Origin of the sequence: Sediminimonas qiaohouensis DSM 21189, assembly GCF_000423645.1 — a bacterium.
In the GTDB taxonomy this organism is placed as follows: Bacteria; Pseudomonadota; Alphaproteobacteria; order Rhodobacterales; family Rhodobacteraceae; genus Sediminimonas; species Sediminimonas qiaohouensis.
Genome location: NZ_AUIJ01000024.1, coordinates 1 through 41,039, shown reverse-complemented (window position 1 = coordinate 41,039; position 41,039 = coordinate 1). Strand labels below are relative to the sequence as shown.

Sequence of the window (41,039 nt, the reverse complement as noted above, 5' to 3'; positions counted from 1 at the left end):
AGCCTCCCAGATCATCTCCGGGTCAAACCAGACTGTCAGCGAGCCACGGCGCTTGAGCGCTTCGTTATAGGCCGGCCAGTTCCTGGTCTTGTAGGTTGGGGGTGTGGGTCTGCTCATGTCGCCCAGCTACCACACTGGATTCGCGACATGAATCCCTCACGCGCTTTGTGCAACAGAGCCACGCGGCGGGATAAAGCGCCCCGCACCACCATCGGATCGCCCCCGCGCGCGTCGGCAATCGTGCGGCTCAGGGACAAGGCGCAGGGGCCCCGCTACCATGGCTTCAAGGGTTCCCATCATTTAAGACAGGCACCCCGGCAGGGTCGGGCGCGAACCGGATCGTGGGGTGATCCGGCGAAGATATCGCAGGTGTCGCGCTCAGCTCTCCGGCGTCTCCTTCTCCTCCCCCTCCGCCTCATCCTCTCCCCCCGACATCCGCTTCTCCAGGTACGCATCAAGCTGCACCTCGCCCGCGATCTTCATCTGCGCCCATGTCCTCAGCAGCCGGTTGATCCGCGCGTGGTATCCGCGCCCCATGCCGCGATAGAACCGCACCACCGACCGGTCGAGGTACAGCGTCACCTTCTCGCGCGGCTCCTCCACGTCCAGGTCGGCCTCCAGCGTGTGCCAGGCGTCCGGCACCTCCTCGGCCAGTGTCGTGTCGATCCATCCATCGCGGCTCAGGTGGATGAGGTCCTTCATCAGCCTGTCGCGGGCGATGCGTTCGGTCTTGGTCATGCGGGCCATGCGGCGGGTCTCCGGTTGCGGGTGGGCACCCTCGCCCGGAAACGGTTAACGCCGCCTTGGCGCAGCGCGCGGCCGCACCGGCGCAATACCGACGCGATACCGACGCAATACACCCCCCCTTTCCGCAGCCCCCGGCAGGGCCAAACCTCATCCCCACCCGGACGTGAAAAGGGGCACCGAAATGGCGCCCCCTTTCCCTGTTCACCCGTCAAGAAACGCGGTCACTCGATGGTCTGAACCAGCTTCCAAGAGCCATCCTCGACAACCGAGACATAGATTTCGGACGCCGCAACATGGTCGTCCTCGCTCATGCTCACATGGTTGCCGGCGATCTCGTCGTCATAGTCAAGCCCTTCCATCGCCTCGATAAATTTCTCGCGCGTAGGCTCTGGTCCAGCCGCCTCAAGCGCCCGCACCAGGATCTCCGCAGCCGACCGCCCCAACAGCGCGCCGGTTCCGGGGAAATTCTCGCCCGTCTCCTCGGTATAGGCCTTGACCCATTGCGCCACCTCGGGCGTATCCATCCGCGCCTCCAGGTCCTGCCAGCCAGCCCCGGCATAAAGGCCACCCATCACGCCCTGCTGCGCCAGACCCTTGGCCACAACGGTATGAAATCCCGCACTGGACGTCAGGAAGTTGATGTCCTCCATCCCCATCTTGTGCGCGGTGGCGACCACATTGATCGTCTGCCCGACCCCAAGCGCCAGGCCAACAGTGTCGCAGCCACCCTCGCGGATCTTGCCCAGGGCGCCGGTGAAATCGCTCTCATCGGGCTTGTGCTTGGTCTCAACCCCGAATTCGGCGCCCACTTCCGATGCGGCATCCTTCACGCCTTCCTCGATCTCCGCACCGAAATCGGTCGGCAGATACATCAGGCAAAAGGTCTGCGCGCCCTTCTCGTTGGCCAGGTAGGTCGCCGTCGCCTTCACGCCGTCATAGTAGGAGGCCGTGCCGGCAAACTTCCACGGTGCGGGCGGGTCAACCATCTGCCGCGCCGCCGTCAGGGGGCTGACGTTCGGAATATTCTTCGGCTCCATCAGCTTGAACATGGCAAGGTTATGCGGCGTGCCCAGGTTGAGCAGCATCGCGAACACCTCATCCCGGTTGATCAGCTTGTTCGCCGCCTGAACGGCGCGCGGCACCTGGTAACCGTGATCCTCGACGATATAGGTGATCTCGCGCCCGTGGACACCGCCATCAGCATTGACCTTCTCGAAATAGAGCTTGGCCGCCGTCACCGCAGGCACCGAGAAGGGCGCGAAAATGCCCGACAGGTCGTGTGAGCCGCCAATCCTGATTTCCGTATCGGTCACGCCGTTTTCGGCGTTGACCGCTGCGCCCGCGCCCAATGACAGGGCCGCAGCAGTAGCTAGTGCCTTGACTGTCTTCATTTTCTTTCCTCCCGTTTGAATTTGGTTTGCCTTTGGTATTTCCGTCTGCCCGTCGCCTCCTCCTGCGCCATGGCTAATACATACTGTCTATCAGGTTTGCGTGGCGCTGGTTCACGTAATTGCGCTTGAGCTTCATCGTCGGCGTCAGTTCCTCGTCCTCGGCGGTCAGCAAAATGTCGATCAGGCGGAAATCCTTGATCTGCTCGACCTGCGCAAAGGCCTTGTTCGTCTCGGCCACCACCTGCCCGATCAGCTCGCGCACCTCGGGCGCGCGGGTCAGCGACGCAAAATCGGCGTAGGGAATCTGCCGGTCTTGGGCAAAGCGTTCCACGTTTTCCTGATCGATCATGATCAGGCAGGTCAGGTACTTTCGCCCGTCCCCGATCACCACCGCGTCCGACACGTAGGGCGAGAACTTCAGCCGGCTCTCGATCTCGGCCGGCGTGATGTTCTTGCCGCCCGCCGTGATGATGATGTCCTTCAGCCGTCCGGTGATCGTCAGGCAGCCGTGGTTGTCGATCCGCCCCACATCGCCGGTGCGCAGCCAGCCGTCATCGGTGAACGTCTCGGCTGTCTTGTCGGGCTTGTTCCAATATCCCTTGAACACGGCCGGCCCCTTGACCTGCAATTCGCCGTCATCGGCGATGCGCAATCCCAGCCCCGGCAAAGGCGGGCCGACGGTGCCGATATGGTTGTCGTCAACCGGGTTGACGGTGGCCACGCCCGAGGTTTCGGTCATGCCATACCCCTCTATCAGGTCCACGCCGATCGCCGCGAACCAGCGGATCAACTCGGGCGAGATCGGCGCCGCCCCCGAGGTGCAGCGCCGCGTGCGCGCCAACCCCACCAGGTTGCGCAGGTTGCGCAGAACCAGAAGGTCCGCCAGCATCAGGTTAAGCCGCGCAAGCCCCCCCATGCCGCGCCCCTCTTCGCGCGCGGCCACCCGGCGCATCCCTGCGCGCACGGCCCAATCAAACGCTTTGCGCCCGATCCATCCGGCCTCGGATCGCATGATCGTTATGCGGCTATATACCTTTTCCCAGATGCGCGGCACGCCGGTGAAACTGTTCGGGCTGACCTCGCGCAGGTTATCAAAAACCGTCTCGGGGCTTTCGGCGAAATTCACGCGGCAACCTGCGAATATGGGAAATTCGACCGATATCAGCCGCTCAAGCACGTGGCACAGCGGCAAGAAACACAGCAATTCGTCGTCGCGATCATAATCCAGAAGCTGCTGACCCGCCGAAAGCTGGTAAATCATATTACGGTGCGTGATGATCGCGCCCTTGGGCGGGCCGGTGGTCCCCGAGGTGTAGATCAGCATGCGCGGATCGGTTGGCTGCACGGCCGCCAACGCGGCCTCGAACCGATCGGTGTGTACCGTCAGTTCCTCCTCGCCGATATCCAGCAGCTCATCAAGGAACATCACCTGCGGATCGTGGAAATCGGCCAGCCCCTCGCTGTCGAACACGATGACCTTTTTCAGATCTGGCATCTGGCTCCGCACCTCAAGGAACTTGTCCAGTTGCTCGTCATTTTCGACGAACAGGAACGCGGCGCCTGAATCGTTGACCAGATAGGCAAGCTGCTCGGCGCTGTCGGTCGTATAAACTCCCGAGGGGATGCCCCCGACAGCGGCCACGCCCAGATCGCAATAAAGCCACTCGCGCCGGTCCTCCGACAGGATCTGCACCGCCTGTCCCTTCTCCAGACCCAGCGACAGCAGCGCCAGTCCGATACAGCGAGCCCCATGGTAATAGTCGCTCCAGGTGTAGGCCTGCCAGATGCCCAGCTTTTTCTCGCGGTGCGCCACCCGCTCGCCCATTTCGCCGCAGCGCTTGGCCCAGAGCCCGACAATCGTGTCGCAGCCGTCCAGAATGATCGGCTCATTGTCCGGAATGATCCCTTGATCGCCCTGCGCCACGCTCACCTCCATGTCTTGCGCCGCTTCCAGCGCTTCTGGCCGCGCTGCCCCTCGTCCTTGCGGCCAAGGTAAAACTCCTGGATGTCCTCGGAGTTGCGCAATTCCTCGCTGCTGCCGGCCATCACGATGCGCCCCATCTCCAGAACATAGCCCTTGTGCGCGGTCTGTAGCGCCACGTTGGCGTTTTGCTCGACCAAGAGCATGGTCACGCCCCGCTCTTCGTTCAGGCGCTTGATGATCGCGAATATCTCCTGCGTCAAAAGCGGCGACAGGCCAAGCGATGGCTCGTCCAGCAGCATCAAGCGCGGCCGCGCCATCAGGCCGCGCCCGATCGCCAGCATCTGTTGTTGCCCGCCCGACAAGAACCCCGCCGCTTGCGCGCGGCGTTCCTTGAGCACGGGAAAATAGGAATAGACGATCTCGATATCCTCGGCGATGCCGCCGCCCCGGCGGCTATAGGCCCCCATGCGCAGGTTTTCCTCGACCGTGAGATAGGGGAAAACCTCGCGCCCTTCGGGCACATGAGCCAGGCCCATTTTCACGATCTTGTCCGGCTCCATCCCCTCGATCCGGGTGCCATCAAACTCGATATGCCCCTTTTCCGGATCCATCAGGCCCGACACGGTTTTCATCAGCGTGGTCTTGCCCGCGCCATTGGCCCCGAGGATGGTGACGATTTCGCCTTTCTGGACATCCAGCGTCACCCCCCTGAGCGCCATGATCGCCCCGTAGAACGTCTCGACGTTGCGCACCTGCAGGACCGTCTCGGTCATTGTGCCACCTCCGTGCCCAGGTAGGCCGCCTGCACGCCTGCGTCGGCCTGCACCTGCGATGGCGTCCCCTGCGCCAAGGGCTTGCCGTTGGCCACCGCCAGCACCCGGTCGGACACTTGCGCCACAAGGCGCATGTCATGCTCGACCATCAGCACCGTCAGCCCCATGTCGCGGCGCATGTCCTCGATCCAGAACGCGACGTCCTGGCTTTCTTCGACCGACAGGCCCGAGGCCGGCTCGTCCAGCAGGATAAGCTTGGGCCCCACGGCCAGCGCGCGACCGATTTCGACCACCTTGCGCACGCCGTAGGGCAGCCCGGCGATCATCTTTTCGCGGTAGGCCTCCAGCTCCAGAAACTCCATCACCTCCTCGACACGGCGGCGATGCGCGCGCTCGGCGCGCCGCACAGCCGGCAGGAACAGCATGTCCTGCACGAAGTTCGTGTCGCGATGCGTGTGCCGCCCCATCAGCAGGTTATCCAACACGGTGGAATGATCGAACAGTTCGATATTCTGGAACGTGCGCGCAATGCCAAGCGGCGCCACCTGGTGTGCCTGCAACCCGGTGATGTCGGCGCCATCGAACCGGATCGTGCCGCGGGTGGGCTTGTAGATGCGCGATATGAGGTTGAAGATCGTCGATTTGCCCGCGCCATTCGGCCCGATGATCGAAAACACCTCGCCCGGCGCGACCTTGAAAGACACTCCATCGACGGCCTTCACTCCGCCAAAATGAATCGCCAGATCCTCGACCTCCAATAGGCTCATTTCTGACGCTCCGTCTTGAGGTAGGATTTCTGCCGCCGGAACATGTCGCGCCGGGCCAGCGGGAACAGCTCGAACCAGACCTTGGTTTTCAGCCACCGGCCATAGAGACCCGTCGGCTCGTATATGATGAAGCCCACCAGGATCATCGCGAACAGCATCGTATCCAGCCCCGGCATACCCCCGATATCCAGGCCAAAGCTATCGCGTGCGACGCCGCGCAGGATCGCGATAAGCTGCGGCACCGCCGTGATCAGGATCGCACCAAAGAACGCCCCCTGGATGAACCCCAGCCCCCCGATGGTGACCACCAGCAGCAGGTTGATCGAGATGAAGACCGAGAACAGCTCGTAATTGAAGAACGCGATGTAATGGCCCATCAGCGCCCCCGCGAGGCCCGTCATCGCGCACGAGAGGCCAAAGGCCAGCGCCCGCGTCCGGGTCACGTTGATCCCCAGGGCGCGCGCCGAGACCTCGCTGTCGCGCACGGCAAGAAAGCTGCGGCCGGTGGGGCTGCGCAGCAGGTTGGCATACCCCCAGGTGACCAGCACGACCACCGTCAGGCACAGCCAGTAGAAGTGATCGAGGTTCGCGTAGCGGTCGAAATTGATGCCGGCGATCTCGATCGCGGGGGCCATGATGCCGCCCACCCCGCCGGTGATCGGCTCAAGGATGATAACCATTTCCTCGACGATCACGAACAGGGCCAGCGTCGCGATGGCCAGGTAGATGCCCGACATCCGCACCGCCGGAATCGCCACCAGCGCGCCGAAAAGGCCCGCCGCAAGCGCCGCAGCGGGGAAGGTCACGAGAAACGGTAGCCCGGCGTTCATCAGCGCCGCGTCGGTGTAGGCGCCAATCGCCAGGAACGCGGCGTGACCCAGGCTAACCTGTCCGCTGTGCCCGACCAGTAGCATCAGGCCCATCCCCGCCAGTGCCCAGATCAGGGTGTTGGTGGCCTCCGCCAGGTAATACTCGCCCACCAGGAAGGGCAGCGCGGCCAACACGGCCACGAGCGCCGCGATCCGGGCGCGGGACCAGCCATCCTTGTGCAGGTCGATGTCGCGGTCATAGCTGGTCTTGAAGATCACTTTCATGCGCTCAGACCTTCTTGGCGTGCATCTGGGCGAACAGGCCGTTGGGCCGCGTCACCAGCACCGCCAGCATGATGATATAGGGGGACATCTGGCTGATCCCGCCGGGCAGGTATCGCGCTGCCAGCGGCTCGACCACGCCGATGAGGATACCGCCCAGAAGGGCGCCTGGCAGGCTTCCGAAGCCGCCGATCACCGCCGCCGCGAAGGCCTTGATTCCCAGCAGGCCGACATTGGGGTCGATCGCGCCCTTGGAGGCAAAGAGAACCCCGGCGATGGTGGCGACCACGCCCGACAAGCCCCAGATGATCGAATTGATCCGCTTCACCGGCACGCCGACGATATAGGCGGCCATCTGGTTCTGCGAGGCGGCCTGCGCCGCGAGGCCAATGCGAGTGTAGGCGAAAAATCCCCACAAGGCGAGCGTGAGCAGGGCGGTGACGAGGATGGTCACGATATCGGCAACCCCGATATTGATGCGTCCCAGCGGCACCGTCTGTCCGGCAAAGGGCGTCTCCAGCACCAGCGGAGAGTAGCCCCAGATCGACCCGGCGATGAAGCGCAGGACGAAGCCGAGGGCGATGGTGAGGATCACGAGGGCGAACTGCGGCTGGCCGAAAATCTGGCGCACGATGAAGCGGTCGATCCCGTAGCCGACCCCACCCATCAGGGCGGCGGCAAGCAGGACACCGGGGATGAAGGCCAGGCCGAAATGATCGGAATTGACGAAGCCGAGGGCGATGAAGGCGCCCAGCATCATCATGTCGCCCTGCGCGAAATTAACCCCTTCGGTGGCCTTGTAAATCAGAACGAAGCCGAGGGCGACCAGCCCGTAGATGCAGCCCGAGGCGACGCCGCCGATCAGAAGCTGGATCAGGTCCATGGGGTACCCCGGCACACGAGGCGCGGCGCGGCGCGGGGGCGGCCTGCGGTGGCGATCATGATGTTCCTCCCTGCCCTGATCTTTCCGGGCTTGTTAGGGGAAACTAAACAGGGGGCGTTAAATTCTGTCAATGTTGGGGATGCGGCATCGGGAGCGATTGGGAACACGACGCAGCGTCAACCTGCGTGGCCTCCACTGTGAAACGGGAATACTAACCTGTTGTTTTTGCTTGTCTACATGGCGTGAGGTGCAGGTTTCCCGGTGAGCTACATAAGACCTGTCGGGGAGACGGGCGGAAATCGGGTTGCGACCCGCGCAGGGCGGGATGGATGGTCACCGCGCCTGACTAGAGGCAGCCAATTTGGGCGGCAAATGTCATATCCGGAACAAAGGGCCGCGACCAACCTGGAGGGCGCGTTCGCAACGGTGGTACGGAGGGGGTACCTCCAAGCCCCGATGACGGTCAAGTTATGAACGACATCGCCTACGCGCCCTTCTGGGGGAGGTCGGTCGTGGCCCGGCGATGCCCGGCGAGGCGGGTGGCCGGTGTGCCGCGCCCAACATAGCCTCCCTACCCCACGAAGCGCACCGGGCGGCCCGGTGTTAGGCGGGCGGCGGCGGTGATGGCATCCGCGTCGATGCCGTAATGGCGGTGCAGATCGGCGATGGTGCCGGTCTGGCCGAAATGCTCGACCCCCAGCGGCACGGTGCGGTGCCCCGCGACGGAGCCAAGCCATGCCAGCGTCGCCGGGTGCCCGTCGATCACGGTAATCAGGGTGCAATGGCGTGGCAGATCGTCCAATAGTCGCTCGGCCAGGCTGCGCGCGCCGGTCTGGCCGCGCGCCCGTGCCCGGCGCGCCGCCGTCCACCCCGCATTGAGCCGGTCGGCCGAAGTCACCGACAGCACGCCGATATCGCGCCTGTCGCCGGCGAGGCGGCCCGCCGCCTCGATCGCGGCGGGGGCGACGCAGCCCTGGTAGGCGATCACCACGTCAGCATTCGGCCCCGGCGGGCGCAACCAATAGGCGCCGTCGATGACGCCCTGGGCGAACCCGGGATCATCGCGGCGCAGGGGCTGTTCCACCGGCCGCGTGGACAGGCGCAGGTAGACCGAGCCGCCGGTTTCATCGCGCAGCCATGTCCGCTCGTCCGGGGCGGCATCGCCGTCGCGTTGCAGGTAGTCGAACGACCAGCCCATGATCAGGGCCAATTCGTCAAGGAACGCGGGCTCGAACGCGGCGAGGCCGTCCTGGCTCATCCCGATCAGCGGCGTGCCGACGGACTGATGCGCGCCACCCTCGGGCGCCAGCGTCACGCCCGAGGGCGTGCCCACCACGACAAAGCGCGCATCCTGATAACAGGCGTAATTGAGCGCATCGAGGCCGCGGGCGACGAACGGATCATAGAGCGTTCCAACCGGGATCAGGCGCTGCCCAAACAGGCTATGGGACAGGCCCGCCGCGCCCAGCATCAGCATCAGGTTGTTTTCCGCGATACCCAGCTCGATATGCTGTCCGGTGGGGGAAAAGGCCCATTTTTGCGTGCTGGGCACCTTTTGATCGCGGAAGGTGTCGGGCTGTGCGTCGCGGGCGAAAAGGCCCCGTCGGTTGACCCACGGGCCAAGGTTGGTGGACACGGTCACGTCGGGCGACATGGTCAGGACACGGTCCGACAAAGGGCCGCCATCCTTGGCCAGCGCATCGAGGATCTTGCCAAAGCCCGCTTGCGTGGATTGCACGCGGTCCTGCGGTGCGGGCAGCGTGGGCACCGGCAGTGGGTCAGTGCGGGTGCGGCGCGACCCGGCGGCGAAGAACGGCACATCATCCAGGAACGCACGAAAGGCGCCCGGGTCGGGCACGCCCGCCAGCGGCTCCCATTCCTGCCCCTCGGGCACGCCGAGGCGGGTTTGCAGATCGGCCATCTGCGCGGGGGTCATCAGGCCGGCGTGGTTGTCCTTGTGCCCGGCCAACGGGGTGCCGTGGCCCTTGACGGTATAGGCCAGGAACACGGTCGGGCGGTCATCGGCGACGGCATCGAAGCCCTCGCACAGGGTCTCAAGGCAGTGGCCGCCTAGGTTCTCCATCAGCGCGGCGAGATCGGCATCGCTGCGCCGGTCAAAAAGGGCGGCGGTCTTGCCCTGATCGCCGATGTCGTCCATCAGCCGCGCGCGCCAGGCCGCGCCGCCCTGGTAGGTCAGCGCCGAGTAGAGCGCGTTGGGGCACGCATCGATCCAGTCGCGCAAGGCCTCGCCGCCCGGCTCGGCAAAGGCGGCGCGTTGCAGGGCGCCGTACTTGAGGCGCACAACGCGCCAGTCGAAGGCGGTAAAGATCGCCTCGATCCGGCGCCAGAGGCCTTCGCGCATGACGCCGTCAAGGCTCTGGCGGTTGTAGTCGATTACCCACCACGTGTTGCGCAGATCGTGCTTCCAGCCCTCTTGCAGGGCCTCGTATATATTGCCCTCGTCCAGCTCCGCATCGCCGATCAGCGCCACCATGCGGCCCGCGGGGCGCCCGTCGATCCAGCCGTGGGCGTGCAGGTAATCCTGCGTCAGCGCGGCAAAAAGCGGCATCGCCGCCCCCAGGCCGACCGAGCCGGTGGAGAAATCCACATCAATGCTATCCTTGGTACGCGAGGGGTAGCTTTGGGCGCCACCGAAGGCGCGGAAGTTCTCCAGGTTTTCCCGGCTCTGACGACCCATCAGGTAATGCGCGGCGTGCAGCACCGGCGAGGCGTGGGGTTTCACGGCGACGCGGTCCTCGGGGCGCAAGGCGTGGAAATAGAGCGCGGTCATCAGCGACACCATCGAGGCCGAGCTCGCCTGGTGGCCGCCGACCTTGATATCGCCGTCGTCCTTGGGACGCAAAGCGTTGGCGTTGTGCACGGTCCAGCAGGCCAACCACAGAAGCCGCTGCTGCACGATGCGAAGGTGGGGGATCGGTGGAGTGCTCATGCGGCTTGCTCCTTCGCGGTGGGGGCGAGGGCCTGCGTCAGATCATCAATGATGTCACCCACGCCTTCAAGCCCCACCGACAGCCGTATCAGCCCCTCGGATATGCCGTGAGCGGCGCGTTCCTCGGGGGTGTAGGTGGAGTGGGTCATCGAGGCGGGGTGCTGTATAAGGGTCTCGGCATCGCCCAGCGACACCGCCCGCGCGATCAGGCGCAGCCGGTTCATCATCGCGGCCCCCGCGGCGTATCCGCCGCGCAACTCGAACGCGATCATGCCGCCGAAATCGGACATCTGGCGGCAGGCCAGCGCATGGCCGGGCGCGTCCGGCAGGCCGGGATAGTGGACCGCTTCCACCGCCGGGTGGGCGGCCAGAATGCCGGCCACGATGCGGGCGCTGGCGCAGTGGCGCTGCATCCGCAGGTGCAGCGTTTTCAACCCGCGCAGCAGCAGCATCGCCGTCAGCGGCGCCATCACCGCGCCGGTCATGTCCTTGAGGCCAACCATGCGGACCTCGGCCATGTCCTCGGCCCCGCCGACGGCGACGCCCGCCACCAGATCGCCGTGCCCGCCCAGGTACTTGGTGGCCGAATGCACCACGATATCCGCGCCCAGCTCGATCGGGCGGGTCAAGACGGGGGTGGCGTAGGTGTTATCAACGACGGTGCGCGCGCCGTGGTGCCGGGCGATGGCGGAAACGGCGGCAATATCGACCAGCCGCATGTTGGGGTTTGCGGGGGTCTCGAAATAAACCAGCCGCGTCTTGGGGCCGATCGCCGCCTCGACATTGGCCGGGTCGGTCATGTCCACATGGGTGATGCGCACGCCGAACCGCGACAGCCCGTGGCGCATGAAGGCGAAAGTGCAGCCATAGAGCGTTTCATCGACGATCACCTCGTCGCCGGGCGACAGGAAGGTCCACAACACGGCGGCGATCGCGCCCATGCCCGAGGCGGTGGCAAGGCCGGCCTCGGCGCCTTCGAGGCTGGCGATGCGAGCCTCCAGCAGGTCGGTCGTGGGGTTGGAGATGCGCGAATAGACGTGACCTGTGGCCTCGCCCGCGAAAATCTCGCCGCCCGCCTCGGCGCTGTCGAAGGCAAAGGTCGAGGTCATGTGCACCGGCGGCGTGAGTGCGCCGCCCGCGTCTTGCGGATCATACCCGTGGTGAATGGCGCGGGTGGCGAAATCGGGGTTTTGGCGGGTCATGGCGGCATCCTTGTTTGAGCTTGCCTTACCTTGCCATTGCCGCGCTGGCAGGTGCAGCCAAATACTGCTACTATATCAACGCTTTTTAGCACTTTCTGCCAATGAGGGGCACATGGACAACAAGGACTACCAAATCATCCGCGCGCTCCAGGAAAACGGGCGCCTCAGCAACCAGGAACTGGCCGAGCGGGTGAACCTGTCGCCGTCGCCCTGCCTGCGGCGGGTTCGCCTGCTGGAAGAGCGGGGCGTGATCCGGGGCTATGCGGCACTGGTCGATCAAAAGGCCTATGGCCTGCCGATCACGGTGTTCGTGCGCATCCGGCTGGATCAGCACAACGAGACGCTCGTGCGCGGCTTTGAGGCCCAGGTCGAGGCGGCGGACGAGATTCTTGATTGCTACCTGATGACGGGGGGCGCGGATTACCTGCTACGGGTGGTGACGACAGACCTGGACGACTACGAGCGGTTCGTGCGCCAGACGCTGCACGCGATCCCCGGCATCGCGTCGATCGATACCAGCTTTGCCTACGGGGTGGTCAAGCGGCGGCAGATATTCCCCGAGCATGAAAGTGGCATGCAGGGTTGAGCGCAGGCAGGGCGCGCGCGTCGCAAATGTCGCTTTTCACGTCACATGAGTCGCTTTTTGCAACTTCCGGGAAGGGGTGCTATCGCTCAGCCAGGCAAAACGACAAGGAGACTGACGTGACCAGCACTAGCACCTTCCTCGATAATATCTACTCGGTCGATGGCGGCGAGGGCATGCGCCAGTATTACGACGACTGGGCCGACAGCTATGACAGCGACCTGCGCGAAAACGATTACCGCACGCCCGCGCGCTGCGCCGCGGCGCTGGCTGCGCATATCGGCGATCTGTCGGCGCCGATCCTTGATTTTGCCTGTGGCACGGGCATCTCCGGCGAGGCGTTGCACGTGGCGGGGCTCACGACCATCGACGGCACCGATATTTCGCAAGGAATGCTCGACAGGGCGCGGGCCAAGGGCGTTTACCGCGAACTGTGGCGCGGCAGCCCCGATGCGCCGCTGAACGCGGCAGGCAAGGGATACGCAGGCATCGCGGCGGTCGGCGCAATCGGCGCGGGCGCGGCCCCGGCCGAGAATATCGACGGCGCAATCGATAGCCTGTCGCCCGGCGGCGTGTTCGTCGTGTCACTGAACGATCACACGCTGGAAGATCCGCAATTCGAAGAGCGCCTGACGCGCGCGATCGCCGATGGCCGGGTGGACAAGCTGCTGGCCGAGGACGGCCCGCACCTGCCCGCGATCGGGCTGGGCGCGCGCGTCTGGGCGGTGCGGCGGCGCTGATCGGGCGCGCCCGCATGACCGCGCATTGGGCAGCCGCACCGATTGCGGCTGTTCAATGGGCGTATGCGCGTTAAGATCGGCGTGCGCTGCTGGGGTGCGGTGCAGGTGGATCACGGCCAAGGGGCATAGATGACGACGCATACCATTCACCCTGTTTTGCTGTGCGGCGGGGCGGGCACACGTTTGTGGCCGCTGTCGCGCAAGAGCTATCCCAAGCAGTTCGCGCGCCTGACCGGCGACGAGAGCCTGTTTCAGGCGTCGGCGCGGCGGCTGGCGGGGCCGGGCTTCGCGCCGCCAAGCGTGGTCACCGGGTCGGAGTTCCGGTTCATCGTGACCGAGCAACTGGCCGCCGCCGAGATCGGCCCCGCCTCGATCCTGATCGAGCCTGAGCCGCGCAACACCGCTCCGGCGGTCTGCGCGGCGGCGGTGTCGCTGCATGCGCGCGCGCCCGGGGCGCTGATGCTGGTGGCGCCGTCGGATCACGTGATCCCCGATTGCGGCGCGTTTCGCGCGCATGTGCAGGCCGCCGCAGACGCCGCCAGCGCCGGGCAAATCGTGACCTTCGGCATTCGCCCGGACCGGGCCGAGACCGGCTATGGCTGGCTGGAACTGGAAGACGGGGCAGATATGGCCGACGGCGGCGCGCCGGGGCCGCACCCCCTGAAGCGCTTTGTCGAGAAGCCGGGCGCCGAGGCCGCGCAGGCGATGCTGCAAAGCGGCACGCATCTGTGGAACGCGGGGATATTCCTGTTCTCGACCGAGACGATCCTTGCGGCGTTCGAGGCGCACGCACCAGGGATTCTGACCGCCGTGCGTGCGGCGGTCGATGGGGGCAATTGCGACCTGGGCTTCACGCGGCTGGACCCCGCGCATTGGGAGGGTGCCGACGACATTTCGCTCGACTTCGCGGTGATGGAAAAGGCGCGAGACATGGCGGTGATGCCATACGGCGGCGACTGGTCCGATCTGGGCGGCTGGGAGGCGGTGTGGCGCCACGGGGCCCCCGACAGCGACGGCATGGTGACGCATGGTCCGGCGCTGGCCATCAGGTGCGAGAACACACTGCTGCGCGCGGAATCCGACGATCAGCGCCTTGTCGGTATCGGGCTAAGCAATATCGTGGCGATCGCGATGCCCGACGCGGTTCTGGTGGCGCACAAGGACCGGGTGCGGGACGTCAAACTGGCGGTTCAGACCCTCAAGGCGCAGGACGCGGCACAGGCCGAAACCCTGCCGCGCGATTTCCGGCCGTGGGGGTGGTTCGAAAGCCTGGCGCAAGGAGGGCGGTTCCAGGTCAAGCGCATCGTCGTGAACCCGGGCGCCGCGCTCAGCTTGCAAAGCCATCACCACAGGGCCGAGCATTGGATCGTGGTGGCGGGCACCGCGCGGGTAACCATCGGGGATCAGGTGCAACTGGTGACCGAGAACGAATCGGTGTTCATCCCGCTGGGCACACGCCACCGGCTTGAGAACCCCGGCAAGCTACCGATGGTCCTGATCGAGGTGCAGACCGGCAGCTACCTGGGCGAAGATGATGTCATCCGCCACGAGGACGCCTATGCCCGCGGCGTGCGCGCCAAGGGCTGAGGGCGGCAGGCGTTTCGGCCCGCGCGGGTGCAAGACACCCCTTGCAATGTCCCGCCGCGGCAGAGAGGCTCGGCCATGAGCGAGAGCGGGGGTGCCGGGTGGGTCCAACGATCCAGCACGGCCTGCCGCGTTTCCGCACGAGGGACAGCGAAAGGAAACCAAGGCATAATGACAGTTACTTTCACCGAAAAATCACAGATCGAGACCGGGTTTTCCGAGGTTTTCCAAGACCGCATCGCGCCGCGCCTGGGCGATCTGGAGGCCGAGCGCAAGACGTACCTGGCCAAGGCCCGGCGCCATGCGGGGATCGCGCTGGCGGTCGGGGCGGCGTTTGGCGTGTTGTTCACGCTGTTCGGATCCGGATCGGATGGGGTTGGCGCGCTGGTTGCCGGGTTCGGCGTGCCGCTGGCCTTTGGCGGTGTGGCGGCGTTCGTGCTATGGAACCGGCAGACGGGCAAATGGACCGGCTCGGCGGCCCAGACCGTGATGCCCGTGGTGTGCGATTTCGTCGGCGATATGAGCCACGACCACGAGGCGCACAAGGGTTTTGCCCTGGAGCGGATGCAGAAGCTGGGCGTGGTCGGAAGCTATACCCGCGCCGAGATCAGCGACCGCCTTGAGGGGCGCTATCGCGAGACCGATTTCGCGTTGGTCGAGGCCCGCCTGATCAGCCAAAAGAGCAGCAGCACCAGTTCAGACGACGATAGCGGTGATCGCTCGTCGCGGACCGTGTTCAAGGGGTTGCTGATGCGCGTTGCCGTGCCCGAGCCGATCCCGACGCGTATCCTGATCGCGCGCGATTTCGGCATCGGCAACAAGCTGGGCGAGTTGTTGGGCGGCTCATCGGGGCGGGGGATGCCCAAGGTTGACACCGGGCACCCGGAGTTCGAGCAACATTTCGAGGTATACGCCGCCGACCCGGACGTGGCGCGCGATGTTCTGGCACCCGGTTTCCTGGATAATCTGCTGGCCATCGCAGAAGCCGAGGGCGGTCGCCACGGGGCGCAGGGCATGCAGGCGGGGTTTCACGACGATTCGTTCTTTATGGCGCTGCGCCGCGAGGGCGATTTCCTCAAGATGGGATCTCTCAGCACGCCGATGGACGAGATCGAGGATGACCTGCACCGCATCTTTGACGACATCGCCACGATCCATCGCATCATCGACCGGCTTCACGGCGATTGATCAGGTGCCGGGGGCCAAGAGCACTTTTCGCCCTTTCGGAAAGACACCATGCCGGGATAAAGGCGCGAAGCGCCGCCGGGCAGCGCCCGATCGCCCCATGGGCGGGCGCTGCTCAGCTCTTCAAGCGGCTCTCCCTGCGTGCAGGGGGCGCGATCCGGAGGGCAAATTGTGAACGGTGCGCGTTGTGGCTCCCGGGGGACTACGAAGCGCATAGCAAAGCCGACAGGCGCTCAGCAGCGTCCGTGACGGCGTGCGGCGCGACGTCCAAATTCAGATCATCTAGTGCAACGACACCGATCGAGAATTCGAACCCGTTGCCCGGGGGCTGCGCCACGGGGCTGGACACGCCAACCGCGCCTTTTTGCAGCTCGCCGCGCGTGAGGCTATAGCCGTCGCGCCGCGCGGTTTGGACGGGGCCGGGATCATCCGGCTGCGCAGGGCGGCCCGACAGGATGGCAAGCCCCGCGGCGCCCTTGTCGATGGGGTGCCGGGTGCCGACGCGGTAATGGATGTTGAGGAACGCGTTTCGCGGCTCGGCCGTCAGGATCGCGACGCAATCCGCCCCCTGCGCCATCGACAGGAACGCGGTCGCGCCGGTGCGCTCGGCAAGGTCCTCGACCACCGGGCGGGCCAGCGTCCGTATCGCCCCTTCGGCATGGGCCGCCAACACGATCGCGCCGCTGCCAAGTATAATCCGGCCGTCCGGCAGGCGCTGCACCATGGCGTTGTCGGTCAGGGTCGCAATGATGCGGTAGGCGATCGCACGGTGAACGCCGAGCTTCTCGGCGATCTCTGCGATCCTCAGCCCGTCACGGGCCCGCGCAACGAGGTCCAGCGCGGCGAGGCCGCGATCAAGTGTCCTGAGCTTGTTGGTGGTCATGTTGCGCGTTCCCCTAACGAATATCCCCAAGGCACGGCGCCGCGGCGCCGGATTGACAGGCTGGCCGACCCTCGGTAGCCTCGTTATAAGTGACACGTTGTACGATAAACGTAAATCATAAAGACAGGACGCGCGGGAAATGACAGCATCGACAAACACCCAAAGCCCCGCCGCCAGCGCCGCAACAGAGGGCTGCCCCATGTCGCAGATGGCGGCGGGGTTCGATCCGTTCGATGCCCCCTACCAGGGCAATCCGGCCGAGGCGCTGCGCTGGTCTCGCGAACAACTGCCGGTGTTCTACAGCGAAAAGCTGGGCTACTGGATCGTCAGCCGGTACGACGACATCAAGGCGGTGTTCAGCGACAACATCCTGTTTTCCCCGCGCAATGCCTTGGAAAAGATCACCCCCGCCACCCCCGAGGCGATGGAGGTTCTGCGCAGCTATGGCTACGCGATGAACCGCACCATGGTGAACGAGGACGAGCCCGCCCACATGGAGCGCCGTCGCGCCCTGATGGAGCATTTCATGCCCGAGAACCTTGAGGCGCGGCAGGAGATGATCCGCGAGCTGACCCGCGAAAAGGTGGACGCGTTCATAGATACCGGGCGGGCCGACCTGGTGGATGAGATGCTCTACGAGGTGCCGCTGATGGTGGCGCTGCATTTCCTGGGCGTGCCCGAGGACGAGATCGCTACGCTGCGCACGTTCTCATTGGCGCATTCGGTGAATACCTGGGGCAAGCCCAGCCCCGAAAAGCAACTCCAGGTCGCCCATGATGTCGGGCGATTCTGGCAATACGCCGGCCAGGTGATCGAAAAGATGCGCGCCGATCCCGATGGCCAGGGGTGGATGCATTACACCATCCGCAAGAACGAAGAGATCCCCGAGGTGGTGACCGACAGCTATGTGCATTCGATGATGATGGCGATCATCGTGGCCGCGCATGAGACGACATCGCTGGCCTCGGCGAACATGTTCAAGACGCTGCTGTCGCATCGCGACGCGTGGCACGATATCTGCGCCGATCCATCGCTGATCCCGAACGCGGTCGAGGAATGCCTGCGCTATTCCGGCTCGATCGTGGCGTGGAGGCGCGAGACGACCGGCCCGGCGCGCGTGGGCGGCGTGGATCTGCCCGAAGGGGCCAAGCTGTTGATCGTGCAGGCCTCGGGCAACCAGGACGAGCGGCATTTCGAAGGGGGCGATACGTTCGACATATACCGCGACAACGCGGTCGATCACCTGACGTTTGGGTATGGCGGGCATCAGTGCATGGGCAAGAATATCGGCCGGATGGAGATGCGGATATTCCTTGAAGAGATTAGCCGCCGCTTGCCGCATCTGCGACTGGCCGAGCAGAAGTTCACCTATGTGCCCAGCATCTCGTTCCGGGGGCCCGATCACCTGTGGGTGGAATGGGACCCGGCGCAAAACCCCGAGCGCGCCGATCCCGCGCTGGCGCGTGCACGGCAACGATTCGCGGTGGGGGCGCCGGCGCGCCGGGACATCGCCCGCATCATCCGCGTGACGCAGGCGCGCCGCGAGGCGGATGGCATCCTTGGCCTGACGCTGGAGGATGCGCGCGGGCGCCCCCTGCCCCGCTGGAGCGCGGGCGCGCATGTGGAGCTGTGCGTGGACGGGTATGACCGCAAGTACTCATTGTGCGGGCGCCCGGATGCGGCGGGGTACGATGTGGCGATCCTGCGCGAGGAAGACGGGCGCGGCGGCTCGGCGCATATCCATGACGCGGTGCGCGAGGGGATGGAGCTAAAGCTGCGCGGGCCGCACAACCTGTTTCGGCTGGACGAGGACGCAGCGCGGCATGTGCTGGTGGCCGGCGGGATCGGGATCACGCCGATCATCGCCATGGCGGACCGGCTCAAGGCGTTGGGGCGCGACTACGAGGTGCATTATTGCGGGCGTGAGCGCAGCGCGATGGCGTTTGCGGACCGGCTGGAGGCGGACCACGCAGGGCGCGCGGGCGTCTATCCGGCGGACGAGGGCGCGCGCGCCGATCTGGCCGGGCTGGTCGCCGGTCTGCAAGCGGGCAGCCACGTCTATGCCTGCGGCCCTGCGCGAATGATCGACGCGCTGGAGGCCCTGATGGCGGGGCGGCCCGATTGCACGTTGCATTTCGAATATTTCGCGGCGCGCGGCGCGGGCCTGGACCCGGAGAAGGAAACCGCGTTCGATGTGGAGTTGACGGATTCCAACCTGACGCTGAGGGTCGCGGCGGATCGCACACTTCTGGAGACGGTCGAGGCAGCCGGCATCGACCTGGCAAGCGATTGCTGCGAGGGGCTTTGCGGAAGCTGCGAGGTCAGGGTGCTGGAGGGCGAGATCGATCACCGCGACATGGTGCTGACCCGCACCGAGCGGGCGGGGAACCGGCGCATGATGGCGTGCTGTTCGCGCTCCGCGAACGGCAAGCCGATCAAGCTGGCGCTGTGACGGACGACGTGCCTTTGGAGGCGGCTTCGGGACGTGGGTGAGATGGCCTTCGATATGGCACCTCGCGCGGAGTCGAGGCGCGTAACGCCGCCGCGTGTCGTCGGGCCGCTAGAACGCGGTCAGGGTGAGCTTTTCATGCTAATGCGCGTGCTGAATACCTGAACGTAGCTGCCCCAATAAACCAGGGCGATGCGCTATTTGTGAATGGCCCATACCACTTTCGGGTGCATCCCCTTGCTGCCAGGATGGAGAACCCGCGAACTGAAGTGCCACACAGATCAACCAGAAGCAGAAACAATCGAATGCTAAATTGGAAACGAATCAATGTAATGCATGGATATTGAACATCTTTCCTCAGCCTTCACATAAGGTGATTTCCGATGATTCTTTCCGGGAATAGCGGTCGAAACACAACCCAAGTGTGAAAAACTCAACCTATAAATGCAAATTATTAGATACTAATTGACAGCGCCCCCCCATGCGGCAATCCTTAAATGTGGCTGAATTGCGGCCTGAATTGGGCCAAAAATTGGCCCGCGTCGCTAGCAGCTTGTTCAAGATTGGGGCACCCAACAAGCAGCGTGATTCTCTAGAACAGAAGCTAATGAATCACATCTTTCGAGTGGGAGCTTTTTACGCCGATCCAAGGTGGAGGGTCAAGCCGTGCGACATGAGTACCCAGAGCAATCGATTCCAACGACACAGCAAAGCCCCCTGAAGGCTGTTCCATCGACAAGCGAGACGGTTCTCATCACCGGCGGCGCTGGCTTTCTCGGCTCTGCGCTATGCGACCACTACATCAACCGTGGCATGCGCGTTATCTGCGTGGACAACCTGTCGACCGGGCGCATGCAGAATATCGAACATCTCATGGAAAACGACGCGTTCAGCTTTATCAAGCACGACGTCAGCGTGCCGTTCGACATCTCTGAAGATATCGGATTCATCTTTAACATGGCCAGCCCGGCGTCGCCGCCGAAGTATCAGATCGACCCGATCGCCACCTTCAGGACGATCGTCATCGGCGCCGAGAACATGCTGACACTGGCGCACCGCAAAGGCGCCCGTATCCTTGAGGCATCGACTTCGGAGATATACGGCGACCCCGAGGTATCACCGCAACCCGAAACCTACCGGGGCAGCGTCAACACAATGGGGCCGCGGTCGTGTTATGATGAGGGCAAGCGTGCCGCCGAAACCCTGTTTTACGACTATAACAAGAACCTGGGCACCGATATCCGCGTGGCCCGGATTTTCAACACCTACGGGCCGAGAATGGACCCCGAGGATGGCCGCGTCGTCTCGAATTTCATCGTGCAGGCGCTGAGCGGCAATGACCTGACCATTTACGGCGACGGCTCGCAGACGCGGTCTTTTTGCTATGTTGACGACCTGATAGCGGGACTTGTCGCGCTGATGCACACGCAAGGGAACCATTACTCGGCCGTCAACCTGGGGAACCCCGGTGAGTACACGGTGCGCGCGCTGGCGACGATGATACTGGAAGAGACGCAAAGCGCGTCGCATATCACCCTCAAGCCGCTGCCGGTGGACGATCCCAGGCAGCGCCGGCCTGATATTGGCCTGGCTTGGAGATTGCTGCACTGGGAGCCGAAGGTGCCGCTGCGCGAAGGTCTGAGGTTGACAATCCCCTATTTTGCGTTGGAACTGGAACAGAACCCTGCGGTGGCAAAGGTCGCAGTCTGATGTCAGACACTCCGGTAATCGTGACGGGTGGCGCCGGCTTCATCGGCAGTCATGCCTGCAAATGCCTGGCCGAGGCCGGGTATCTGCCGGTCACGATCGACAACCTGAGCACCGGGCACGCGGATGCCGTGAAATGGGGACCGCTTGAACGGATCGACCTGCGTGACCGCGCGGCAGTGGAGGGTGTTTTGCGCAAATACCGGGCGCAGGACGTAATGCATTTCGCCGCGAGCGCCTATGTCGGGGACTCCGTCATCGATCCGGATTTCTATTACGACAACAATGTCGGCGGGATGATCGCCCTTCTTTCGGCGATGAGGGCGGCGGACGCGGGGCGCATCGTGTTTTCGTCCAGTTGCGCCACCTACGGCAGCCCAAGCACCGTTCCGATCCACGAGACGGCAGCGCAATCGCCGATCAACCCCTACGGGCGCACCAAGCTGATCGGCGAAATGATGGTCAAGGACCACGCGGCGGCGTTCGGCCTGCGCTATGTGCTGCTGCGCTATTTCAACGCGGCCGGGGCCGATCCCGGCGGTGCCTTGGCTGAGCGTCACGACCCCGAGACGCACCTGATCCCGCTCGCGCTCAGTGCGGCGGCGGGCGACGGGCCGCCGCTCAGGGTTTTTGGCACCGATTACGATACTCCCGATGGCACCTGCATCCGCGACTACATCCACGTCACGGACCTGGCCGAGGCGCATCGCCTTGCGTTGCGGCACCTGGATGCGGGCGGGGATAACCTGGCTGTGAACCTCGGCACGGGGCAAGGCCTGTCGATCCGCGACATCACGCAGGCGATCAAACGCGTCACGGGCCGCGATGTACCAACCGAAGATGCCCCGCGCCGCCCCGGCGATCCTCCGGCGCTGATTGCCGCAACCGAAGAGGCGCAGCGCAGGTTGACCTTCACGCCGCGCCATTCGGATATCGACAGCATACTGCGAGATGCGGCACCGCATTTCGGGCTGGAGACCGAGAATGTCGTCAATGCCTGACACCGCGCCGCAAGGCCTTATGCCGCCCCTCCCCAATAGTACCTCGCCCTATATCCGCCGGCTATTGTCTGGGCGAAAGCGGGTCAAGTACCTGCTTCTGGAGGCGGCATGGCTCGCGGCGAGCCTGTGGTTCTGGATCTGGTGGTTTGACCCGGCTCATATCCTACCGGGGCCGCAATACTGGATAATCACGGTGGCTTTTGCCTGGCTTTTCTTCTTGCAGGCGTTTTTCATTTTCATCTTTCACCAGGCCATCGCCCCGGCCGGCAACCCGCCTGATCCGGCCAGTGTGCGCGTGGCCATGATCGTCACCAAAAGCCCGTCCGAGCCTTTTTCCGTGGTCAAGCGCACGCTTGAGGCGATGCTGGGGCAGACCTATCCGCATGACACGTGGCTGGCCGACGAAGACCCACAGCCCGAAACCATCGCCTGGTGCAAGGCGCATGGCGTTTTCATTTCGACGCGCAAAGATGCCCCGGACTATCACCGCGATGAATGGCCGCGGCGCAAACGCTGCAAAGAGGGCAACCTTGCGTATTTCTATGACATGTTCGGCTACGAGCAGTACGATTTCGTCTCGCAACTGGACGCCGATCACGTCCCCAGCCCGACCTACCTGCAGGAAATCATGCGCGGGTTCGCCGACACCAGGATCGGCTATGTCAGCGCCCCCTCGATCTGCGGGCAGAACGCCGCGACCAGTTGGGCCGCGCGCACGCGCCTGCATACCGAAGCGGCCTTTCACGGGATATTCCAGGCGGGTTATGCCGCGGTCTTGTCGCCCATTTGCATCGGCTCGCATTACGCGGTGCGCACGGCGGCCCTGCGCAAGGTGGGCGGGCTTGGCCCGGAACTGGCCGAGGATCACTCGACCACAATGCTGATGAATTCGGGCGGCTGGCGGGGGATTCACGCGATCGACGCGATCGCAGTGGGAGATGGCCCCGCCAGTATAGCGGACCTGTGCACGCAGGAATTCCAATGGTCGCGCAGCCTTTTGTCAATTCTGTTGCGGTATACGACTCACTACCTTGGTCCGCTGCCGGCGCGATTGAGGTTCCTGTTCCTGTTTTGCCAGATATGGTACCCGCTTTTCGCGGTTTTCATGGTGATACTCTACGTGGTCCCGATCGCGGCGGTCGTGCTTGATATGCGCTATGCGGATGTGACCTATCCCGCCTTCGTCATCCACGCGATCTGGCCGCCGGTCGCGGTGACGGCGATCGCCTATGCGATACGTGCCGATGGCTTCTTCCGGCCGCGTGACGCCAAGGTTCTTGGCTGGGAAAAGGCGCTGTTTCTTGCGTTGCAATGGCCTTGGGTTCTTTGGGGGTGCCTGATGGCGGTGCGGGACCGGGTATCGCATCGCTTTGTTGATTTCAGGATCACGCCCAAGGGCGAGGCGGCGCAGGCCACGCTTCCGCTCAGGGTGCTGATGCCTTATGTCGCACTGACCCTTGGATGCCTGATGCCGGTGCTGCTGATCGATGGGGTGCAAGAGGCGAAAGGCTTTTATTTCCTGACGCTTCTCAACGGGACGATCTATGCGTTGATCACGATCCTGATCGTGGTCCGCCATGTGCGCGACAACCACATCGCCCTGGGACAGGCGATACGAATAATTCCCGTGCAATTGGCTTCTGCACCTGTTCTTGTCGGGTTGCTCGTATCGGCACTTGTCCTGCGCGGCCCCGAAAGCGTTCTGGCGCTTTCGGTAGGTCTCGGGAAGAGCGAACTCGTCAAGTTCGAGTATGTCGTTGCGGGCGCCGGAATGGGTGGGCCAGGCAATGTACGCTTTCGTTGGAATTCCGACTACCTGAAACACCGTTTTGCATTTGGAGAGGATTGAGTAATGACCCATCAGCAAGCTTTGAAAGGTGTCCTGTGGCCCCTGGCAGGGTCGCTTTTGTACGCGAGCGCGGCGTTCGCGGCCCCCCCCGGCGACTTGCCGTTCGGGGTTTATGACCCGAATGGCGCCTTCAGCGATGACGACGATGTCGCGATCGAGCATCTGTTCCTGCCATGGGAGGATGTCGCGCTACCATCGCTCTACGATGCCGACTCCTACGCCGTGGAACGCGGCCGGTCGATCCTGGTGACGATCGAGCCGTGGACCTGGACGCGGGACGAGCGCAACACCCCCGAGATCCTGATGGCCGGGATCCAGGACGGCACCTACGACACGAACATGGCAACGATCTGTGCCGTTCTCGATGATTTCGAAAGCCCGGTCACCGTCCGCTGGGGCCACGAAATGGAGGATGAATCAGGTCAGTTCATCTGGGCCAACTGGGAGCCGCAGACGTATATCGACGCCTATCGCAAGATGGTCGATGTCTGCCGGGCCGAGGCGGGCAACGCCGAATTCATGTGGTCGCCAATGGGCGAGGAGGGTCTTGAGGACTACTACCCGGGCGATGACTATGTCGATGTGGTCGGCCTGTCTGTCTTTGGCCTGCAACCGTGGGAGCAGCAGATTCTCGGCGAAGAGCGGACCTTCCGCGAGGTTCTCGAGCCCCGCTATGAGCGCGCCGTGCAGTTCGGCAAGCCCGTCGTCGTGGCCGAGTTGGGCTACTCGGGCGATGCCGAGTATGTCGAGCAATGGACGCAGGATGTGCGGCAGGATATTGAAGGTATGCCCGAGCTCGTCGCGGTCGTCTATTTCAACCAGCAGGAGGTCTACCCCTGGCCTGACGGTTTCGGCCTGCCCGATTGGCAGTTCGGCAACAACATCCTGGAATAATCCACCTGTCGCCCGCGGCATCGGCAGCATCCCGCCGATGCCGCGTAGCACAATACGAGCCGGGCCTGCGCGCAAAAAAGCTCCAAAATCCTCATGACTTATAATCTCGGGCAAACCCCGCCCCGGCAGATGGCGGGCGGCTCGTTTGGTGCGAATATCCCGAAATTAACTTGTTTTAAAGCATCCCGGCACTTGGCCACTACAAATTTCACGAGGTTCCATGTAGGCTTCTCGCTACACGTAAAGCTCCGACATCAAGTTCGGGCCGTCCTTTTTGGACGCGTGAGGTGTGAAACAGGCAAGGAACGAACATGAAACAGTACGGTTTTTTCTCGCTTTCGCGAGCAGTAGGTCTTGTGACTATCGTTGCCCTGACGCCGCTTGGCGCCACCATGGCAACAGCACATGATACTTCTCAAAACGATCACGGCTACCAAACCACCGCGGCCAACCGGGCGTCGGACACGGCGCTGAACCTGTTCCGCGACCGGCAAGAAGGCGAGCGGACAGTGCGCGTTCGGTCGATGGGCAATGGCAGCTACATCTGCTCGCCCGCGGGCTTTGGCCGATCTTCGCGCTGCTACCGCAACTGACGCATCGCATCGCGGCTTGGGTCTTTCTCTTGCGGCAACACCCTGATTGACCATCTCGCGGTGGCCATCCCTGCGGTGTACTGCCTGGCAGCCCCCTCCCCCTTCCCATCCGCATCCGGCGCTGACGGCCGCGGCCAAGTGGCGTTTACCCGAAATTCACGCCTAATTGCGTAGACCGTTCCATCAGCCCTCAAGGCGCGGCCCCTTTTCGCTGCCCCCGTTTTGCCACCTTACCGCCCGACCAACGGCCATTTCATTTGCCAGATTTCAGGAAAACAAGCGTTGGATGTGATGTTTAAACGGTTTTTGATCCTCGTCGGGTTTCTCATGATGACCCAACATGCCCTGGCACAGCAGGCCGGCGTAGGGGCTTGGGAAAACCCAAGCTACACCACACTGCGGTGGATCGAGGATCAGCGCGGCCTCGACTGGTACTACAACTGGCGCACGGACCAGATCCATCAAAAGGGGGGACAACGCCGCAGCGTTGAATTCGTCCCCATGATCCACAGCGCCAAGAACGTGAACGACCCGATACGCTCACGCCTTCCGGTTCGCACGCTGCTTGGCTTCAACGAGCCAGACGGGCGCGGCGGCGATCACCAGGCAGGGATGAGGGTGGCCGACGCCGTCGCCCTTTGGCCGAAGCTCGAGGCGCATGGCTTGCGGCTGGGCAGTCCGGCCACCACCCAGCGCGGCACGCTCGGCCGGAATTCATGGCAGCGCCGGTTCATGACCGAGGTTGAGCGACGCGGCATGCGCGTGGATTTCATGGCCGTGCACTACTACTCGAACAATGGTGATGTAGACGCATTCCGCAACTGGCTGATCGCCGTTCACAACGAATACAAGCGCCCGATCTGGGTGACCGAGTTCGCCTATATCGATTGGAACCGCCCGCGCCGCGCCACTTATGATGCAAACGCGAAATTCGCATACGAGGCAATCCGCATGATGGAAAGCCTGCCCTTCGTCGAACGCCATGCGTGGTTCGCGGCGAACCCCTATCCGTGGAACGGAAACGCGCCCCAGATAAACCTGGTCGACAATTCCATGCGCCCGACGCCCTTGGGAAAGGCCTTCGCCCAAGTGCTGTCGGGGCGTGCGCCCGAGCAGGTGGCACAAGCCAACTGAACGGCGCGTGCCGATTGCGGTGCACGTCGCACCGGCCTGACCGGCAATCCCCCCGCCCTATGCCCGCTTGACGCGGGGAGACCTGCGAAAACAATCAGCTTTCAAACAGATAGCGCCGAGACGCGCTTGAAAGAATGGTATTGATAGAGGGCGTTTTTTCCATGACAGTGCTCAATAAGGGACCCGCGTATTGAAACCGGCAGACATGCCGACAAAGGGGGAACGACAATGCCCATCCTCAACCGATCTTCAGCCTTGGTTTGCGCCGTGTTTGCAATGATCAGCGTCCTGCCGAACGCGTCCACGGGGGGCACCTTGTTCGGCCCCTCGGTGCCCGAAAGTGCGGTGCCGCCCACGCCCGAAAGCCTGGCCCGCATGTATGCCGGAAAAACCGAGAACTGGGGCGGCGGGGCGGCCGCCTATTGGGCCGCGAACGGCACCTTCCGCGCGGTCAACCCAACCGAGCAGAGCATTGGTATCGGCAAGTGGTACGTCACGACCGCCAGCAGGATGTGCTATGAAGGGCGGTGGTATTGGCGGCAGGACTTCGGTGTCGAGGACAGCACCTTCCGCACGTGTACCCGCTTCCTTATCGACGAGGACGGGCAGATGTGGACAACCACCAAGGCCCGCTCGGGCCCCTGGTTCCCCTTCGACCTCAGTAAATTGCAGCGTGGCAACCAGGTTTCCGAGCGCTTCGAGACCCTGCAGGACTTGCTCGGCGTCGACGCGCAAGACCAATGAGGTGAGCCCCCCGGGGGGGGGAATGGTCACACCCGTAGCCTTCCTTGGAAGCGCCCCGGCGTAGCCCGCAGAACACTGCCTCGGGGCCCTGCCCGCGGGCCCCGCGCGCGGGACCCGCGGGGGCGATCAATGCGCGATCATCACGTGCCGGGCGACCGTGTAATCCTCAAGCGCATACATCGACATGTCCTTGCCGTAGCCCGACTGCTTGAGCCCGCCATGCGGCATCTCGTTGACCAGCATGAAATGCGTGTTCACCCAGGTGCAGCCGTATTGAAGCCGCGCCGATACATCGAGCGCCCTGCCGATGTTGCTGGTCCAGATCGAAGAGGCGAGGCCGTATTGGCTATCGTTCGCCCAGGCGACGGCCTTGTCGGCATCATCAAACCGCGTGATCGAGACGACGGGCCCAAATACCTCGCGCTGCACGATCTCGTCCTCTTGACGCGCGCCGGCCACGACCGTCGGGCGATAGTAGAACCCGGGGCCGTCATGCAGGCTCCCGCCCGTGGTGATCTCGAGGTGCTTTTGCTCGGAGGCGCGCTGCACGAAGCTCGCCACCCGGTCGCGCTGCCGCCGGGAGATCAGCGGCGGGATCTCGTTCAGCGTGTCGTCGGCGTTGTCGTAGACGATCGAGGAGACCGCGCTGCTCAGGTCGGCCACGAGGTTGTCATAGATCTTCGGCCCCGCGTAGATGCGGCACGCCGCCGTGCAATCCTGCCCGGCATTGTAGTATCCAAAGGCCTTCAGCCCTTCTACCGTGCTGTTCAGGTCGGCGTCGTCGAAGACGATCACCGGGGCCTTGCCGCCCAGCTCAAGATGGGTGCGTTTCACCGATTTTGACGCCGCCTGCAGCACCTTGCGCCCGGTGGCCACGTCGCCTGTGATCGAGACCATGTCGACATCCGGGTGGTTGATCAGCGTGTTGCCCACGCTGCTGCCCTGCCCCACGATCACGTTGACGACGCCTTCGGGCAGGATGCCCGCCATCACCTCGGCCATCAGCAGCGCGGTCAGCGGCGTCTGCTCCGACGGCTTCATCACCACCGTGTTGCCCCCCGCAAGCGCCGGGGCCAGTTTCCAACCCATCATCATCAGCGGGTAATTCCACGGCGCGATGGACGCGACAACGCCAATCGCGTCGCGGCGTATCATCGAGGTATGCCCCTCCATGTACTCCCCCGCCAGCGGGCCCGACATGTTGCGCACCGCGCCCGCGAAGAATCGGAAGCAGTCGGCGACGGCCGGGATTTCCTCGGTCCGGACCTCGTTGATGGGCTTGCCGCAATTCAGCGCCTCGAGTTGCGCGAAATCCTCCAGCCGCGCCTCGACCGCGTCGGCGATGGCCAGCAGCTTGGCCGAGCGTTCGGCGGGCGTGGTGCGCGACCATCCCGGGAAGGCCGCGCGCGCCGCAGCCACGGCGCGATTGACTTGGTCGGTGTCGGCCTCGGGCATCTTCACGATCACCTCGCCGGTGCGCGGGTTCAGAACCTGCTCCTCGGTTTCGGTTCCCGCTTCCTGCGCGGCGCCGATCAGCATCTTGGTCTGCATGGGATCCTCCGTTATTTGCCTTGTCCGGCGACCTGATCGGTGCCGCGAGTGAGATAGTAAGCGCCCAGGATGGGCAGCAAGGTGACAAGCACCACGACCATGGCGACGACATTCGTTACAGGCCGTTCGCGCGGGCGCACCAGTTCCTCAAGCATCCAGATCGGCAGCGTCTGCTGCTGACCGGCGGTGAAGGTGGTGACGATCACCTCGTCGAAACTCAGCGCAAAGGCGAGCATGCCGCCCACCAGAAGCGCCGTGGCGATGTTGGGCATTATGACGTGTCGCAGCGTCTGGAAGCTGTTCGCGCCAAGGTCCATCGACGCCTCGATCAACGAGCCGCTGGTGCGGCGGAACCGGGCGACGGCGTTGTTGTAGACCACGACGACGCAGAAGGTCGCGTGCCCCAAAACGATGGTCCAGGTGCTGAACGGCACATCTGCGATCGAGAAGGCCGAGCGCAGCGCGATCCCCGTCACCACCCCGGGCAGCGCGATCGGCAAGATCACCATCAGCGAAATCGTCTCGCGCCCGAAAAAACGCGACCGGCTGACGGCGGCGGCGCAAAAGGCGCCCAGCACCAGCGCCATGCCCGTCGAGATCGCGGCGACCTTCAGGCTTAATTGCAGCGCCGCCCAGACGTCGGGGCGGTTCCACGTGACCGCGAACCACTTGAGCGTCAGCCCCGGCGGCGGCCAGGCAAACGACTTTTCCTCGGTCGTGAAGGCATAGGCAAAGATCAGCAGGATCGGGAGGTGCATGAAAAGCAGCCCCGCGGCGGCGGCGATCTTCAACGACAGGGGCGCGCGATCAGAGTGCATCGAAAGCCCCCATACGTTTGGCGATCCACAGGTAGACCCCCATGATCAGGATCGGCACCACCGCAAAGGCCGCGGCCAACGGGATGTTCCCCGCGATGCCCTGGTGCTGGTAGACGGCCTGCCCGATGAACAGGCGCGACGTGCCGATGATCTGCGGAATGATGTAATCCCCCAGCGTCAGCGAGAAGGTAAAGATCGACCCGGCAATCACCCCCGGCAACGCGAGCGGCAGCAGCACGTGGCGGAATGTCTGCCCCGGACGCGCGCCCAGATCGCCGCTCGCCTCTAGCATCGAGGTCGGGACCCGTTCCAGCGCCGCCTGAATGGGCAGAACCATGAAGGGCAACCAGACGTAGACGAAAACGATAAAGGTGCCCGTCGTGCTGACCGAAAGCGAATTGCCCCCGATCACCGGCAGCGCAAGAAACGCATCGAGAAGCCATTCCAGGTGCAACCCCTGAAGCGCCCATGTCAGGATACCCTCCTTCGCGAGGATCAGCTTCCACGCGTAGATCTTGACGAGGTAACTGGACCAAAGCGGCATCATGATCCCGAGGTAGAAAAGCGCCCGCCACGCGCCGCGGGCATAGCGCGCCGCGAAATAGGCGATCGGGAACGAGATCGCGGCCGAGGCCAGCGACACGCAGATCGCCATCGTGACGGTGCGCAGAATGATGTCGAAGTTCGAGGGCCGAAACAGCTCTGCATAAGTGTCGAGCGTGAACTCGTAGCGGATCAGCCCGGTGAAATGGTCGATCGAAAAGAAGCTCTGAACCAGCAGCGCGAAAAGCGAGCCGAGATAGATGATCCCCAGCCAAAGCGCTGGCGGCAGCAGCAGAAGCACAATCAGGACCGCCGGATGCCGCCACAGCACGTCGGAGATCCGCGTGCCGATGCCCGCGCCGCGCTCTTGGGGGGGAATGGCTTCGGTCCGCACCATGCTCATGCCCCGGCCTTCATCATGTGCAGATCGCCCGGCTCCCAGTCGAGCGCGACGTCCTCACCCTCGGCGGGCCGCGCGGCGTCCTGCGGCAGCAGGCAGGTCAGCCGGGTATCGCCTGCCTCAAGGCTCACGCGGGTGGCAAGACCGAGGAAGCTCAGCCCGGTAACACGCGCGCGCAGCGGCCCTTCGGCCGCCAGCTTCAGACGCTCCGGACGGATCGAGGCCGGGCGGCTTTCGCCGGTCAGCCGCGCGACAAGCGCCTCGGGCAGGACGTTGGAGGAGCCGACGAAATCGGCCACGAAAGGCACCTCCGGGCGGAAATAGATATCCTCGGGTGTGCCGGTCTGGATGATCTGCCCGTGATCGAAGACCGCGACGCGATCGGCCATCGAAAGCGCCTCGCCCTGATCATGGGTCACGAAAACGAACGTGATACGAAGCTGTCGCTGAAGGCTTTTCAACTCTTCCTGCATTTGCTCGCGCAGCCGCAGGTCCAGCGCCCCCAGCGGCTCGTCCAAAAGCAGCACGCGCGGCTTGTTGACCAGCGCCCGGGCAAGCGCCACGCGCTGCCGCTGGCCGCCGGACAGCTCCGAGGGTTTGCGCGCACCATAGCCCGACAGGCGTACCAGCTCGAGCGCCTCCTCGGCGGCCGCGTGACGCTGCCGCCTGCCCTGCCCCGCGATCATCAGCCCGTAGGCGACATTGTCGATCACGTTGAGATGCGGGAACAGCGCGTAGTCCTGAAAGACCGTGTTCACGTTGCGCTTGTAGGGGGGCAGGTTCTGTACCGGGTCGCCAAAGATGCGGATGTTTCCGGCGGTCGGTCGTTCGAACCCGGCGATCAGGCGCAGGCAGGTGGTCTTGCCCGACCCCGAGGGGCCCAGCATTGCAAAGAACTCGCCTTCGGCGATGTCGAGGCTCACCCCATCCACCGCCTTCACTGCACCGAAGTGGCGCGAAACGTGGTCGAAAGTCACGGCTGACATTGGATTAGTCCGGTCTTGGCCCGTGCCGCTTTCATGGCGCGGCACGGGCGGGTTTCAGTAGATCAGCGGCCGCCGATCACGCCGATGTAGTCAGAGACCCAGCGGTAGTAAGGCACGCATTCGTCCTGGCTTTCGCAGTTCGCCACCGGGGTACGCCAGAACTTGATCTTGTCGAACTTGGACAGGCCGTTGGCATCACAGCCCTCCTGCGTCTGCATGCCCGACCCGTCGGAACAGGCCGCCGGGACCGAAGGCACCGCGCCGAACCAGACCGAGAGGTCGGATTGCAGGTTCGAACTTAGCTGATGCTCGAACCACTTGTAGGCGCAGTTGGGATGCTCCGCCTCGGCGTGCAACATCGTGGTGTCGGCCCAGCCGGTAGCGCCCTCCTGCGGGATCACCGACGCGACCGGCACGTCGTCGGCCTGCAGCAGGCCCACCTGGAACGGCCACGACCCCGAGGCGACCATGCCCTCGTTCTTGAAATCGTCGATCTGGATGAAAGCATCATGCCAATAGCGGCTGACCAGCGTGCGTTGCTGGCGCAGCAGGTCGAGGGCGGCGTTGTACTGCTCTTCGTTCAGCTCGTAGGGGTCCTCGATGCCCAGATCCTTGTTGTGATACATCAGGTAGTTGGCGGCATCCGCGATGTGGATCGGGCCGTCATAGGCCTGCACGCGGCCCGCGTTGCTTTCGCCGTCGGCCAGCGTCATCTCCTCAAAGACCACCTTCCACGACTCCGGCGCGGTCTCGAACGCCTCGGTGTTGTACATCAGCACGTTCGGTCCCCACATGTAGGGCACGCCGTAATGGGTGCCGTCCACGTAATGCCAGGGCGCCTGCTTGAGACGGTCGTCAATGGTGTCCCAGCTGGGCACAAGGTCGGTATTGATCGGCTGAACCCGGTTCCCCGCTATCATCCGCAGCGACGCATCGCCGGACGCGGTGACAAGGTCGAAGCCACCCTCGTTCATGAGCGCCACCATCTCGTCCGAGGTGTTGGCCGTCTTGACCGAAACCATGCAGCCGGTGTCTTTCTCAAAGCTGCTGACCCAGTCGAAATTCTCGTCGGTCTCGCCGCGCTCGATGTAGCCGGCCCAGGCGACGATCGAGAGTTTCCCCTCGCCCTCGCCGATCTTGGTCATCTGTGCCATGCCGGTGGTCGCGACCGATGCGGCCGTGACCGCGGTGACGAGTCCGGTCAGGAAATGTTGTTTCATTTCGCTCTCCCTGCGGGGGGCCGGACGGCAAGGCGGTGCAGTTGGCCAGTGCGGTTCTCGCACGGCCCGCCACCGGGCGGCAGCCCCTGATTGTTTCGTTATGGGCCCGGTCGGTCAGTCGACAGCCAGGCGCGAGGCCGGGGCGCGGGCCTTGAATGGCTGTCGCCCCGGTCGCAGGAAAACTATGCGAAGCGCATCCCGCATTCGCAAACGCATTATACAGAAACCAGCATTCGGAAATTCCGATAGCTCTGGCCGATCAAACGCGCAGATGGCGACCGGTCTGCCCCAGTTGCGCAAGCGAGATGAAGTCGCGCGCCGCCGGTGTCAGGGGCAGCCCACGGCGCCAGACCACGCCGACCTGCACGATCGGCAAGCTACCCGAGACGTCGCGGCTTTCTATCCGGTCCCCATCCAACGACCACGGCCGGTAAACGAGGTCCGGCAACAGCGCGACGCCCGCGCCGGTGGCAACAAGGCTGCGCACGGCCTCGACCGACCGGGTGCGGAACGCCACCTGCGGCTTGCGCCCGAAAGCCGACAGCAGCTTGACCGCCTCTTCCTCCATCTCGTCGATGTTAAGCATAATCAGCGGCTCGCGCGCCACGTCATCCAGCCCGATACTTTCGCGCGCCGCCAGCTTGTGCTCCAGCGGCAGCCACAGCCGGAAAGCCGACACGTCGAGGATCTCGCTTTGCAGCGCCATCCGGTCGCGAAGGTTCGAGATCACCATCACCGCCACGTCCAGCTCGCCTCCGATCAACAGGTGCTCAAGATATTCACCGGAGTCCTCGATGGCCGATATCTCGACACCGGGGTTCATCCGCCGGTAGCGCGCCAACATGTCGGACATCACGTAGCCCGCCATCAAAGACGTGACCCCGACGTTAAGCCGCCCCCCGGTTTCGCCGGGCGCCTGGTTGAAAGCGCGCCGCGCGCCGGATACGTCCGACAGGATCTTGGTGGCATGCCGCAGGAACTGGTGCCCGCTGTGGGTAATGTTAAGCCCGCGCGCGTGCCGCTCGAACAGCGCCACGCCAAGATCCGCCTCGAGGTTCTTCACCGCCTCCGTCACTGCGGACTGCGAAATCGCCATCGTCTGCGCCGCGCCGATGACCGAGCCCTTTTCGGCCACAGCCACGAAATACTGAAGCTGTCTGAGCGTAAAGGACATGCGCAGTTCTCCCTGATCCCCCGGCCGGACCCCGCGCGAAGTATGACCCAAGACCCCGCGAGATCCAAGCGCGGCAGCGCGGGGAGCGCAAAAGCAGATGCCGATATCCGCCTCCCTTGCGAGACGGAGTGACCGGCCAATTCGCGCCTTGAGGTCGTTCCTCGTTAAAGTATCTACGCCAAGCTCCAACTTTTCGGCCGCATCTGCAAGCATCAAGAACCAGTGCGCATTCAGACATTCGTGTTACTCGCGGGACATGCATTTCAGGTCATTGGCGTGCTTCTGATCTGATCACTGCCGGTTCTTGCAACATGGCTGCCACGGACACTGTTCTGAAGGTCACGACCACGCATCCGGGTTCGCTTAATCGAAAAAGACGAAAAGCTTCTCCCGTTGGGCCATACCGGGCGCCCGCAGGGTCGTGACACAGACCACGGGCAAGGCGCATTTCGCGCCCTTTGCCGCCGATACGGGCGAGAAGTTTGTCACGCCACAACGTTCCATTTCGCACGAAATCGTATCCTTCATGAACACGGCATCAAGTTCACAGAAGGAGACAAACGATGCTAACTCGCAGAGCCGCCCTCATGGGGGTTGCCGGCGCCGCCGCCGCCCCGTTTCTGGCCAAGGCCGTCCGCGCCGAAGAGACGCTGACCCCGATGGCGATCCCGTCCGAGCTGTCCAGCCTGACGCGTGTCAAACGCGACTTGGTGGCCCCGCCCTTCGTGCACGAGCACGAGCAGGTTGCGCCGGATCAGCCGCGTATCGTGGAATTCACCATGACCATCATGGAAAAAGAGATGAAGGTCGATAGCGGCGCCTACGTTCAGGCGATGACCTTCGAGGGGTCCATGCCCGGGCCGCTGATGGTGGTGAACGAGGGCGATTACGTCGAGCTGACGTTGATCAACCCGGCGGACAACCTCATGCCGCACAATATAGACTTCCACTCTGCCACGGGCGCATTGGGCGGCGGGGCCCTGACCCATGTAAGCCCCGGCGAGATGACCGTGCTGCGCTGGAAGGCGACGCGCCCGGGCACCTTCGTCTATCACTGCGCGCCGGGCGGCCCCATGATCCCGTGGCACGTGGTTTCGGGCATGAACGGTGCGATCATGGTCCTGCCGCGCGACGGCCTGCGCGACCACAACGGTGCCTCGGTCGAATACGACCGCGTCTACTACATCGGTGAACAGGATCTTTACCTTCCCAAGGACGCGGAGGGCAATTTCAAGCGCTTCGCCGATGTCGCCGAGAGCTATCCCGAGACCGAGCAAGTCATGAACGGGCTGATCCCGACGCATGTGGTCTTCAACGGCGCCGTGGGCGCGCTTACTGGTGACAACGCCTTGACCGCCAAAGTGGGTGAAAAGGTGCTTTTCGTGCACAGCCAGGCCAATCGTGATTCCCGTCCGCACCTGATCGGCGGGCACGGCGATCTTGTCTGGGAGGAGGGCAAGTTCAACAACCCGCCGCTGCGTGATCTGGAGACCTGGTTCATTCGCGGCGGCTCGGCGGGGGCGGCGCTCTATGAGTTCCTCCAGCCCGGCACCTACGCCTATGTGAACCACAACCTGATCGAGGCGGTGAACCTTGGTGCGACGGCCCATGTGGCGGTCGAGGGCCAGTGGAACAACGACCTGATGGAACAGCTTGTCGCGCCGACGGCGATCGCCACCTGACCGGTCGTGCCAAAGCTCATGATGGGGGTGTCCGCGATGCGGGCACCCCCTCTTGCACGGCGGATGGCGTTCACAGGTGCTCGGGACGGTCAACACGCACATGGGCCCCGCAACCCCGAGCCGCCATTGCGTTGCTGAACATTGTGCTGGCGCAAACTTCGCGTTCCGCAATCGCGCTAGTCCTGCCGCATCAGAACAACAAGGAGGCCGGAGATGGCTGAATTCCTGACCAAGTCGCGGGCGCGCAACGTGTTCTACGGAGGCTCGATATTCTTCGTGGTCATTTTTATCGCGATGACGGTGCAAAGTCACCGCTACGTGGTCGAGACATCGACCGCCGGCATGGCACTTTCCGAAGAGGTCATCCTCGGCAAGCATGTGTGGGAACGCCATTCCTGCATCAATTGCCATTCGCTGCACGGGGAAGGCGCCTATTTCGCCCCCGAGCTTGGCAATGTCATGACCCGCTGGGGCGTGCAGGACGAGTCCGAGCTGGCATACGAAGTGCTCGACGGCTGGATGAACGCACAGCCCTCAGGCATCGAAGGTCGCCGCCAGATGCCGTTTTTCGAGCTGACGGAAGAAGAAATGCGCGGGCTCGCGGAATTTCTACGTTGGGCAGATCAGACAGACACGCAGGGCTGGCCGCCCAATGATGCCGGTTAATCGCCAGGCCCAAGGAGAGAACTCATGAAGTATCAATCGCAAAAGGTCGCTTTGGCCTATATCGTCTGCGCGGTCGCCCTGTTCGGCATACAGGTTCTGGGCGGGCTGCTGGCAGGGTGGATCTACGTCTCGCCCAATTTCCTGTCCGAGATCCTGCCTTTCAACATCGTCCGCATGATCCACACCAACGCGCTGATCGTCTGGCTTCTGCTGGGCTTTTTCGGCGCTGCGTATTTCCTGATCCCCGAGGAGGCCGAGCGCGAGATCTATTCGGTCAAGCTGGCTTATCTACAGCTTATCATCCTAGTGGTCGGCACATTGGGCGCGGTGGGATCCTACCTCGTCGGCATCCATGGCGGGCGCGAATTCCTGGAGCAGCCGTTGTGGGTCAAGTTCGGCATCCTCGTGGCGGCGCTGATCTTCCTGTTCAACGTCTCGATGACGGTTCTGGCCGGCAAGAAGACAGCGATCACCAACGTGCTGTTGTTGGGCCTGTGGCTTCTGTCGCTGCTGTGGGTGTTTGCATTCATCAATCCCGACAACCTGTCGCTGGACAAGATGTACTGGTGGTTCGTCGTCCACCTCTGGGTCGAAGCGACCTGGGAGCTGGTGATGGCCGCGATCCTCGCCTTCTTGCTTCTGAAGCTCACCGGTGTTGACCGCGAGGTGGTCGAGAAGTGGCTCTATGTGATTGTCGCCACGGCACTCTTCTCGGGCATCCTGGGCACCGGCCACCACTTCTACTGGATTGGTCTGCCCGGTTACTGGCAGTGGGTTGGCTCGATTTTTTCAACGTTCGAGGTGATCCCCTTCTTCCTGATGATGAGCTTTGCCTTCGTCATGGTGTGGAAAGGACGCAAGAACCATCCGAACAAGGCCGCACTCCTGTGGTCGCTCGGGTCTTCGACGGTGGCCTTCTTTGGTGCCGGCGTCTGGGGCTTCCTGCACACGCTGCACGGGGTGAACTTCTATAGCCACGGCACCCAGATCACCGCGGCGCACGGGCACCTTGCCTTCTATGGCGCCTATGTCGCGCTGAACCTTGCGGTCTTTACCTATGCGATGCCGATGCTGCGCGGCCGCGAGCCGTATAACCAGGTGCTCAACATGGCGTCATTCTGGCTGATGACGGGTGGCATGGCCTTCATGACCTTCGTGCTGACCTTCGCGGGCACCATTCAGACGCATATGCAGCGTGTACTGGGCGAATACTACATGGATGTGCAGGATGGTTTGGCGCTGTTCTACATGATGCGGTTCGGTGCCGGCGCGGCGGTTGTCATCGGCGCACTCTTGTTCATCTACTCGATCCTGGTTGTCCGAAAGCGTGAGGTGATCACACCGGGCGCCGCCAACCCTGTTCCCGGAGAGTGACCCATGAACATGGCAACGACACCCAGCCTGCCATTCTACCAGCCTACAGCGCGTGAATGCGATCTGTTTGAGACGGCTCATGAAAACGGTTTGCCCCTTCTTCTGAAGGGGCCGACCGGCTGCGGCAAGACCCGCTTCGTCGAACACATAGCGGCGCGCCTGGGCAAGCCGCTCTATACCGTGGCCTGCCATGACGATCTGTCGGCGGCGGACCTGATCGGGCGCTACCTTCTCAAGGGGGGCGAAACCGTCTGGGTCGATGGCCCGCTTACCCGCGCGGTGCGCGAGGGCGGCATTTGCTACCTCGATGAAGTGGTCGAAGCCCGCAAGGACGTAACCGTGGTGTTACACCCGCTGACCGACACGCGACGCACCCTGATGATCGATCGCACGGGCGAGGAACTGGTGGCGCCCGAAGGCTTCATGCTTGTCGCCTCCTACAACCCCGGCTACCAGAACGTTCTAAAGCGGCTCAAGCCGTCAACGCGGCAGCGTTTCCTGTCGATCTCGTTCGACTTTCCCGACGAACAGACCGAGATCGCCGTCATTGCCCGCGAAAGCGGGCTGGAGCCGGATCGCGTGGCACCGCTGGTGCGTCTTGCCGGCCGAATACGTGCACTGTCGGGTATGGATCTGGAAGAAGGGGTTTCAACCCGCCTGCTGATCTATGCGGCGCTGCTGATGGCGGGCGGCATGAACGTCGATCAGGCGCTCGAAGCGGCCATTATCCAACCGCTCAGCGACGAGCCCGACGTGGGCGTGGCGCTGCGCGACCTGATCGCGACGATCTACGGGTGAACGCGATGCGCCTTGTCGATCTCATGGAACCGGAAGAAACGGTCGGCAACCTCTGGCATGACATGGCCAGCGGGATCGGAGCAGGCGTGCTTTACCCCGAGGCGGCGGTTACGCTTGCTTCGGTCCGCCCCAGCCTTGCCGTTCTGTTCCGCGCACTGGGCGGCGCGGCCGGGGTCGAACTGGGCGAAGCGCCGGCCACGCTGGTTCGGCATCGCCGGGCGCTGCGGCGCAAGATCAGCGCGGACCGCGACCGCGACTGGGTGGCGGCGTTCGACGGCGAGAAACTGTCTTTGCCGCCGGTCATCGCCGCCTTTGCAGACGCGGGTTTGAACCGCGCCGCTTATTTCTGGCTAACCGCACTGGCGGCGGTCACCGACGCGCGGGCGCTTGACTTGCCACATGGCGGCCCGGCCGCCGATTGTGCGCAAATCCGTGCCAACGCGGCTGCAGCTGATCGAGCCTTCGCTCTGTGTCCCGGCTTGCGCGATGCCTACGGCCGGATGACGCGGCTTTGCGCCGAAGCGCGCCCGGAGGTCGCTCGGCCAACACAAGAAGCGGCCATGGAATGCGCCGTGCGACATCAGCTATGTGGAGAAATCCCCGCCGTTCCGACACAAGTCGCCGCGCGCGATTACAAGCCCTTCGCCCCGGTCCCGATCTGGTTGCGTTTCGCCAGCCCCGGCTCGGGTCAAGCGGCGAGCGAGGAACAGGCCGACGCCGCCGCGCCGCCGCCCGCCGCCGCCCATACCAGCCGCAAACCGGGCGCGCGCAAGGACCAGGATCAAAACCGCCGCAAGGACAGCTTTATCATCCACCGGTTTGAATCGATCCTGTCATGGGTGGAATCGATGAACATCAACCGCAGCGTTGACGATGATGACGACGACAACGCGCAAAAGGCCGCCGACGATCAGGACGAAATTGTCCTGTCAAAACATGATCGCAAGGCGGCAACGCGCCTGCGACTGCATCTTGATCTGTCGCCCGCCGATGCCGATCACGAGGCGCTGGCCGGTCGCCATGTCTACCGCGAATGGAACCACCGCAGCCGCAGCTATATGCCGGATCATTGCCGCGTTCTGGATGCGCCCGCCCGTCCCGATCCGGCGCGGGCCTATCATGCGAACGCGCGCCGCATCCGCGAGGTTCGCCGCCAGTTCGAGGCGCTGCGCCCGCGCCGCATCCTGCAACCGCGCCAGGTGGATGGCTCCGAGCTGGACCTCGATGCGCTGCTGACCGCGCGGGCGGATCTGCTGGCCACCGGGCGCGGATCGGACAGGATCTGGCAAAGCGCCCGGCAGGTCGAGCGCGATCTCTCGGTTGCCTTCCTCATTGACACGTCGCGCTCGACCGAGGCGGCAATCGGCGACACGTCGGTGATCGAGGTCGCGCGCGAAGCGATGGCCGCGCTGGCCGCGGGGATCGACGCGGCGGGCGATCGCCTGGGTATTTGGGGGTTTTCGTCGTTGCGGCGTGATCGAGTGTTCCTGACCCGTTGCAAGGATTTCGAAACCAAGATGGGTCCCGAGGTCATCGCCAATATCGGCGCGCTGACGCCCGGGCACTACACGCGGCTTGGTGCTGCTATCCGTCACGTCTCGGCGCAACTGACCGAGCAGCCCTCGGCGCGCAAGCTGCTGTTGGTACTGACCGATGGAAAGCCCAACGATCTGGACCACTACGAGGGCCAGCACGGCATCGAGGACAGCCACATGGCGGTGCGGGAGGCCCGGCATGCCGGGCTGAGCCTGCACGGCGTGGTCATCGACGAAGATGGGCAGGACTGGTTCGCCCGCATCTTCGGGCGGGGCGGCTTTACCCTTCTACCCGACCCCGAACGCCTTGCCCGCGCCTTGCCGGATATCTATCGCACGCTGACACAGGAGACCTGATATGCGCTTTTTAAACCTTATCGCCACTTTCGCTGCCCTGCTTGCCGCCGCCCCTGCCTGGACGGCCGAATTCGACCGCCCGATCCCGCAGGCGCAATCGGCCACGGCCGAGCTTTGGTTCGCATTGGGGAGCGTCGCGCTGATTGTGGCGCTGATCGTGGTGCAGCGCCTGGTCGCGCGGCGATGAGCCGTGCTCAGGGATGGTCCACGCGGCGCATCGCCCTGGTTCTTTACCCGTTCGGTGCAGGGGCGGCGGGGGTCAATGTCTTCTTCGCCGCGCTCATCTTTAGCTGGGTGGGCGGGCCGGTTCTGTCGACCGGCTGGTCGATCGTGCTGGGATGCGTGCTGGGCGTCCCGGCGACGTGGTATTTTGCCCGCCATATCCGCCATTTGATGGACGTGGCTGATTCAGAGATGACAGAACAACCAGATAGGATACCTCGCACGGGGCAGGAATAGGCGTGCCTCGCGCGCGAAGGGTTCGAGGCGACCGGCATCGCCTCATTGGGATGTTGGGCAATCTTTGGGGCAGTTTTTGGGATCTGAGTGGCTCTGTTGCACAAAGCGCGTGAGGGATTCATGTCGCGAATCCAGTGTGGTAGCTGGGCGACATGAGCAGACCCACACCCCCAACCTACAAGACCAGGAACTGGCCGGCCTATAACGAAGCGCTCAAGCGCCGTGGCTCGCTGACAGTCTGGTTTGACCCGGAGATGATCTGGGAGGCTGCGCCGACCGGTAAGCGCGGTCGGCAGCAGACCTACAGCGACACCGCTATCCAGACATGCTTGACGATGAAAGTGTTGTTCGGCATGGCGCTACGCCAGACCACAGGCTTCGTCGAGAGCCTGCTGCATTTGG

36 protein-coding genes and 1 pseudogene are annotated in these 41,039 nt (G+C 63.8%); 20 read left to right on the top strand and 17 right to left on the bottom strand.

Annotated elements, in window-relative coordinates; genetic code table 11:
• From G568_RS20310 to G568_RS0114555, 10 genes and pseudogenes are all read right to left on the bottom strand, one after another.
• Window positions 1-117: pseudogene (locus G568_RS20310) on the bottom strand (IS5/IS1182 family transposase); the annotation flags it as partial.
• Window positions 118-378: 261 nt separating this feature from the next.
• A complete protein-coding gene (locus tag G568_RS18955; protein ID WP_051203034.1) occupies window positions 379-747 on the bottom strand; it encodes a BrnA antitoxin family protein in 369 nt (122 codons plus the stop codon).
• 221 nt (window positions 748-968) lie between these two features.
• Window positions 969-2,138, bottom strand: a complete 1,170-nt coding sequence (locus G568_RS0114590) for an ABC transporter substrate-binding protein (RefSeq protein ID WP_026758725.1) — start codon at window positions 2,136-2,138, stop codon at window positions 969-971.
• Between the two features lie 73 nt (window positions 2,139-2,211).
• The gene (locus G568_RS0114585; protein ID WP_051203032.1) at window positions 2,212-4,074 is read right to left on the bottom strand and encodes an AMP-dependent synthetase/ligase; all 1,863 of its coding nucleotides are present in this window, start codon (window positions 4,072-4,074) and stop codon (window positions 2,212-2,214) included.
• Complete coding sequence (locus G568_RS0114580) at window positions 4,065-4,835, bottom strand: ABC transporter ATP-binding protein (protein ID WP_026758723.1); 771 nt, start codon at window positions 4,833-4,835, stop codon at window positions 4,065-4,067. The genes G568_RS0114585 and G568_RS0114580 overlap by 10 nt, the downstream gene beginning before the upstream one ends.
• Window positions 4,832-5,602 carry an ABC transporter ATP-binding protein gene (locus G568_RS0114575; protein WP_026758722.1) on the bottom strand — a complete coding sequence of 257 codons (771 nt, stop codon included), beginning with the start codon at window positions 5,600-5,602 and terminating at the stop codon, window positions 4,832-4,834. The genes G568_RS0114580 and G568_RS0114575 overlap by 4 nt, the downstream gene beginning before the upstream one ends.
• The gene (locus G568_RS0114570; protein ID WP_026758721.1) at window positions 5,599-6,696 is read right to left on the bottom strand and encodes a branched-chain amino acid ABC transporter permease; all 1,098 of its coding nucleotides are present in this window, start codon (window positions 6,694-6,696) and stop codon (window positions 5,599-5,601) included. Before G568_RS0114570 ends, G568_RS0114575 begins: the two co-directional genes overlap by 4 nt.
• A 4-nt stretch (window positions 6,697-6,700) precedes the next feature.
• A complete protein-coding gene (locus tag G568_RS0114565; RefSeq protein WP_026758720.1) occupies window positions 6,701-7,576 on the bottom strand; it encodes a branched-chain amino acid ABC transporter permease in 876 nt (291 codons plus the stop codon).
• 571 nt (window positions 7,577-8,147) lie between these two features.
• Window positions 8,148-10,526, bottom strand: coding sequence for a 1-deoxy-D-xylulose-5-phosphate synthase N-terminal domain-containing protein (locus tag G568_RS0114560; RefSeq protein ID WP_026758719.1), 2,379 nt, complete (start codon window positions 10,524-10,526; stop codon window positions 8,148-8,150).
• Complete coding sequence (locus G568_RS0114555; RefSeq protein WP_026758718.1) at window positions 10,523-11,728, bottom strand: methionine gamma-lyase; 1,206 nt, start codon at window positions 11,726-11,728, stop codon at window positions 10,523-10,525. Before G568_RS0114555 ends, G568_RS0114560 begins: the two co-directional genes overlap by 4 nt.
• Window positions 11,729-11,840: 112 nt before the next feature.
• Between G568_RS0114555 and G568_RS0114550 the strand changes: the two genes are divergently transcribed.
• The 4 genes from G568_RS0114550 to G568_RS0114535 all read left to right on the top strand — a co-directional run bounded on the left by G568_RS0114550 (window position 11,841) and on the right by G568_RS0114535 (window position 15,823).
• Entirely contained in the window at window positions 11,841-12,314 is a 474-nt protein-coding gene (locus G568_RS0114550; protein WP_026758717.1) for an Lrp/AsnC family transcriptional regulator, read from the top strand.
• 116 nt (window positions 12,315-12,430) lie between these two features.
• Entirely contained in the window at window positions 12,431-13,051 is a 621-nt protein-coding gene (locus tag G568_RS0114545) for a class I SAM-dependent DNA methyltransferase (protein ID WP_026758716.1), read from the top strand.
• A 129-nt stretch (window positions 13,052-13,180) separates the two neighbouring features.
• Entirely contained in the window at window positions 13,181-14,638 is a 1,458-nt protein-coding gene (locus G568_RS0114540) for a mannose-1-phosphate guanylyltransferase/mannose-6-phosphate isomerase (RefSeq protein ID WP_026758715.1), read from the top strand.
• A 168-nt stretch (window positions 14,639-14,806) separates the two neighbouring features.
• Complete coding sequence (locus tag G568_RS0114535; protein WP_026758714.1) at window positions 14,807-15,823, top strand: DUF3137 domain-containing protein; 1,017 nt, start codon at window positions 14,807-14,809, stop codon at window positions 15,821-15,823.
• Window positions 15,824-16,022: 199 nt separating this feature from the next.
• On the opposite strand, the gene G568_RS0114530 is transcribed toward G568_RS0114535, so the two are convergent.
• Entirely contained in the window at window positions 16,023-16,703 is a 681-nt protein-coding gene (locus tag G568_RS0114530) for an IclR family transcriptional regulator (protein ID WP_037374250.1), read from the bottom strand.
• Between the two features lie 139 nt (window positions 16,704-16,842).
• Between G568_RS0114530 and G568_RS0114525 the strand changes: the two genes are divergently transcribed.
• The 8 genes from G568_RS0114525 (at window position 16,843) to G568_RS0114490 (ending at window position 27,074) form a co-directional block, all read left to right on the top strand.
• Window positions 16,843-19,155: a cytochrome P450/oxidoreductase gene (locus tag G568_RS0114525; RefSeq protein ID WP_051203029.1), complete on the top strand. Its 2,313-nt coding sequence runs from the start codon at window positions 16,843-16,845 to the stop codon at window positions 19,153-19,155.
• Window positions 19,156-19,845: 690 nt separating this feature from the next.
• The gene (locus G568_RS0114520; protein ID WP_051203036.1) at window positions 19,846-20,862 is read left to right on the top strand and encodes a UDP-glucuronic acid decarboxylase family protein; all 1,017 of its coding nucleotides are present in this window, start codon (window positions 19,846-19,848) and stop codon (window positions 20,860-20,862) included.
• Complete coding sequence (gene galE / locus G568_RS0114515; protein ID WP_026758710.1) at window positions 20,862-21,860, top strand: UDP-glucose 4-epimerase GalE; 999 nt, start codon at window positions 20,862-20,864, stop codon at window positions 21,858-21,860. The genes G568_RS0114520 and galE overlap by 1 nt, the downstream gene beginning before the upstream one ends.
• A complete protein-coding gene (locus G568_RS0114510; RefSeq protein WP_245582957.1) occupies window positions 21,844-23,709 on the top strand; it encodes a glycosyltransferase family 2 protein in 1,866 nt (621 codons plus the stop codon). The genes galE and G568_RS0114510 overlap by 17 nt, the downstream gene beginning before the upstream one ends.
• Window positions 23,710-23,712: 3 nt before the next feature.
• Complete coding sequence (locus G568_RS0114505; protein ID WP_026758708.1) at window positions 23,713-24,603, top strand: glycoside hydrolase family 26 protein; 891 nt, start codon at window positions 23,713-23,715, stop codon at window positions 24,601-24,603.
• A 311-nt stretch (window positions 24,604-24,914) separates the two neighbouring features.
• Window positions 24,915-25,196, top strand: a complete 282-nt coding sequence (locus tag G568_RS18950; RefSeq protein ID WP_157084423.1) for a hypothetical protein — start codon at window positions 24,915-24,917, stop codon at window positions 25,194-25,196.
• 291 nt (window positions 25,197-25,487) lie between these two features.
• A complete protein-coding gene (locus G568_RS0114495) occupies window positions 25,488-26,330 on the top strand; it encodes a glycosyl hydrolase (protein WP_026758707.1) in 843 nt (280 codons plus the stop codon).
• Between the two features lie 228 nt (window positions 26,331-26,558).
• Window positions 26,559-27,074, top strand: a complete 516-nt coding sequence (locus tag G568_RS0114490; RefSeq protein WP_026758706.1) for a DUF995 domain-containing protein — start codon at window positions 26,559-26,561, stop codon at window positions 27,072-27,074.
• Between the two features lie 126 nt (window positions 27,075-27,200).
• Here the strand turns inward: G568_RS0114490 and G568_RS0114485 are convergent, their stop codons facing one another.
• The 6 genes from G568_RS0114485 to G568_RS0114460 form a co-directional block, all read right to left on the bottom strand.
• Window positions 27,201-28,625 carry a gamma-aminobutyraldehyde dehydrogenase gene (locus G568_RS0114485; RefSeq protein ID WP_026758705.1) on the bottom strand — a complete coding sequence of 475 codons (1,425 nt, stop codon included), beginning with the start codon at window positions 28,623-28,625 and terminating at the stop codon, window positions 27,201-27,203.
• An 11-nt stretch (window positions 28,626-28,636) separates the two neighbouring features.
• Window positions 28,637-29,443 carry an ABC transporter permease gene (locus tag G568_RS0114480; RefSeq protein ID WP_026758704.1) on the bottom strand — a complete coding sequence of 269 codons (807 nt, stop codon included), beginning with the start codon at window positions 29,441-29,443 and terminating at the stop codon, window positions 28,637-28,639.
• The gene (locus G568_RS0114475; RefSeq protein ID WP_026758703.1) at window positions 29,433-30,389 is read right to left on the bottom strand and encodes an ABC transporter permease; all 957 of its coding nucleotides are present in this window, start codon (window positions 30,387-30,389) and stop codon (window positions 29,433-29,435) included. Before G568_RS0114475 ends, G568_RS0114480 begins: the two co-directional genes overlap by 11 nt.
• On the bottom strand, window positions 30,386-31,372 hold the full coding sequence (locus G568_RS0114470; protein WP_026758702.1) for an ABC transporter ATP-binding protein: 987 nt from the start codon (window positions 31,370-31,372) through the stop codon (window positions 30,386-30,388). The genes G568_RS0114475 and G568_RS0114470 overlap by 4 nt, the downstream gene beginning before the upstream one ends.
• Window positions 31,373-31,434: 62 nt before the next feature.
• Window positions 31,435-32,592 (bottom strand): ABC transporter substrate-binding protein, encoded by a 1,158-nt coding sequence (locus G568_RS0114465; protein WP_026758701.1) that lies wholly within the window; start codon window positions 32,590-32,592, stop codon window positions 31,435-31,437.
• Between the two features lie 259 nt (window positions 32,593-32,851).
• Window positions 32,852-33,766: a LysR family transcriptional regulator gene (locus G568_RS0114460; protein ID WP_026758700.1), complete on the bottom strand. Its 915-nt coding sequence runs from the start codon at window positions 33,764-33,766 to the stop codon at window positions 32,852-32,854.
• Window positions 33,767-34,329: 563 nt separating this feature from the next.
• Between G568_RS0114460 and nirK the strand changes: the two genes are divergently transcribed.
• The 8 genes from nirK to G568_RS0114415 all read left to right on the top strand — a co-directional run.
• A complete protein-coding gene (gene nirK, locus G568_RS0114450) occupies window positions 34,330-35,448 on the top strand; it encodes a copper-containing nitrite reductase (protein WP_026758699.1) in 1,119 nt (372 codons plus the stop codon).
• A 213-nt stretch (window positions 35,449-35,661) separates the two neighbouring features.
• The gene (locus G568_RS0114445) at window positions 35,662-36,114 is read left to right on the top strand and encodes a c-type cytochrome (RefSeq protein ID WP_026758698.1); all 453 of its coding nucleotides are present in this window, start codon (window positions 35,662-35,664) and stop codon (window positions 36,112-36,114) included.
• Window positions 36,115-36,138: 24 nt separating this feature from the next.
• Entirely contained in the window at window positions 36,139-37,488 is a 1,350-nt protein-coding gene (locus tag G568_RS0114440) for a cbb3-type cytochrome c oxidase subunit I (RefSeq protein ID WP_026758697.1), read from the top strand.
• A gap of 3 nt (window positions 37,489-37,491) precedes the next feature.
• Complete coding sequence (locus G568_RS0114435) at window positions 37,492-38,286, top strand: CbbQ/NirQ/NorQ/GpvN family protein (RefSeq protein WP_026758696.1); 795 nt, start codon at window positions 37,492-37,494, stop codon at window positions 38,284-38,286.
• 5 nt (window positions 38,287-38,291) lie between these two features.
• Window positions 38,292-40,178 carry a nitric oxide reductase activation protein NorD gene (locus G568_RS0114430; RefSeq protein WP_026758695.1) on the top strand — a complete coding sequence of 629 codons (1,887 nt, stop codon included), beginning with the start codon at window positions 38,292-38,294 and terminating at the stop codon, window positions 40,176-40,178.
• A gap of 1 nt (window position 40,179) precedes the next feature.
• Window positions 40,180-40,365: a hypothetical protein gene (locus tag G568_RS0114425; protein WP_037374246.1), complete on the top strand. Its 186-nt coding sequence runs from the start codon at window positions 40,180-40,182 to the stop codon at window positions 40,363-40,365.
• The gene (locus G568_RS0114420; RefSeq protein ID WP_026758693.1) at window positions 40,362-40,637 is read left to right on the top strand and encodes a hypothetical protein; all 276 of its coding nucleotides are present in this window, start codon (window positions 40,362-40,364) and stop codon (window positions 40,635-40,637) included. The genes G568_RS0114425 and G568_RS0114420 overlap by 4 nt, the downstream gene beginning before the upstream one ends.
• Window positions 40,638-40,789: 152 nt before the next feature.
• Window positions 40,790-41,039: IS5/IS1182 family transposase (locus tag G568_RS0114415; protein ID WP_026758692.1), on the top strand; the 250-nt coding region annotated here is incomplete at its 3' end.

Coding starts and splice junctions, on each gene's coding strand:
- G568_RS0114535 (WP_026758714.1), top strand. CDS start 14,807: ATGACAGTTACTTTCACCGAAAAATCACAGATCGAGACCGGGTTTTCC.
- G568_RS0114505 (WP_026758708.1), top strand. CDS start 23,713: ATGACCCATCAGCAAGCTTTGAAAGGTGTCCTGTGGCCCCTGGCAGGG.
- G568_RS0114550 (WP_026758717.1), top strand. CDS start 11,841: ATGGACAACAAGGACTACCAAATCATCCGCGCGCTCCAGGAAAACGGG.
- G568_RS0114435 (WP_026758696.1), top strand. CDS start 37,492: ATGAACATGGCAACGACACCCAGCCTGCCATTCTACCAGCCTACAGCG.
- nirK (WP_026758699.1), top strand. CDS start 34,330: ATGCTAACTCGCAGAGCCGCCCTCATGGGGGTTGCCGGCGCCGCCGCC.
- galE (WP_026758710.1), top strand. CDS start 20,862: ATGTCAGACACTCCGGTAATCGTGACGGGTGGCGCCGGCTTCATCGGC.
- G568_RS0114445 (WP_026758698.1), top strand. CDS start 35,662: ATGGCTGAATTCCTGACCAAGTCGCGGGCGCGCAACGTGTTCTACGGA.
- G568_RS0114575 (WP_026758722.1), bottom strand. CDS start 5,602: ATGAGCCTATTGGAGGTCGAGGATCTGGCGATTCATTTTGGCGGAGTG.
- G568_RS0114440 (WP_026758697.1), top strand. CDS start 36,139: ATGAAGTATCAATCGCAAAAGGTCGCTTTGGCCTATATCGTCTGCGCG.
- G568_RS0114465 (WP_026758701.1), bottom strand. CDS start 32,592: ATGAAACAACATTTCCTGACCGGACTCGTCACCGCGGTCACGGCCGCA.
- G568_RS0114590 (WP_026758725.1), bottom strand. CDS start 2,138: ATGAAGACAGTCAAGGCACTAGCTACTGCTGCGGCCCTGTCATTGGGC.
- G568_RS0114555 (WP_026758718.1), bottom strand. CDS start 11,728: ATGACCCGCCAAAACCCCGATTTCGCCACCCGCGCCATTCACCACGGG.
- G568_RS0114480 (WP_026758704.1), bottom strand. CDS start 29,443: ATGCACTCTGATCGCGCGCCCCTGTCGTTGAAGATCGCCGCCGCCGCG.
- G568_RS0114495 (WP_026758707.1), top strand. CDS start 25,488: ATGTTTAAACGGTTTTTGATCCTCGTCGGGTTTCTCATGATGACCCAA.
- G568_RS18950 (WP_157084423.1), top strand. CDS start 24,915: ATGAAACAGTACGGTTTTTTCTCGCTTTCGCGAGCAGTAGGTCTTGTG.
- G568_RS0114475 (WP_026758703.1), bottom strand. CDS start 30,389: ATGAGCATGGTGCGGACCGAAGCCATTCCCCCCCAAGAGCGCGGCGCG.
- G568_RS0114510 (WP_245582957.1), top strand. CDS start 21,844: ATGTCGTCAATGCCTGACACCGCGCCGCAAGGCCTTATGCCGCCCCTC.
- G568_RS0114460 (WP_026758700.1), bottom strand. CDS start 33,766: ATGTCCTTTACGCTCAGACAGCTTCAGTATTTCGTGGCTGTGGCCGAA.
- G568_RS0114430 (WP_026758695.1), top strand. CDS start 38,292: ATGCGCCTTGTCGATCTCATGGAACCGGAAGAAACGGTCGGCAACCTC.
- G568_RS0114560 (WP_026758719.1), bottom strand. CDS start 10,526: ATGAGCACTCCACCGATCCCCCACCTTCGCATCGTGCAGCAGCGGCTT.
- G568_RS0114585 (WP_051203032.1), bottom strand. CDS start 4,074: ATGGAGGTGAGCGTGGCGCAGGGCGATCAAGGGATCATTCCGGACAAT.
- G568_RS0114485 (WP_026758705.1), bottom strand. CDS start 28,625: ATGCAGACCAAGATGCTGATCGGCGCCGCGCAGGAAGCGGGAACCGAA.
- G568_RS0114425 (WP_037374246.1), top strand. CDS start 40,180: ATGCGCTTTTTAAACCTTATCGCCACTTTCGCTGCCCTGCTTGCCGCC.
- G568_RS18955 (WP_051203034.1), bottom strand. CDS start 747: ATGGCCCGCATGACCAAGACCGAACGCATCGCCCGCGACAGGCTGATG.
- G568_RS0114565 (WP_026758720.1), bottom strand. CDS start 7,576: ATGGACCTGATCCAGCTTCTGATCGGCGGCGTCGCCTCGGGCTGCATC.
- G568_RS0114420 (WP_026758693.1), top strand. CDS start 40,362: ATGAGCCGTGCTCAGGGATGGTCCACGCGGCGCATCGCCCTGGTTCTT.
- G568_RS0114570 (WP_026758721.1), bottom strand. CDS start 6,696: ATGAAAGTGATCTTCAAGACCAGCTATGACCGCGACATCGACCTGCAC.
- G568_RS0114540 (WP_026758715.1), top strand. CDS start 13,181: ATGACGACGCATACCATTCACCCTGTTTTGCTGTGCGGCGGGGCGGGC.
- G568_RS0114580 (WP_026758723.1), bottom strand. CDS start 4,835: ATGACCGAGACGGTCCTGCAGGTGCGCAACGTCGAGACGTTCTACGGG.
- G568_RS0114470 (WP_026758702.1), bottom strand. CDS start 31,372: ATGTCAGCCGTGACTTTCGACCACGTTTCGCGCCACTTCGGTGCAGTG.
- G568_RS0114490 (WP_026758706.1), top strand. CDS start 26,559: ATGCCCATCCTCAACCGATCTTCAGCCTTGGTTTGCGCCGTGTTTGCA.
- G568_RS0114525 (WP_051203029.1), top strand. CDS start 16,843: ATGACAGCATCGACAAACACCCAAAGCCCCGCCGCCAGCGCCGCAACA.
- G568_RS0114530 (WP_037374250.1), bottom strand. CDS start 16,703: ATGACCACCAACAAGCTCAGGACACTTGATCGCGGCCTCGCCGCGCTG.